This is a genomic window from Microbispora sitophila (assembly GCF_014892245.1).
Taxonomy (GTDB): domain Bacteria; phylum Actinomycetota; class Actinomycetes; order Streptosporangiales; family Streptosporangiaceae; genus Microbispora; species Microbispora siamensis.
This window is the reverse complement of sequence record NZ_JADBGC010000017.1, coordinates 171,258-223,042: the sequence shown is the minus strand read 5'-3', so window position 1 is coordinate 223,042 and position 51,785 is coordinate 171,258. Positions and strand designations below refer to the sequence as shown.

The window sequence follows — 51,785 nt, the reverse complement described above, 5'->3', positions numbered from 1 at the left end:
GCGGCTGCCGGCGGTCACGGTGACCGCCCTGGCGTCCGCGGTCGTGCTCTACTACGGGGTCTCTCCCCGGGACCTGCTCCTGTTCGGCGTCTACGTCGTCTTCTGTTTGGCCGTCCCCGGGGTGCTGCTGATCCGGGCCCTGTACCGCGGGCGCCGCACCCTGGCGGAGGAGATCGCCCTCGGGCTCGCGCTCGGTTACGCGCTGGAGGTTTTCGCCTACATCGCCGCCCGCGCGATCGGCATTCCCCTGCTGGTGCTGGTCTGGCCCGTCACCACCTACGCCCTGTTCCTGCTCCTGCCCCGCCTGCGCCGGCACTGGAAGCGCCCACAGCACCAGCCCTCCCCCCTGTGGTGGTCATGGGCACTCGCCCTGACCATGCTCTACCTCCTGGCGCTCACCGCCATGACCTTCCTCAAGAAGCACGCCCTCGATTGGCCCGCGCTCGGATACGCCAGCGCCGACATGCCTTTCCAGCTCGCGCTTATCGGCGAGTTGAAGAACCACATGCCGCCCACGGCGCCGATGGTGGCCGGGGAACCGCTCCTCTACCACTGGTTCGTCTACGCCCACTTCGCCGCGTCGAGCTGGATCACCGGCATCGAGCCGCTCGTGCTGCTCTTCCGCCTGGGCATGCTGCCCATGATGGCCGCGATCGTCATTTTGACGGGCATGGTGGCGCGGCGCGTCATCGCTTCCTGGGCCGGAGCCTTCGCCGCCGTGATCTCAGCGGTCTCCGTCGGCGCCGTGAGCCTGTACACGGGCGCCGGTTATCTCGTCACCCGAGGCGGCATCGCGGACGCCTCCTGGACGAGCCCCACCCACGCTTTTGGAACCGTCTTGTTCGCCCCCGTCGTCCTCCTCGTCCTCGAGCTGAGACTCAGGCGCTACAGAGGTGGATGGCTCCTGCTCGGCGTGTTCCTGCTCGCTGTCATGGGAGCCAAGGCCATCTTCCTTCCTCTGCTCGGAGCGGGGCTTGTGACGGCGGTCGCGCTGGAGGTTGCTTCGCGGCGCCGGCTCCCCTGGCCCACACTGGCCGCACTTGGGATGACCGCGGCCTGTCTCCTCTTCGCACAGGCGGTGCTGTTCCGGGGGGTGCGGAACGGCATGGTCGTCGAGCCCCTTTCTTTCGCGAAGGTCGCATGGGTGGAGCTGACCGGTCTCCCCGACCTGAACCCTCCCCTGCTCTCCTCGCTCGGGATCACCTCCATCTACGTGCTCGGCTGGGTCATCGCGTGGGGAGGAAGCCTTGGGCTGCTGAGTCGGTCACGCTCATGGGCTCGGCCGGGAATCCCGCTCATGCTTGGCATAGGGGCCGCCGGGATCGGCGTGGCGCTGCTGTTCGGGCATCCCGGCCGCAGCCAGCTCTTCTTTCTCTGCGGTGCGTACCCCTACCTCGCGATCAGCTCGGTCTATGGAACCCTCACGCTCGCACGGCGGGCGGGGCTGTCGCGGAGGGCGATCATCTACGCCGCCGTGGCCGGAACGGCCGTGACCTACCTGATCACCTTCGCCTGCGGCGTCACGATCCCGCTGCGCCCTGGCGAACCGGTCAGCCTGCTCTATCGCCCCTACGCCCTCCTCTTGGCCGTCCTCGTTCTGGCCGCCGCCTTCATCACCGTCGTCTGGGGTCGCCTCCGCGCCTGGGCGCTCATCACCGTCGCGTGCACGGCCGTCGGCATGACCGCCTATGTGCACGCGCGGGTCGCCTCAGCCGTCGGCCTCTCCACCGGAGACACCCATCTGGTTCGCCGGGCGCAGGACGTGGTGATCCCTGCGGGCGTGACGACGGCCGCGCGGTGGCTGCGCGCTCACGCCGGCCCGGGAGACGTGGTGGCCACGAACGTACATTGCCGCTGGAACATCCCCGGCGTCTGTAACAGGGGCCAGTCCTGGGTCGCCGCCCTGTCCGAGCGGCACGTGCTGGTCGAGGGATGGAGCTACACCACCACCAACCTCCGCCAGTGGCGGCCCGGGCTGGATCCCGAACACCTCCCGTTCTGGGACGGCGAGCGACTGCGGCTCAACGACGCCGCCTTCACTGCGCCGTCGTTGGCCGTCATCCGCGACCTTCGCGATCGTTACGGCGTGCGGTGGCTGTTCGCCGACGAGCGGATGGCGGGTCTCAGCCCGCGCATCGGTGACTACGCGACGCTCGCGTTCCGTTCCGGCGACTGCGCCGTCTATCGGGTTCCCGCGTGACCCGCACTTTTCCTGAAAGAACATCAGCCAGGAGGGCGATGTGAGAATTCTGCACATCGGTTATCGACTGCCGCCGGAGCCGGGCGGCAAGGAACTCTACATCGAACGACTCGTCCGCGAGCAGGTGCGCCGCGGACACGACGTGATCGTCGCGCACCGGCGCGGCGCACCTCTCCAAGGTACGACGACCCTGCTCTTGCCTCCTGTTCGGGCAAGCCGGATTGTTTCCTTGAAATCGGATGAAATCGCCTTCGCGATGGAGTGCGCCAAAGCGCTGGCCCGCACGCGCGGGCTCGACGTCATCCACCTGCATGGCGATCACCGCGAGGCGCTCGCGCTCGGCCCCGCCGCACGGCGCCTTGGCATTCCGCTCGTGCTGCACGTGCACGGCGCCCTCACAACGCGTCATCGCCCCATCATGCCGTGGGCGTTCCGCCACATCGGCGGCTTCATCGTGTCGGGGACGCGCCCAAGGAGCGACCTGCTCGGCGTCGGTGTTCCCGATCGGCTTATCCGCATGATGCCGAGCGGTGTGGAACTCGGTCATCTCGCCCGGTTTCGCGGCAGCGCCCCGATTGAGCGTGGGCTGATCGTCAGTGTGGGTTCATTGGTCAAGGTGAAGAACCACGAGCTGACCATCGAGGCGTTCCACCGGGTGCGGGCCGCCCGGCCGGACTCCCGCCTCGTCATCGCCGGGGACGGACCGGAACGGGACCGGCTGCGGCGGCTCGCGGGCACAGGGCCGGGCATCGAGTTCCTCGGCCAGGTCCCCAGCGACCAGGTCTACGCGCTGGTGAGCCGAGCGGACGCCTTCGTGCATTCCTCCCGGCGGCTACGCACCATCGGCGAAGGGATACCGACTGCGCCGCTGGAGGCCCTGGCCCTCGGCACCGCCGTCCTCGTCTCGTCGGAGGCGTCGCTCGATCCGGCGGTTCCCCCTGCCGCCTATCGGGTGTTCCGTTCGTGCACGGATCTCGTCGCCCAGCTCCACGCGGTGATGGACGACGAGGTGACCCGCCTGCAGTTGATCCAAAAGGGTGTGCAGGCCGCGGCGGACCTCGACTGGCGGCTGGTGGCCGAGCGCATCGAACAGGTTTACGAGAAGGTCATCGCCCGCGACGCGGCTGTCCTGGCGGCGACATGAGGGGCCCCCACATCTGCGAGGTGATCAAGACGCTGGACCTGGGTGGGGCCGAGATGCTGCTGGTGGAACGGATGCTCGCCACACCCCAGACCGGCAAACGCTACACGGTGGTGTGCCTGCGGGCGTCCACCGACGAGCTCAGGGCACGGCTGCGGTCGGCCGGAGTCGAGGTGATCGATCTCACCTCCCACCCGCGGTGGCAGCGTCCGGCTCGCCTCATCCGCATGATCGGCAAGCTGCGGCCGGACGTCATCAACGTCCACTCCCCGCTTCTCGCGGTGCTGCTGCGGCCGCTCGCCCGGATGAGGCGGCCTCGCCCGGCTCTGATCTCGACGGTGCACAACGTCCGCTACCGTCTGCCGACCATGCTGCTCGACCTGGGCACGCGCTGGCTGGACATGCGGACGGTGGCCGTCTCCCCGCACGTCGCCCGCTCCCGGACCTGCTGGCTCGCCCGTCACGTCACGGTTCGCGTCCACGGTGTGCGGGTCGAAGCGCAACGCCGCTGGGCGCGGATGGCGGACGAGACCAGACGACATTGGGACGTACCCGGCGACGCCTTCCTGATCGTGCACGTCGGGAACTTCCATCCGCAGAAGAACCACGACCTGCTGGTGGACGCGGCGGCGAAGGTCCTGGAGCACGACAATCGCGCCCGCTTCCTACTCGCCGGCTCCGGGCCCCTGTTGAATCGGGTGGCGCGGCGGGTGGACGCACTCGGCCTCACCGGCGTGCGCCTCCTCGGACGCCTGCCCGACGCGAGGCGGCTCATCGCGGCGGCCGACCTGCTCGTGCTCAGCTCCTCCTACGAAGGGCTGCCCGTCGTCGTCATGGAAGCGCTGGCGGCGGGGGTGCCGGTCGTGTCGACGGCCGTCGGCGGGGTGCCCGACCTGATCAGACACGACCGGAACGGGCTGCTCGTCGAGCCTGGTGATCCTGACGCGCTCGCCGGGGCGATCCTGCGCGCGATGCGCCCGGAGGCCCACGCGCGGCTGCGCGAGGGCGCTCGGGACAGCGCGGACCTCGTGGACATCGGACGGGCGGCGGAATGGTTCGACCGGCTCTATGACGACGTCCTCGCCTAGGCCCATGCGGATCCGACTGCCGGGCCGACGGCACCTGCGCACCTTCACCTCGCTGAGCTCCGCCGGGTTCGGCGAGGCCGTGCTTCCCACGCTCAGCCTGATCGCCCTCGTCCGGGTGACCGGGAGCGAGACTTCTGGGCACGTCATCTTCGCGCAGTCAGTGGCCGTCCTCTGGTTCCTCATGTTCGATCCGTGCCTGGAGAACGCCGCCCAGCGGTTCGTTCCCCTGGAGCAGCGGCGGACCGGCCATGGCGCGGCCCTCTTCCTGCGCCTGCTGCGTCTGGACGCGGTCATCGGTTTGGCGGCGACCCTGCTCGCCCTCCTGATGGTGCTCGGCGCATGGCTTCTCGGCCACGTCTCGGACGGCCTCGCGCTCACGTTCACTCTGGCGATTGCGGGGCGAGGAGCCATGGCGCCGTACGCCACGGCGTGGGCGGGGTTCGCGCTGGCCGACCGTTTGCAGACGTCGGGGGTGCTGCGCGTGCTGGGCGCGGTCCTGTCGTTCGGTTTGTCACTCGCCGGGCTCTTCATCGGTGGCCCGCTGCTCTATCTGGCCGGTCAGGCGGCCGGCGCGCTGGTCATGGCGGCGATGTTCTGCCTCGTCGCGTCACGCGCGGTGACGCGGCGGCTGGGCCCGGCCGCCGGCCGCCCGAGGCTGCCCAAGGGATTGCTCCGGTTCACTCTGCCGACCTCGATGGGCACCTTCGTGGCCGGTGTCTCCGACTCCGGCATCCTCACCATCGCGGGTCTCGTGGGCGGACCACAGCTCGTCACCATCTTGAAGATCGCGATGGCACCCGGGCGCTTCTACGCCAATGTGACCGTCCCGATCGCGGCGATGCTGTACCCGCGTCTGACTGAGGCCGTCGCTGTGGGGGCCGGAAGCGCCGTCATCACACGAGACGTCATCCGTACCACCGCGCTGTGCGCAGGGGGCGGTGCGGTGACCGCCGTCGTCGCGCTTCCACTGATCGGCACCGTCATCACCATCGCCTACGGACCGGACTACGGTTCCACCGGTGCGGTGGCGATGCTGCTCCTCGGGGCGGCATGCGTGAAGGGCGGGGCCTGCTGGTCCAACGTGCTTCCCCTCGCCATGGGCAAGCCGGGCCTGCGGCTCGCCTACCTCTGCGCCGAGGCGGCCCTTCTCGTCGGCACGCTGCTCGTCGCGGGCTGGACGACCTCCGCGACCGTGGCCACGGCACTCGTCTTCGCATGGGGAACGCTGGGCCTCGCCATCGTGGGCACCGGCTTCTGGATCGCGTCGCTGGGCCGCGTCATCGGGCCTCGATCGCCCGGTTCACGCGAGGAGCCGATTACTTCCGATCGCACGATTACGGCAGGGCAATGAACACAGCATTGGTTGTAAACGGTCCTCCGGCAAAATTTGAAAAACATAAGGGAGCTCGATATCTGCGGGCACGGTGGCTGCCGGCGGCCTTTCTCGGCATTGTCACGGCTACAGTGCTGCGCCTTTACGGCGTTTCCGCCTCGGACCTGTCGGCCTTCGCCACCTATCTCGCGGTGGGCCTGACGCTTCCCGGAATGCTGCTGATCCGATGCCTGTATCGCGGGCGCCGCACGCTGGTGGAGGAGATCGCCCTGGGTCTGGCCCTCGGCTACGCGATCGAGGTGCCGGCTTACATCGCCGCACGGGCGGCCGGTCTGCCGCTGCTCGTGCTGGCATTCCCCGTCGGCACCTACACACTGTTCCTGGTCGTGCCCCGGCTGCGTGGACACTGGAAGGGGGGACCGCGGCGGGCATCGCCCTTGTGGTGGTCGTGGTCCATCGCCCTGGTGATCGTCTACCTGGTCGTCTGGAGTGCGGCCACCTTCTTCAGAGCGAACGCCCTGACCTGGCCCGCGCTCGCACTTTCCCACGTCGACACGCCGTTCCACCTCTCCCTGATCGGCGAACTGAAGCACCACCTGCCTCCCACGGTTCCGGCGGTCGCGGGAGAACCGCTGCTCTACCACTGGTTCGTCCACGCGGAGCTGGCGGCGACTAGCTGGGTGACCGGCGTAGAGCCGGTGGTGCTGCTGCTCCGCCTCGCCATGCTGCCCATGCTGGCCGCGCTCGTCGTGCTGGTGGGCGTGATCGCGCTCCGCGTCCTCGAGTCGCGACCGGCCGCGCTCACGGCGGTCCTGGCGGCCTTGTTCATGGCGGCGCCCAGCCTTCACCTGGGCAGCAACGGGGTGTTCACCTGGGGCGGCATTCAGGACGCGGCATGGATCAGCCCGAGCCAGACGTTCGGGGGGGTCCTGTTCGCCCCGGCCGTCCTGCTGCTCATCGACATCCTCGAAGACACGGACGCCCTCGGGGCGCGCCGCCTCGGCAGATGGCTGCTTCTCGCCGTCTTCCTCGTCGCGGTGATGGGCGCCAAGGCGACCTACCTCCCGCTGCTGGCGACCGGCATCGCGGCGGTCGCCGGTGTGGAGGCGATGAGAAGACGCCGCCCGCCGCGACCCGCGCTCATCGCGTTGGGGATGACCGTCACGTGCCTCCTCTTCGCGCAGGCGGTGCTGTTCCGGGGCGCTCGGCAGGGGCTGGACTTCTCCCCCTCCTCCGTGAGCCTCCACCTGTGGAAGGAATTCACCGGACGGTCCGACGGTCCGCCCCCCGCCGCGGTGATCGGCCTTAGCTTCCTGTTCCTGGCCTGCTGGCTCTTCACCTGGTCCGGGGTGCTGGGGTTGCTCGGCCGGCCGCGCCTGCTCATGCGCCCCGCGATCGTGGTCATGACCGGGATGGGCACCGCCGGTCTCGGCGCGGCTCTCCTGCTGGGAAACATCCATCTCAACCAGCTCTACTTCCTGCGGGCCACCTACCCCTACATGGCCGTCGTCACGGTGTATGGCCTCGTCACCGCTGTCCGCGGCTCACGCGCGTCCCCGCTCACGGTGGCGGGCGCGGCCGGCCTCGGCGTCGCCGCCGCCTATCTGATCCCCTTGTGCTGCGGCGTCGAAATCCCGCTGGCTCCGGGTCGGCCGCCCGCGCTCGTGTATCTGCCGTACATCGCGCTGGCGGCGGTCCTCCTCCCGGCGGGGATCGTCCTGATCGTGAGACGGGGCCGAGCGGGCTGGGCGCTGACGTTGTCGATGGTCGCCGCCATAGGCCTGCCGGCAGAGGCGCACGCGCGCATCCTTGCGATCGTGCAGGGCATCGCCGGAGCCAGGACGGAAGCGCTCGCCGGGCCGGTGACCGAGCCGTCCGTGCCGAGGGGCGCTCTGGCCGCCGCGAGATGGCTGCGCGGCCATTCGAATCCGGATGATCTGGTCGCCACGAACGATCATGTCCGCTGGGCAGACCCGAATTCATGCGATTCCCGTCATTCTTGGGTGAGCGCCCTGACCGAGCGGCGCGTACTCGTCGAAGGATGGGCGTACACCGCGAAGAACTGGGATCGGCTACGACCGGGTCAGGGGCCGGAGTGCACGCGATTCTGGGACATCGCCCGGCTCAGATCGAACGATGCGGCGTTTCTCACGCCCTCACCGGAATCGATACGCCGGCTGTGGACGGACTACGGCGTTCGATGGCTCTTCTCGGACGAGCGGCACGCCGGGCAGATGGCGCGCTACGCGACCGTGCGCTTCCGCTCCGGCGACACCGCCGTCTACCAGATTCACGGCTGATACACGCACCCTCTCTGTCGATTTCTTGGCAAAGCGCCCCGTCCGCGAGTATTCGATCAGGTTCGGGTACCGAATTCGGAAACTCTTCGCCGTCACGGTGAGCACATCGTGGCGAAGAGCCTTGTCGGAGTTAGCTTCTCCGGCGTGAACCATAGTCGTCAGCAAGGAGCCCGTGATGAAACCGGACGGCCGTATTCGCGTCATGGAAATCATCGCGCGCATGAATATCGGCGGCCCGGCCACCCAGGTCATGGGACTGTACGAACGGCTGAACCGCGATGAGTTCGACCACCGCCTGTACACAGGCCACGTCGACGGCGCCGAGGGCGACCAACTCCAGCTTCGGGGCGCGACGCTGGAGGTGCACCGGATCCCGAGCCTCGGCCGCACGGTCAGGCCGGCCGACGATCTCCGCGCGCTCCTGCGGCTGATCGGCGCCATGCGCCAGTTCCGGCCGCACATCGTGCACACCCGGACGGCCAAGGCCGGGGCGTTGGGCCGTACGGCCGCCCGCCTCGCCGGCATCGGCGCGGCCATGGTGCACGTGTTCCACGGGCATCTCTTGGAGGGCTACTTCTCACCGGCCAAGCGCCGCCTCTACATCCAGACGGAGCGGCGCCTGGCCGCCATGTCCGATCGCCTGGTGACCGTCGGGCCCAGGGTCCGCGACGATCTGCTCGCCGCCGGGATCGGACAGCCGGAGCAGTACGTCGTGATCCCGCCCGGCGTGAGGCTGGGCCCGATTCCCGATCGCGAGACGGCCCGCGCCGCCCTGGGTCTTCCCTTGGACACGCCCGTCGTCGCCTTCGTCGGCCGGCTCACGCGGGTGAAGCGACCCGACCGGTTGCTCGCGACCGCCTATGCCGTACTCCGGTGCCTGCCCACCTGCCGGTTCGTCGTCTGTGGAGACGGCGAGCTCACGCAGGAGCTGGTGCGGGGCATCGGGGACAGGTCTGACTCGTTCCGGCTGCTGGGATGGCGTAAGGACACGGAAACCGTGTACGCGGCGGCCGACGTGGTCATCCTGACCTCCGACAACGAGGGCACGCCGCTGACCCTCGTCGAGGCGGGCATGGCCGGGATTCCCGTCGTCGCCACGCGGGTGGGAAGCGTCCCGGATGTCGTCCGCGACGGCGTCACCGGCCTGCTGGCCGCACCCGATCCGGACGACCTGGCCGAGCAGACCCTCCGCCTGCTGTCCGATCCGGCGCTCGCAGGTCGCATGGGCGAGGCCGCCCGCCGCTGGACGTCGACATCGTTCGCCGTGGAGCGCCTGGTTGCCGACACCGAAGCGCTCTATCGGTCGCTTTCCGCCGGACCGCGACACCTCACAGGAAGCATCGCATGAAGATCCTCGTCACGGGCGGCGCCGGGTTCATCGGCGCCAACGTCTGCCGGACGCTCACGACGCGGCCGGAGGTCGAAAGCGTCACGGTGCTCGACGACCTCAGCACCGGGAGCCTCGCCAACCTCGCCGACATAGGAGTCGAGGTGGTCACGGGCAGCATTCTCGACCGAGAGTTGCTGGCCGAGATCGTCCCTGGCGTCACGCACGTGATCCACCTCGCGGCCCGGCCGTCGGTGCCCCGGTCCCTGAAGGATCCTGTCGCCTCGCACGCCGTGAACGCGACCGGAACTCTTCACGTTCTGGAGGCCTGCCGGGCCACCAGACCGCACGTCATCGTCGCTTCCTCGTCCTCCGTGTACGGCGACTGCCAGGAACCGTACAAACACGAGGACCTGCCGACCCGGCCGCTCAGCCCATACGGCGCGGGCAAGCTCGCTACCGAGGCCTACGCCCTGGCGTACGCGGAGAGTTACGGCCTGCCGGTCCTGGCATTTCGTTTCTTCAACGTCTACGGGCCTCTGCAGCCCGCGGGTCACGCTTACGCGGCCGTCATCCCTGCCTTCGTGTCGGCCGCGTTGGACGGCCGTCCGGTCCCGATCCACGGTGACGGGAACCAGGCACGGGACTTCACCTTCGTCGGATCGGTGGCGGACGTCCTCGCCGACGCCGCCGCCCGCCGGGTCACATGCGGCAAACCGGTCAACCTGGCATTCGGCACACGGGTGACCCTACTCCGCCTGAAGGAGATCCTGGAAACCGTCCTCGAGCGCCCGATCGAGGCGGAATTCCTGCCGCCTCGAGTGGGCGACATCAGGGAGTCGCAGGCCTCTTCACACCTGCTGCTCGACCTGTTCACCGGGGTGCGGCCCGTGCCGTTGGAAGAAGGGCTCAGCCTGACCGTGACGTGGTTCGAGAAGGCGGTGAGCACGAACGAACACGCCACAAGGGGCCCGAGCAAGCACGGCTGATTCGCGCGCCATCGCATTCATATACCCAAGCGATCCTGTCAACTGCCACTTGTATGGAGAGAAGTCGTTGACCATGCCCAGCGGAAACACCTACCTGATCACGGGTGGGAGCGGTTTCGTCGGATCCCACTTGACCGACGCGTTGCTCGCACGGGGCGACTCCGTAATCGTTTTGGACAACATGTCGACCGGGCGCCGCACCAATCTCGCGCAGCACGTCGACAATCCCCGGCTGCGCGTCGTCCAGGGCTCGGTGCTCGACGCGCTCCTCGTCGACGAATTGGTCTACGAGTGCGACGTCGTCGTCCATCTCGCCGCCGCCGTGGGCGTGAAGCTGATCGTGGAGCAGCCGCTGCGCTCCCTGACCACGAACATCCGCGGCTCGGAGATCGTGATCGAGGCGGCGCACCGATATCGCAGGAAGATCCTTGTCACAAGTACGAGTGAGATCTACGGGAAGAATTCCGGCGGACCCCTCACCGAGACGTCCGACCGCATACTGGGCAGTCCCGGCGTCGTGCGATGGTCCTACAGCACGGCGAAGGCGGTCGACGAGATCCTGGCCAACGCCTACCACAGGGAGCGTGGCCTGCCGGCGATCATCGTCAGACTGTTCAACACGGTGGGACCCCGGCAGAGTCCGGCCTACGGGATGGTCATCCCGCGACTCGTCCGGCAGGCGATCGCGGGGCTCCCGCTCACCGTCTTCGGCGACGGCACGCAGACCCGCTGCTTCGCCCACGTGCGCGACGTGGTGGAGGCGTTGGTCAAGCTGCTCGACCATGAGGGCGCCATCGGCCAGACCTTCAACATCGGGTGCAGCGACGAGGTGAGCATCCTGGAGCTCGCCAAACTGATCGCCGAACTCACCGGGAGCACGTCGGGTGTCGACCTCGTCCCGTATGCCGAGGCCTACGGGACGGGCTTCGAGGACATGCAGCGCAGGGTCCCCGATACCACGAAGCTGCGCGAACTCACCGGCTGGACGCCGCAGCGATCGCTGGACGACATCCTGGCGGAGACCATCGCGGAAGCCCGCGCCGAGCCGGTGAATTTCCGTCGGTGAACGGCACGGCTCTCCTCGCCGCCGTGAGCAGCAGCTTCATGCTCACCGCGGCGCTGACCCCTGTGCTGCGTCGTCTGGCGCTGCGTTGGGGATTCATGGATCGACCCGGAGGTCACAAGTCGCATGAGCGGGCCACCCCCTACCTCGGCGGCGTTGCGATCATGCTGGGCACCGTCGTCCCCTCGGTGGCGCTGATCAGTCCCACCGATGAGCGATTCATCGGGATCGTCATCGGGGCGGTGATTGTGACCCTGCTCGGCCTCATCGACGATCTGTCGCCGCTGCCTCAGCTCACCCGATTGGCCGTGGAGTTTCTGGCCGCCGGCGGGGTGGTGCTGACAGGCGTCCACGCGTCGGTGACCGGCACCTGGCTGGACGGCCCGATCACCGTGCTGTGGATCGTCGTCGTGACCAACTCCTTCAACCTGCTCGACAACATGGATGGAGCGCTCGCGGCCGTCACCGTGGTGACTGCCGCGATTCTGGCCGGGGCGGCCTTCGTGTCCGCCCAGCCGGCGATCGGACTGATCTTGGCGACCCTGCCCCTTGCCTGCTTGGGGTTCCTGCCGTACAACTGGGCCCCGGCGAAGATTTTCATGGGGGACGCGGGCTCGCTGTTCGTCGGATTCGTCCTCACCTGTTCGGCGGCTCTGCTGATCACCGGTCACGACACCGGCACCGCGATCGCGGGCCTGCTGCTGCCGACTTTCGTCGCGACCGTGGACACGGGGGTCGTGCTGCTCTCGCGAAGGAGGGCGGGACGGCCGATGATGCGAGGCGGAACCGACCATCTTTCCCATCGTCTTCGCAGACTCGGTCTCAGCACACGGCTCACCGCCCTCACGCTCGCCGCCCTCGCGGCTGTAACCGGCGTGCTGGACCTGGTGATGATGCTGGGCTGGATCCCGCCGCTCGGCGCGGCGATCGTCGGCCTGACGGCCGCCTGCGTTCTCATCGGCCTGCCTCAGCGCGTGCGGGTCTACCCGCCGGTCCGCGCGCAGAAGTCTCTTCACGTAAGGCGAAAATGATTATGGAACTGCTTTATTACGCGCGACTCATCCGCAGGAGCTGGCTGTTCCTGCTGCTCTCACTGATCGTGGGGGCGGCGTCCGCCCTTGTCGTCACCGCGAACACGCCGCCCAAGTACGTCACGACGATCTCCATGCTGGTCTCCGGGGACGACAAGGAGGGCAGCGTCTCCGCCGCCCTCCAGGCCGGGGCCCTGTCGCAACAGCGGGTGCAGTCCTACGCCACCCTGCTGACCAGTCGCCGGGTGGTCGGCCAGATCGCGCATGGCGCGGACATCCCGAGCCTCCAGGCGAGCATCACGGCCGAGACCATTCCCAGCACCTCGCTCCTGCGTGCCACCGTCACCGACACCGATCCGAGGCGCGCCGCCACCCGGGCCAACGACCTCGGGGTGGCCTTCGCCGCGCTGATCGACCAGATCGAGCGGCCCACCCCCAAGAGCCGACCGAACGTCCGGGTCTCCGTGGTCGACGCAGCGGAGATCCCGACAGCGCCGGTGTCTCCCAAGCCATTGCTCAACGTGGCACTCGGACTTTTGCTGGCGCTGTTCGTCGCCATCGGCACGCTGATGCTGCGCGATCGTCTGGACACGAGCATCAAGGCCCTGGAGGCGCTACAGCAGGCCTCCAAGAGTTCGGTTCTCGGGATCATCGGCTTCGAGCGGAACGCCCGGCAGCACCCTCTGATCGTCCGTGGCGACGGCCGGTCGTCGCGGGCGGAATCCTTCCGGTCCCTGCGAACGAACCTGCAGTTCATCGGGGTGGACAGGCAGTTGAAGTCGCTTGTGGTGACCAGTTGCCTGCCGGCGGAGGGCAAGTCCTCCACCGCGGCCAACCTGTCGATCGCGCTGGCTCAGGCGGGCTGGCGGGTGATCCTGATCGACGCCGACCTCCGCCGCCCTCGCCTCGCCACCTACCTGGGCATCGAGGGCGGCACCGGTCTCACCGACGTCCTCATCGAGCGGGCTCGGCTGCAGGACGTCATTCAGACGTGGGGGCAGTCGGCCCTGTCCGTCCTGCCCAGCGGCAGGATCCCGCCGAACCCCAGCGAGCTGCTCGGTTCGCGGGGCATGCGTGCAATGCTGACCCAGCTCACCATGGAATACGACATGGTGATCATTGACGCGCCGCCGCTGTTGCCGGTCACGGACGCCGCGGCCCTCTCCGCGATCTCTGACGGCACCCTGCTCGTCGTACGGCACGGCAAGACCCGGCGCGAGCAGGTGACACGCGCCGAGGAACTGCTGTCGTCGATCAACGCCCGTCTCGTCGGGACGGTGCTGAACTTCGTGCCGGCGAAGCGGAGCGACTACTTCGGGTACGGGTACTACGGGAGTAAGGCCGAGCAGCCGACGCCACAGGTCCCTGAGCCGGTACAAGCATGAGCAGGCGAGCCTGGTCCCAGAGCGACTCCGAGGAGCGGAACGGCCGGGGGCGCGGTCAGGGCGCCGACGCGCGTCTGAGGAGGTGCATCGGGACGGCGAGCGCGTCCGCGATGCGGCGGGCCGCCTCCCGGTAGGCCCTGCGGGAACCTCCGTAGGGGTCGGCGATGTCGGGCTGGTCCACCCGGACCAGCCCGCGCAGTGCTCCGGCCTCCTCCAGCAGGGCCCGCGCCCTGCCGACGGGATCCCCGCGGCCCAGCACTCTCTCGAGGGGGACCGCGCGGGCCAGTGCGCCGAACTCGGCGATGGTGAACGCACATGCCGCCGCGCGCGGGTGCAGGGCCACCGCCTCGGCGCGGTGCTCCGACGAGGCCGCCAGCACGAGATCGGCGTCGGCCACCGCCTCGGCGGTCAGCGGGCGTGACGAGAAGCCCTCCGGATCCGCGCCGAGCCGCAGCAGCACCTCACGCGCACGCTCGGCCATCGGCCATCCCGTCCGCGCGCGGGTTCCCGCGCTGCGCACCAGGATCGGCGAGCCCGGCCCGAGGGCCGCCAGAGTGAGCCGCTCCGCCATGGCCGACCTGCAGATGTTTCCCGTGCACACGAACAGGACGCGGAAGGTCCCCGCGTCTTTCCGCGCCGGTTCCTCCCCCGTCTCCGGCGCTTCCGGCGTTTCCAGCACCGCGTCCGTCGCGGCTCCCGTCCATATGGACGTTTCGGCTTCCCCAGGGGCCGCTCCAGTGGCGGTTTCCCCCGCATGCGTACGCTCCATGGGCGGACGCTAAGCCGCGCCCGGCGCGCCGCCGCTCGCGGCACGCCGGGCTTTTACGGTTCCTATCGCTTCCCTCGCGCGCTTGTCACGAGCCGCAGCCTCTGCTGTCAGCCGTCACCAGCGTCCGCTGCGGCCGGACGAGCGGCTGCACGGGGACCACGGGGGCCGCCGCCGAGTACGGTTCGAGCAGGTCGATCTCCAGCGTCCTCGACTGGCCGGGAGCAAACTCCAGCAGCTTCGAGTAGACGGGGTGGGACCGCTCGGTCTCCGCATAGTAGGAGATGGGGCGCCCGTCGAGCCGCACCGCCGTCGTCTTCGCCCCGATCCCCGCGTACAACGACACCCACAGCAGGTTGGAGCCGGCGGCGCGCGGACGCCGCGGCTCGTCGAGCCGGCTGGTGACGTACGGGGGCAGCGGACCGGGCGGCACGTCGTTGGTCAGCCGGATCCGAACGCGAGAGGCGCGCATCCCATCCGGGCGGCACGGGCCGAGTTGGTAGGTGAGCGAGCGGTCCAGGTAGTAGTCGAGCTTGGTGCCGGCCGAGTTGTTGACCACGAGCCCGGCGTACGGCTCCCGCCGCTCCGGCAGCACCCCGCCGAGCGGGCTCGCTGCCAGACGCCGCTGCTCGTCCTCAACCCGGCTCCAGACGTTGAGCCGACGCTCGTTCGCCATGCGCGCGAAGGCGGGCAGCAGCCGCGCGGGCTTGTCCAGCGAGCCGGTGAGCGCCTCGCTGACCGCGCCGGCGATCCTGACCAGGTACTTCTTGCGCTCCGCCCGGTCCGGATAGCGGGCGTAGGCCTCCCGTTCCGTCAGGGCGACGACGTTGCCCGCCGTCACGGTCTCTCCGCTCGGGAGCTTCACCGGCCCGATCGCACCCAGGATGTAGGAGAGGCCGACCGGGTCGATGGCGATGGCCCCGTCCAGTTCCTGGCCCGTCTGACGGCGCCAGAGACCAGTCCAGGTGGCCGCCGCGTACGGGAAGTGCGGAGAGAGGTTGGACACCGACAGTCGCGTGGTGGCGCCCTGCCCGTATCGGGAGTCGAATTGCGGGCCGAGGTCGGCCACGGGCTTCGGGCTTGCCGGCATGCCGGTGTTGGCGGACAGCCGCGCGACGGACACCCTGCCGCCGTCGGCCTTCAGAACACCGAACGCGCCGACAAGGCCGCCGGTGCCGCGGGCCTCGGCGTTGGTCTCGAACGCCAGGAAGTAGCGGCGGGGGCCGTCGCGGCCCAGCATGGGCGGCAGCAGCACGGCGGCGTCCGCCCCCTGGCTCAGGAAACCGCGCAGCCGGGCCGCCTCGCGGAGCACGGTGTCGCGTGCCGCGTCCAGAGCCGTCAGCCCGGTCGACGCCGGGGTGCTCGCGACGCGCGACCTCGCGGCCTCCACGCGGACGGCGCCGTCGCGCAGCACCGGCGCCATCACGTCGAGGGCGTCCAGAGCGCGCCGCAGATCCCCGGGCGCCTGTGCGCTCGCGGACAGGAACGGCGCGGTGGCGCGCTCCACTTGGGACAGCACATCGGTGACGTCCGCGACCGACGCGGCCAGCCCCCTGGCCGTTGCCGCGCCGTCGCCCACCACGGGAAGGTGCGTAAGCAGCGCCCAGTAGAGACCGCCGGTCAGCCGCCGCGCCTCCGCCGCGTGGGCGCGTGCCTCGGCGAGCGTCGCGGCGACAGAGCGGGCCGACCCGATGTCGCCCGGCCGCAGCCGGAGCAGGGCGGCCCGCGTCGCCTCCAGATGGTCACGCACGCTCATCCCGAGATGGGCCGCCCAGCCCCCGGCCAGCACGAGGCCGAGGGCCAGCGACGGCAGGCCGACGACGGCCAGCCGGCGATTCCTCTTACTCGGCACCGCTCGACCGGCGACGCCGGGCGGAAAGGAGGGTGCAGCCCAGGGCCACGGCCAGCAGGCCCGCGCCCGCCGCCGCGACGCCCATCGGGGCGCCCGTGAACGGCAGCTGGCCGCCCGCGGCCTGTGCGGGAGGCGGCCCGGCCGGTGCCTCGCCCACGGGCCCGGACTCCTCCTCGGGAGCTTCCTCGGACCCCTCTTCGAGGGTCTCCTCGGGCTCCTCCTCTTCGGATTCCTCCGCAGGCATCTCCTCGGGCGCGGCCTGCTGCGCGGCGTTCTGCACCGGGGCGATCCCACTGGGACCACCCGCGCCGGGCGCCACGATCGGCTGCGCGTTGCCGGTCTTGGTGTCGTTGTTCGTGGAGGCCTGCGGCCAGTTCCAGCCTTGCCAGTTCTGCTGCGGCCAGACGTTGCAGTTGTTCCCGGTGCAGACCGGCTGCGCCTGCGGCGTCACGATGTTCTCCACCGCGACGGGCCTGGGCGGATAGACGCCGTCGCCCGACGGCAGCACCGTGAAGCCGACGGACTGCGCTGCCGCGGCCCCGGGCATTCCGAGGGCCAGGCCGCCGGCGACCGCCGCCGCCAGGAAAATAGGTATTTTAGTTCGCGCCACTTGGACTCCCGATAACGGCCATTACGCTGATTGGACATGTTGCGGATTGCCAGCGATATTTCGCTGCTCGACTTTTATATGCGCCGGGCGCGGAGCCGCTTCGGTCCGGCGCACGGTGCTTACCGAAGGATCGTCCAGGTTTTCACTTCGTTGACCACAGCCGAATAACCGCAGGTCAATGGCGTGAGAAGCACACCGTACGGCTCGCGCGGACCGTACGGCGCGGGACACGCGACGGACTTACCCCTCCTGTGTCCGGCGTGCCAAAGAGTTCACCAACGCCCTCCGTCAGTCCGTCACCGGAAGGCGCGTGAAGGCCATACTCGGTCCGTGCGCGGAGAAGACGACGGAGCCGTGAGAGCGGTCACGCGGGTCATCGGCGAACTGTGCCTGCCCGTGGGACTGGTCCTGCTGCTGTTCTACGCGTACCTGCTGTGGGGCACCGGCGCGGAGACCGAGCGGGAGCAGCGCGTCCTGCAGCAACGGCTCGGCGAGGTCTTCGGCAGGCACGACGGGCACGCGGGGCCGGGCGCGGTGCGGCTCGGCGACGCGCTGGCCCTGCTGCGCATCCCGCGGCTGGGCGCGCACTACCGGTTCGCCGTCGTCGAGGGCGTCGGCCCGGCGGAGCTGCGCAAGGGCCCCGGCCACTTCCCCGGCTCGGCGCTGCCCGGTCAGGTGGGCAACTTCGTGCTCTCCGGGCACCGCACCACCTACGCCGCCCCGTTCAACCGGATCGACCAGTTGCGGCCAGGCGACGACATCGTGGTGGACGCGCGGGACGCCCGCTACACCTACCAGGTGACGCGTAAGGAGGTCGTGGACCCCGGCGACGTCGACATCGTCGACCCCGTCCCCGGGCACCCCGGGCGGCGGCCGACCACCGCGCTCATGACCATGACCACCTGCCACCCCAAGTTCTCCGCGGCGCAGCGCCTGGTCGTCCAGAGCGTGCTCGTCCGCCGCGAGGAACGCCGAAGCTGAGTGAGGGAGATCCGGCGTGTACAGATTCCTCTGGCGGCGGCTGCCCGGCGGCACCGCGCTCCGGCTGGCCGCCGTGCTGCTGCTGACCGGCGTCGCCGTGGCCGCGCTGTGGTACGTCGTGTTCCCCTGGCTGGCGCCGCGGGTGCCGCTCGGGTAGCGAGGCCGTCCGGGGCCGCCCGCCATGCCCCATAACTCGGAGGTAAGGGAAAACTGGCCTGTCCTCTGCCGGGCCCGCCCGACGTACGTTGGCGAGTGCCCCACCCGAGACTCCACCCGAACGCCGGCCTGCCCGCGCCGTCGGTTCCCCCGGTGCGCCTCGTGGTGGTCATCCCCCGACTGAGGAGACCCCGATGCACATGTCCCCGATGCGAACGGCAAGGTTCCTCCGGACCGTCTCGGCCCTGCTCCTGGGACTGGCCGTGCTGTTCACGGTGTCACCGGCCCGGGCCGCCGCGCCGGCCGGCGAATCGGCGGCGAGCGCCGTACGCGTGCTGCGGTACGACGCGAGCCGGGCCGCCGAGTTCCGCACCGTGATGGACCAGGCCGCACAGGTCTGGAACGCCGCCGTCGCCAACGTCCGGCTCGTCGCGGGCACGCCCGCCGACTTCGTGGTGCTCGCCGACGACGGCTGGCCCCGCACGAGCGTCACCAGGCTGGGCCGGGGCACCATCTGGATGGGCAGGGAGGCCACCGCCGAGGGCTACTATCCCCTGCGCATCGCCACGCATGAGATCGGCCACATCCTCGGGCTGCCCGACCGGCGCACCGGCCTGTGCACCGACCTGATGTCCGGTCACAGCGCCCCGGTGAGCTGCACCAACGCCAACCCCAGCGCGGCGGAGCGCCGCGCGGTCGAGGCGAACTTCGCCGGCTCCGCCCTCCGCGCCGGCGCAGCGACCACCGGGGTCTTCGCCGACCGCCCGGACGCTGCCCGCGACCTGGTCCCCGCGCCGTAGCGGGCTTCAGAGAGCCCGGTTCACAGCACGCGGTTCAAAGAGCGCGGTTCAGAGGGCGACACCGAGGAGCGCGTCGGCGACGTCGCGCACCAGCGCCGGAGCGGAGGGGTCGTCGCCCTCCTCCGCCGCCCAGGCGTCGATCGCCGCGAGCGCGCCCGGGGCGTCGAGGTCGTCGGCGAGGCGCTCGCGCACCGCCGCCAGCACCGGCGCGCCCGCGGGGCCCGCCGGGCGCGCCACCGCCGCCCGCCACCGCGCCAGCCTCTCCTCGGCCGCGGCGAGCTGGTCCGGTGTCCACTCCCAGTCCTCGCGGTAGTGGTGCGCCAGCAGGGCCAGCCGCACGGCCATGGGGTCGGTCGTCTGCCGCAGCCGGGAGACGAACACGAGGTTGCCCTTGGACTTCGACATCTTCTCGCCGTCCAGGCCGACCATGCCCGCGTGGACGTACGCCCGCGCGAACGGCCACTCGCCGGTGGCCACGTGGCCCTCGCAGGCGCCCATCTCGTGGTGGGGGAAGATCAGGTCAGAACCGCCGCCGGCGACGTCGAAGCCGCTGCCCAGGTTGCGCAGGGCGATGGCCGTGCACTCGATGTGCCAGCCGGGCCTGCCGCGACCGAACGGCGACTCCCAGGACGGCTCTCCCGGCCGTTCCGCCCGCCACAGCAGCCAGTCGAGCGGATGGCGCTTGCCCTCCCTGCCGGGGTCGCCCCCGCGCTCGCCGAACAGCTCCAGCATGGTCTCCTCGGAGTAGCCGGAGACCGCGCCGAACTTGGGCGCGGAGGCGACCGAGAAGTAGACGTCCCCGTCGATCTCGTACGTGGCCCCCCGCTCGGCCAGCCGGGTGATCAGTTCGGCGATCTCCCCGATGGTCTCGGTGACCCCGACGTACTCGCGAGGCGGCAGGATGCGCAGCGCCTCCATGTCGGAGCGGAACAGCTCGATCTCCCGCTCGCCGAGTGACCGCCAGTCGGTCCCGGTCGCCTCGGCCCGCTCGAGGAGGGGGTCGTCCACGTCGGTGGCGTTCTGGGTGTAGTGCACGTCGTGGCCGGCGTCCCGCCACACCCGGTTGACCAGGTCGAAGGCGAGGTAGGTGTTGGCGTGCCCGAGATGGGTGGCGTCGTACGGCGTGATGCCGCAGACGTAGAGCCGGGCCTCGCCGGAGGGGGCCGTCTCCCGCACCTCACGGGCGGCGGTGTCGTGCAGACGAAGCACAGGGCCCGAACCGGGCAGCCGGGGGACATTCGGAGCAGACCACGATCGCATGGTGTGAAGCCTATCCGCGCGGCCGGCGCACCCGGTCAGCCGGTGTGCTCCACGAGGTGTCGATCTCGTGCCAGGTGGCGGGGTCGTCGGGCTGGGGGCAGAAGTCGTAGCGCAGCCCCTCCTCCGCGAGGGCGACCAGCGTGACCGAGAGGCTGGCGAAGACCCGCCCGTCCGGCAGCCGCCGCCGCATGACCAGCGCCCGGGGATCGTCCCAGGGCACCCCCGCGCCCGACGCGGGATCGAGCCACTCCCCCCAGAACCGCTCGGACGAGCCGCCCGTGGTCCACCCGGGCCGGACGGCACGGGCGAAGCGGGGCCGGAACCAGGCGGTGCGCGGCTGGCTCTCCCCGCGGTCCCAGCCCGAGTTCACGATCACGTGCACGCCCTCGGGCAGCTTCTCCTCGGCCAGGCTCTCGCCGTTCCAGCTCCACAGCCGTACGCCGTCGAGCCCGCCGAGGACAAGATGAAAAGGGTCGTACCACGACAGGTCGAGCGGAGGCATCTCCCCCGCGGCGGCGGCGAGGAGCGGCAACTCGCCGCGCGAGTGGCGCCGGCCCGCCGGGGCCGCCACGCCCTCGCCGTTCAGCAGCGCGGCCACGCGCCGCCCGGCGGGGTCGGCGGCCAGCCAGGTGCCGCCCGCCTCCAGGTCACGGCCTCCGATCAGGTCGGGGTACGCGGGCCAGTGCCGGTCCGGCGACATCCACGGCCGCGTGACGAACTCGTCACGCACTCCCGCCAGGAGCACCGGCGCGCCGGCCTCCGGCTCGACGCTCACGATGACCGTACACAATGCGTGTTCCCTCCAATATCGGTAGAGACCCCTGCAGAGTGCACAATTCGCACGTTTTGCGCAAGCCTGTCTGCGGTGATCAAATCGGGGGCCACGGAATCGCCGGCCAGTCCTCGGACGGGTGCGGGTGGACACCGGTGGCCAGCAGCCTCTTGACCCGCTCCCACGTGGCCTCCACCTCGGACTGGGTCAGCAGCTCGCGCAGGCGCCGCCCGAGACGTCCCCGCTCGATCTCGCGCTCCAGCCGCACCAGCACGTTGACCGCCTCGCGCGGGAGCGTCTTGCCGCGCCACTGCCACAGCACCGTGCGCAGCTTGTCCTCCACCGCGAAGCAGACCCCGTGGTCGACCCCGTACACGTGCCCGTCGGGCAGCGGCAGCAGGTGGCCGCCCTTGCGGTCGGCGTTGTTCACCACGGCGTCGAACACGGCCATGCGGCGCAGGGCGGGGTTGCGGCTGCGCATCAGGGCCATCAGGTCGGTCTCGGGATCGGCGTCGATCCACAGCTGCACCATCCCCGGGCCGAAGGGGCCGTCCCGGTAGACGGTCGGCGGCACGATGCGCCATCCGGTGACGGCCGCCACCTCGTAGGCGGCCACCTCCCGGGCCGCGAGTGTGCCGTCGGGGAAGTCCCACAGGGGACGCTCCCCGCGCACCGGCTTGTACACGCACGCCGCCGCGTGCTCGCCGTTCCTGATGGAGCAGTAGAGCGTCATGTTCGTGGCCTCGACGAGTCGTCCGGCCACTTCTAAGGTGCCCTCCCGCAGCAGGCGCATGGCCGCCGCGTCGTCCAGGCCCGGCCCGTCCACGTCGCTGATGCTCGCCTCGCCCTCGGCCGTCATCCGGTTCCTCGCCCGCGCGGCACGAGGCCGCCCTTCCACCCGTTCACGCCGCGCCTCTCATGCCGACAATCCCCCGGGGTGGTGACCGTTGAGGCGGACGCAGATGTGACCCTCGGGGTCGAGGGGCCGGCCGCACAGCGGGCACGGCGGGCGCCCCGCGGCGACCACCTCCAGCGCCCGGCGGCTGAACGCGCGGGCGGCGGCGGCGCTGATCCGCACTCTGAGGACGGCGGGCTCGGGCCGGTCGTCCAGTGGCGGCTCGTCCTCCTCGTCGCCCTCGGTGGCCTCCTGCGCCTCGATGATCACCTGGGCGGTCTCGGGATCCCAGGCCAGCGCCATCGTGCCCACCCGGAAGTCCTCGTCGATCGGCAGGTCGAGCGGGCCCTCGTCGGCCAGCTCCGCGGGGGCCATGGCCGGGACCGGCGCGCGCCCGCCGCTGCGCCGCAGCACCTCGTCGAGCAGCTCGTCGAGGCGGTCGGCCAGCACGGCGACCTGGAACTTCTCGAGCGCCACCGTGGTGATCCTGCCCTGGCCGCGTGCCTGCAGGAAGAAGGCTCGTGCGCCCGGTTGCCCCACGGCACCGGCCACGAACCTGTCAGGCGGATCGTAGTCGAAGACCGGCATAGCCCGACCTTATGTGGTCCCGGGTCCACCGCCGACGGCGGCATCGCTTCCGGTGATGGTTTCTCCCCCGTCATCGTCCTCCGACACCTCCGGCGGGGGCACCAGGTTGGCCACTCCCCCGCCCACGTCGTTCGCCCTGAGCAGGAAGGGACGCAGGGGGGTGTAGCGGATCACCGTGACGGACGCGGGATCGGCCGTGATCCGCTGGAACTGATCCAGGTGCAGGCCCAGCGCGTCGGCCACGATCGCCTTGATCACGTCCCCGTGGCTGCACACCAGGTAGGTGGCCTTCTCACCGAGGCGCTCGTTCCAGTCGCGTACGGCCCGTACGGCCCGGTTCTGCACCTCCGCCAGGGCCTCGCCGCCGGGGAACACCGCGGCGCTGGGGTGGGCCTGCACCACCCGCCACAGCGGCTCTTCGGCGAGCTCCTTCAACGGCCTGCCCGTCCAGTCGCCGTACCCGCACTCGCCGAACCTGTCGTCGGTCTGCACGGAGACGGGGCGGCCCTGCGCGATGGCGGCGGCGGTCTCCTGACACCGCTCCAGCGGGCTGGACACGACGGCGTCCAGTTCCAGGGGCGCGAGCCGTTCGGCCACCGCGCGCGCCTGCTCCCTGCCGCGCTCGTCGAGGTGGACCCCCGGGGTCCAGCCCGCCAGCACCGGGCCGGTCATCGCGGTGAGGCCGTGCCGTACGAGGAGGACGGTCGTCATGACTGCACCACCCCGAGGGCCAGCAGCGTGAGGAGGAACGTGCCGGCGAAGACGCGGTAGACGACGAAGACGATGGTCGAGTGGCGCGCCACGTAACGCAGCAGCCAGGCGATCGAGGCGTATCCGACGACGAACGACACGACGGTCGCGATCAGGGTCGGCGCGACCGGAGGGCCGCCGCCGTCGCCGACGTGCCGCAGCTCGAACAGCCCCGAGAGGATCACCGCCGGGATCGACAGCAGGAAGGAGTAGCGGGCGGCCGCCTCGCGCGTGTACCCGAGGAACAACGCGCCGGTCATCGTGGAGCCCGAGCGGGAGGCGCCGGGGATCAGCGGCAGCATCTGCCAGGCGCCGATGATCAGGCCGTCGCGCATGGTGAGGTCGGCGACCTCCTTCTTCTTGCGCCCCATCTGGTCGGCCACGAGCAGCAGCAGGCCGAAGACGATGAGCATGGCCGCGTTCAGCCACAGGTTGCGGGCCGGGCCCTCGATCGCGTCCTTGAACAGCAGGCCGGCGACGCCGATCGGGATCGTGCCCAGGCCGATGTACCACCCCATGCGCGCGTCGAGGTCGCCGCGCAGCTCCGGCGTCCACAGGCTCCGCAGCCAGGTCCAGGTGATCCGGACGATGTCCCGCCAGAAGTAGATGAGCACCGCGAGCATGGTGCCGAGCTGGATCACCGCGGTGAACGCGGCGCCGGGGTCGCCCCATCCGGCCAGCTTGGGCACGATCAGCAGGTGGGCCGAGCTGGAGATGGGCAGGAACTCGGTGAGACCCTGCACGAGCCCGAGCACGATCGCCTGTAGTACGTCCATGGTGCGGACAGCCTATCGGCTAGTCTGTCCGCACCATGGACCAGCGACTAGTCGGGCGCAGCGGTCTGTCGGTGTCCAGGATCGGGCTCGGCACGATGACCTGGGCCCGCGACACCTCCGCCGAGGAGGCGACGGCGCAGCTCACCGCCTTCGCCGAGGCCGGCGGCACGCTGATCGACACCGCCGACGTGTACGGCGGCGGAGACGCCGAGCGCCTGATCGGCCGGCTCATCCGCGACGTGGTGCCGCGCTCTGAGCTGGTCATCGCCACCAAGGCCGTGCTCACCCCCGGCGGCGAGCGCGACGCCTCCCGTCGTCACCTCATCCGCGCGCTCGACGCCTCCCTGGCCCGGCTCGGGCTGGAGGAGGTCGACCTGTGGCAGCTCCACGCGTTCGACCCCCGGGTGCCGCTGGAGGAGACGCTCGCCGCCGTCGACTTCGCCGTCTCCACCGGGCGTACGGCCTACGCGGGCGTGTGCAACTACACGGGCTGGCAGCTCGCGGCCGCCGCCACGTGGCAGCGGTGCGGCGACTCGCGGGCCCCGATCGTCGCGGCGCAGGTGGAGTACTCCCTGCTGGCCAGGGACGCCGAGGAGGAACTGCTGCCGGCCGCCGGGCACGTGGGCGCCGGGGTCCTCGCCTGGTCGCCGCTGGGACGCGGCGTGCTGACCGGCAAGTACCGCACCGGCATCCCCGCGGACTCCCGCGCCGCCACCCCGCACTTCGCCGAGTTCGTCCGGCCGTACCTGGACGAACGGTGCCGCAGCATCGTGGAGTCGGTGACCACGGCGGCCGAGGGGCTCGGCGTGTCGCCGCTCTCCGTGGCGCTCGCCTGGGTGCGCGACCGCCCGGGCGTGTCGTCGGCGATCGTCGGCGCGCGCACCCACGCGCAGCTCCTCGGCGTGTTGCAGGCCGAGAAGCTGACGCTGCCGTGGGAGATCCGCGAGGCTCTGGACGACGTCTCCGACCCCTGACCGCCGTGCCGGGCCCGCGAGGCGAACGAGAATCGCCCTCACGTATCACACATCGATACCGAACTGCAACTTTCTACTGCATAACCCCGCGCTCCGGCGAAGAGTGGCGGGTATGTCGGGGGATGGACCAGAGCACTGCGGAAGGGGACACATGGGGATCGTAGGCAAGGCCTCCGCGATCTCCGCCGGGGCTCTCGCGATCACCCTGGCCGGAGGACTCCCTCTCGCCGCATCCCCGGCACAGGCGCTCGACTGCACGGGAGGCGGCGGCCTGGTCTCGGGCCTCACCGGCGGCGTCTGCTCCCTTGTGGGCGGCGTGGGCCGCCTGGCGGACGGCGTCACCGACGTCGCGGACAAGGCCACCGGCGGAGTGACGGCACCGGTCACGAAGGCCGTGGACGACACGCTGAAGACGACCACCGGAGCCGCGGGCACGGCGGTGAACGACGTCGGCAAGGCGGTCGACAAGGCCGGCCAGACGCTGACCGGGGCGGCGGACACCGCGGCCGGCGCCACAGGCGGAGCGGTGAAAGCGGCGAGCGGCGCGGCGGACACCGCGGTCGGCGCGGCGACGGGAGCGGTGGCGGGCGGCGGCGACGGAGCCACGCACAGCCCCGCCCCCAGCGTCCAGAAGCTCACCGACGGGCTGACCCGCGCCGTCCAGGACACCTGCCTCCCCCTGGTCGCCGGCGAGGACTGCGCGTCCCAGGAGCACCGCGAGAGCGGAGAGGGCGCGCAGAGCAACGGAAGAACGCGGCCGGGCGGCAAGAAGCCGGCGCGGCCGAAGGCGTCCATGACGCCCGACGGCACCCTTTCGCCCGAGCCGTACCGGCCGCGTCTCGTCGCGGCGCTCGACGACGCCCCGCAGACGGACCGCGCGTCGAGGGTGGACCCCGACGAGGACGGCGTGATCCCCCTCCTGTGGCCCGGGCAGAAGATGCCCGAGCTGCCCGAACTGCGCGGCGACCCGGCGGGCGCGCGCGCTCGGGCCCACCGGTCCTACGACACGGCGGGGACGGCCCTCACCGCGGCGCTGCTGCTCTCGGCGCTGCTCGCCACCCGCGTGGTCTCGGCCCGGCGGGCGCGTGCCGGGCAGCAGGAGCCGCACGAGTCGATCCCCTTCGAGGGCGGCATGCGACTGCCCGGGAAGGCGGGGCGCCACCGGCTCGCCTGAGGGCGGCGTGCGCCCACCGGACTGAGCTGCGTCTCGCCGGTTGATGGGTTGATGCGAACCGACGCCGGATGATCGCGCATCAACTCCGGCACGGGTTATCCATGCCGTGGCGGCACCGCGAGGTGCCCGGGCCACGGAAGGAGCAGTTCTCGATGAGATGGAGCATCGCCCTCAGGGCGCTGGCCGTCCCGGCGGCGGCGGCCGTCGCGCTGACGACGACCGCGACCGGTGCGGTCGCCGGATCGGGAGACGGGCCAGGCTCGGGATCGGGGTCGGGCCGGACCGGCACGGTGAGGCTCGACGACATTCCGCGCGGCGGGACCGCAGACCTGCCGCGCCGCGTTTCCGACAGGCTGTGCGACCAGGGGCAGAAGAGCGCGCAGACCTGCGACGGGACCGACCCGGTCAGGAGCCGCTGCGACGACAAGGCGTACACGGTGGCCAGTTCGCGGCTCTGGTATCACGACGGCCGCGGACGGGCCACCCGGCCCGCCGGCGCCACCGTCGAGCTGCGGTACTCCCCCCGATGCGGGACCAACTGGTCGAGGGTCACCCTCGACGAGGGACGCATCGCGCCGGTGGGCGTTCTGGTGTGCCGTGGCGAGGGTTTCGACGACTGCACCGAGACGTACGCGACCCGCAACGGCACCGCGTACTCCGACCAGCTCTACGCGAAGGACGTGGAGGCGACGGCGTACGCGTTGTGCTGCGGCGTCTGGCCGGACATCGCCTCCGCCTGGGCCAGGGGCTGAGCCCGCCGCGGAACCGACGGTCCGCGCACGTGCCACGGCGGGAGTTCGTGCGGCGTGAACGGGGGCCGGTCCGCGGCCGTCCGGCCTCCTCACCCGCGCCTGAGGAGGCCGGACACGCCCGGTCAGGAGTACCAGGTGGGCTCGGGGATCTCGTCCAGCAGGCGGTAGACGCCCACCTCGCGGCGCTTGTACGCCACCGGGTCGTGCAGGGTGTGGGTGCGCACGTTGCGCCAGAACCGGTCGAGCCCGTATCGGGACGCGGTCGAGCGGGCGCCGGTGGCCTCGAAGACACGCGAGGTGACCTCCAGGGCCACGTCGGTGGCGCGCGCCTTGGCCGCGGCCACCCACACCTCGTGCTCCCCGCGCAGCCGCGGGGTGACCTCGTCCGGGTTGAGGTGGAACCACAGGCCCTCCCGGGCGACCTCGTCGGCCAGCGCCTCGGCCGCCCACAGCTTGGCGGTGAGGTCGCCGTAGAGGTCGATGACGTACGGCTCGTCGACCGCGCGCTCGTGCCCGCCGTGCAGCCACGGGCGGGTGTGCTCCCTCGTGTACGCCAGCGCGGTCTCCAGCGCTCCCCTGGCGATGCCGAGGTAGAAGTTCACGAACACGAGCTGGATGGTCGGCACGTTGAGAGTGGCGTAGACGCGCGGCTGGAACTCCTTGTCCACGTAGCCGAGGGCGTCGCGCCAGGGCACGCGCACGCCGGAGACGGTGACGCTGCCGCTCTCGGTCAGCCGCTGGCCGATGTTGTCCCAGTCGTCGTGGAAGGTCAGCCCCTCGGAGCTGGAGGGGACGATGGCGAAGACGTGCTTGTCCGTGCCCTCCAGCACGCCCTCCAGGACCGTGACGTCGGAGACCTTGCTGCCGGTGGAGAAGGTCTTGCGCCCGTCGAAGACGAGGGTGTCGCCCTCGTCGCGCACGACGATGTCACGGTCGCGGGGGTTGACGGCCCCGCCGAAGAACCACCGGTTCCGGGCCGCGTCGGCCTCGATCCGCTCCCACTGCTCGCGGGTGCCCACCAGGCGCGGCGCCCAGTTCCAGAGGTAGTGGTAGCCGAGCAGCTGCCCGATGGAACCGTCGGCCGCGGCCACCTCGCGGACGACGCGGTAGGCGGTGGGCCAGTCCTGTCCCGCGCCGCCGTGCCCGGCCGGTCCGAGCAGCGTGACCAGGCCGGAGTCCTTCAGCAGCCCGATCTCCGCGTACGGGGTCTTGGCGGCCCTGTCACGCTCGGCGGCGTCCACCGCGAGGACGGCCGCCACCTCGCCGGCGCGCGCGATCCACTCGTCCGGAGTGCGCGGCGCCGGGCCGTCCGTCCAGTCCGTACGGCTGGCGTGAGCGATGGTCACGTGTCGTCTCCTCTCGTATGCGGCGCGTCGCGCCGGCTGTCGCTCACCAGGTTAGGCAACATTCTCTACTCGTTAAGTAGGAAAATTCCCGAACGGCCGGTAGGGTCGCCCTTGAACACCACCGGCGAACCCCTTGGACGAGGTGGACGACGATGCGCATCGAGCAGCTCGAGTACATCCGCGCGGTGACCCGCCTCGGCTCGCTCCGCCGGGCGGCCGACCACCTGCACCTGTCCCAGCCGGCGCTCAGCGAGACCGTGCGCAACCTGGAGCGGGAACTCGGCGTCGACCTCCTGGAGCGGCGCCGGTCCGGCGCCACGATCAGCGACAAGGGCCGCGAGCTGCTGCCGTACATCAACGGCGTGCTGGAGGCGGTGGACCGCCTGCGCGGCGCGGCCGACGAGCAGCACCAGACGGCCCGCATGGTCAGGCTGGGCACGGTCAACGCGGCCACGGTCCCGCTGCTGATCCCCGCCGTACGGGCGTTCCGGGAGGCCCATCCGGCGACCCAGGTCGAGGTCGTCGGCGCCCAGCAGGCCGAGATCCACCGGCGCATCCGGGAGGGGAGCTTCGACCTCGGGCTGGTGAACTACCTGAGCGGCGACGACCTGCCGCCCGACCTCGCCACGACCGAACTGCTGCGCGGCCGCCCGGTCGTGTGCGTACGGCCCGGCAGCCCGCTGGCCTCGCTGCCCGCGGTCGAGGTCGCCGACCTGCTCCGCGAGCCCCTGATCGTGATGCGCTCCGGCTATGTCATGCACCGTCTGGTGCACCGCCTGCTCGGCGGGCGGGCGCCGTCGTTCTCGTATTCGACCGACGGCGCCGAGATGGGCAAGCTCATGGTCGCCGAGGGGCTCGGCGCCACCGTGCTGCCCGAGTTCAGCGTGGCCGGCGACCCCCTCCTGCGCAGCGGCGCGATCACCTACCGGCCGCTGGCGCAGCGCGTGGCGGAGGTCCTCCTGGTGATCCAGTCGCAGCGATCGGCCTCCGGCCCCCGGGTGGCCCGCGACCTGCACCGGTTCCTCCTGGACCGGGCACGCGAGTGCCGCACCGGCGCCCGGACGCGCGCCGCCGGATGAGAGCCCAGGGTTACAGGGCGGAGTGACAGGGCGGAGTGACAGGGCGGCCCTATCACTCCCCCGCCGATCGCATGTGGAACTCGGGGCGTCGGCCGCCGTACGATCCCAATCGTCCAAGTAGGAAATACCTGGAAGGGGTCATTCGTGTCCGCGAACGTCAGTCCCGAGCCGCTGCGGTTCGCCTACTGGGTGCCCAACGTCAGCGGCGGGCTCGTCACCAGCACGATCGAGCAGCGCACCGACTGGAGCTACGACTACAACCGGAAGCTGGCGGTGCTCGCGGAGAACAACGGCTTCGAGTACGCGCTGTCCCAGGTGCGCTACATGGCCAGCTACGGCGCCGCGTTCCAGCAGGAGTCGACGAGCTTCAGCCTGGCGCTGCTGCTCGCCACCCAGCGGCTGAAGGTGATCGCCGCGGTGCACCCGGGCCTGTGGCACCCGGCGGTGCTGGCCAAGCTGCTCAGCACCGCCGACCACCTCTCGGGCGGCCGGGCCGCCGTCAACGTGGTGAGCGGCTGGTTCAAGGGCGAGTTCACCGCCCTGGGCGAGCCATGGCTGGAGCACGACGAGCGCTACCGCAGGGCCGAGGAGTTCATCCGCGTCCTACGGGCGAGCTGGACCGAGGACAAGGCGCGGTTCCAGGGCGACTTCTACCGGCTGCACGGCTACGACCTTCAGCCCAAGCCGCTCTCCGGGCCGGACCGCCCGCACCCCGAGATCTTCCAGGGCGGCAACTCCACCGCGGCACGCGCCATGGCGGGCCGGGTCTCCGACTGGTACTTCAGCAACGGCAAGGACTTCGACGGCGTCACCGAGCAGATCGAGGAGGTCGGCGCGGCGGCGCGGGCCCACGGCCGGCGGGTGCGGTTCGGCCTCAACGGCTTCCTCATCGCGAGGGACACCGAGGCGGAGGCGCGCGAGACGCTGCGTGAGATCGTGGCCAAGGCCGACGTCGAGGCCGTCCACGGGTTCCGCGACGCGGTCCGCCAGGCCGGCCGGTCCACCCAGGACGGGCGGGGAATGTGGGCCGACTCCACGTTCGAGGACCTGGTGCAGTACAACGACGGCTTCCGCACCCGCCTCATCGGCACGCCGGAGCAGATCGCCCACCGGGCGATCGAGTACAAGAAGCGCGGCGTCGACCTGCTCCTGCTCGGCTTCCTGCACTACCACGAGGAGGTCGAGTACTTCGGCCGCCACGTGCTGCCCATCATCCGCGAACTGGAGGCCGAACTCGCGGCCAAGGGCGCGTTCCCGGTGGAACCGGCCCGGGCCTGATCCCATGACCGACCTCACCCACGCACCCCTTCACCCACCTGTTCACGCATCGGGGACCGCGCGCGTCGTCACCGGCGACGAGGAGGCCCTCGCCGTCGCCGCCGAGCTCGCCGGGCGGTTCGCGAACGGCGCCGCGGAACGGGACGCCCGCCGCGAGCTCCCCCACGCCGAGCTGGCCGAGCTGTCGGCGAGCGGCCTCCTGGGCATCACCGTCCCCCGCGAGCACGGCGGCGCCGACGTGCGGACCGCCACACTGGCGGAGGTCGTCCGCCTGCTCGCCACCGCCGACCCCAACATCGCCCAGATTCCGCAGAGCCACTTCGTGTACGTCAACGTGCTGCGGCAGCAGGGGTCCGCGGCGCAGCGGGAGTTCTTCTTCGCCGAGGTCCTGGCGGGCAGGCGGTTCGGCAACGCGCAGTCGGAGGCGGGCACCCGGCACGTGCAGGACTACCGCACCCGGCTGCGCCCCGCCGGGGACGGCGGCTTCGTCCTCGACGGCGTCAAGCACTACTCGACCGGGGCCCTGTTCGCCGACTGGATCACCGTGCTGGCCAAGGACCCCGCCGACCGGCTCGTCGTCGCGTACGTGCCGGCCGGCGCGCCCGGCCTCACGGTCGTGGACGACTGGGAGGGCATGGGCCAGCGCACCACGGCCAGCGGCACGGTCCGGCTGGAGGGCGTGCGGGTGCCCGCCGACCGCGTGGTCCCCCACCACCTGACCTTCACCGGGCCGCAACTGCACGGCGCCCACGCGCAACTGCTGCACGCGGCGATCGACGTCGGCATCGCCCGCGCCGCGCTCACCGAAGCCACCGAGTTCGTCCGCACCCGCAGCAGGCCGTGGTTCGAGAGCGGCCTCGACCACGCCGCCGACGATCCCCTGACCATCCAGCGCCTCGGAGAGCTGGAGGTCTCCGTACGGGCCGCGGAGGCACTGCTCGGCGAGGCCGGGCGGGCGGTCGACCGGGCGCGGGAACGTCTCGACGACGAGACCGCGGCGGCCGCGTCCATCGCGGTCGCCGCGGCGAAGGCGTTCGCCGACCCGGCGGCCGTCGAGGTGACCGATGCCCTGTTCGAGGTGTCCGGCACCAGGTCGGCGCTCGACTCGCTGAACCTGCACCGGCACTGGCGCAACGCCCGCACCCACACCCTGCACGATCCGGTGCGCTGGAAGATCCAGCACATCGGCCGGTACGCGCTGAACCGGACCCCGCCCCCACGGCACGGCCTGATCTGATCCCGAATCCGGCCTCATCCGAATCCGGTCTCATCTGACGGAGGTTCCGCCATGTCCACCATCGTCGTCCTGTCCGGCAGCCCCTCGGCGGTCTCGCATACCGCGGCACTGTGCGCGCACCTCGCCGACCGGCTGCGCCTCCTCGGCCACGAGGTCCGCACCGTGCACGTGCGCGACCTGCCGGCGGAGGCGCTGCTGTCGGCCGACACGGGGCACCCGCGGATCGCCGAGGTCGTCGGCCTCGTCGGCGAGGCCGACGGCGTCCTGGTCGCCTCACCCGTGTACAAGGCCGCCTACAGCGGGCTGCTGAAGACGTTGCTCGACCTGCTGCCGCAGTTCGCGTTCGCGGGCAAGGTCGTGCTGCCGATCGTCACCGGCGGCAGCCCCGCCCACGTGCTGGCCATCGACTACGCGCTGCGCCCGGTCCTGACCTCGCTCGGGGCCGACCACGTCGTGCCGGGATGGTTCGTCCTTGACCGGCACATCGCGCTCCGCGGCGACGAGGCCGGCCTCGACCCGGAACACGCCGCGCCGCTCTACCGCGTGGTCGACGCCTTCGCGTCGGCCGTGGCCGCGCGCCGCCCGCTGCTGGCCGCCTCCTGAGGGGACCCCCGATGACATTGACGTTCCACTGGTTCCTGCCCACGTACGGCGACAGCCGCCACCTCGTCGGCGGCGGGCACGGCACGGACATCACCACGGCCGGCGGAGACCGGCCGGCCACCCTGGCCTACCTGGGCCAGATCGTGCGCGCCGCCGAGCAGCTCGGCTTCGAGGGGGCCCTCACCCCGGCCGGCGCCTGGTGCGAGGACGCCTGGCTGACCACCGCCATGCTGGTCGCGAACTCCGAGCGGTTGAAGTTCCTGGTCGCCTTCCGGCCGGGGCTGCTGTCGCCCACGCTCGCCGCGCAGATGGCCGCGACGTTCCAGCGGCACTCGGCCGGGCGCCTGCTGGTCAACGTCGTCACCGGCGGCGAGGACCACGAGCAGCGCGCCTACGGCGACCACCTCGCCAAGGACGAGCGCTACGAGCGCACCGACGAGTTCCTCACCGTCGTACGCGCCCTGTGGCGCGGGGAACGGGTCACCCTTGAGGGCAGGCACGTCAGGGTCGCGGACGCCGCGCTGAACCGGGTGCCGTCCCCGGTTCCTGCGGTGTACTTCGGCGGGTCGTCCCCGGCCGCGGGCAGGGTGGCGGCGCGGCACAGCGACGTCTACCTGACCTGGGGCGAGCCGCCCGCGCAGGTCGCCGAGAAGCTCGCCTGGATCCGCGGGGAGGCCGCCGCGGCCGGCCGCGAGGTGCGCTTCGGCATCCGGCTCCACGTGATCAGCAGGGACACCTCGGCGCAGGCGTGGGCGGAGGCCGAGCGGCTGCTGTCCGCTCTGGACCCGGCGGTCATCGCGTCGGTGCAGGCCGGTCTCGCGCGCAGCGGGTCGGAGGGTCAGCGGCGGATGCTGGCCCTGCACGGGGGCCGCACGGACGCGCTGGAGGTCTCGCCGAACCTGTGGGCCGGTGTCGGGCTCGTCCGCGGCGGCGCGGGCACGGCCCTGGTGGGCAGCCACGTCGAGGTGGCCGAGCGGATCGAGGAGTACCACGCTCTCGGCATCGACGAGTTCGTGCTGTCCGGTCACCCGCACCTGGAGGAGGCCTACTGGTTCGGCGAGGGCGTCCTGCCCCTGCTCCAACGCAGGGGGTTGTGGCGGCACCCGGTGGACGCGCCCGGCGACCCGCTCCCGGCCGCCATCCCGTTCGCCGGCACCGCGTCCCGGTGAGGCTGGACTCCCGGGCGTGCCCTGCGCACCGCGGCACCGCCGAGGGCGGAGCACGAGACGAGGGGGTGAGCGGAGCATGCGGGATCAGCGCAGGCAGCGGGTTCTCGCGTGCGGGCCTTCCCCCTGCCCGGTGACCACCCATCCCTCCACCCAGACGCATCCGGGTGTGAGGGAGAGCATGTCCCCGTAGCTGCCCGGCGGGGTGTTGTTCGACCACTGGGAGCGCACCTGGGCGTTGTCCGCCGGCCGGTGCGCGGCGAGCCACACCGTGTAGAGGTGGGGATTGTCGAAGTGCGCCGACGCCCAGGCCGTGTCGCACTCGGGGCTGCGCCGCAGCCGCAGCGTGCCGAAGCGGCTGCCGTCGGGCAGGTTCAGCGGGACCGCGTCGAGCGTGTCGATCGTCTGAAGGTCGTCGCCGCACCCGCGGGCGCGAGGGTCGTCGCCGTCCATGTCCTCGGCCCGGCTCGCGTCCCCCGCGCGGTCGGTGACGTGCTGGTTGCGCGAGGTCCAGCCGGGCGCGAGCCCCACACCGCGCGCGGCGGCGCCCAGCGCCACCGCGCCGACGACCACGAGGACGGCGGCGAGCGCGAGCAGGCGCCCGCGGCGCCGCACCCGGCCCGCGAGGCCACCGCGCCCGGCACCCGACCCGGCATCAGGCCCGCCACCAGGCCCGGCATCAGGCCCGGCATCAGGCCCGGCACCGGGGTCGCCACCGGGGTCGACATCAGGGTCGCCACCGGAGTCGGCGTCGTGCCCGCCCCCGGCCTCGGCGGCGCCGGGGACCGGGGACGAGAGGCCCTCGCCCGTCGGGGCCGGTTCCGGCGGTTCCGCCGCCCGTCCGGAGATCTCCTCGCTGACCCGGTGCCAGCGCCGCCCCCACGCGTCCTCGTCGCCCCCGCAGGCCCGTACGAAGGCGAGGGTGACCTCCAGGCTCGGGAAGACGCGGCCGCCCGCGGCCCGCGACAGCACCGTGGGCGAGTAGTGCGCCCGTTCCGAGAGGGCCCGGTAGGTGGGCGACCCCGCCTCCTCGCGCAGCCGCCGCAACGCGACGGCGAACGCCTGTAAGGGCCCTTCCTCGGGGCTGAGGTCGCGCTCTGGTCGTCCCATGGTCCCCACACGAGTTCGGCGGCCACGTCGCCGCGGGCGACGCCGTCCAGGGGCGTACGGGGACGGGCCGGCCCGGGCACCACGCTCGCGCCTGACAGCCCCTGCCCACTCACGGGAACGGGCGGGCGTCAGGCACGCCCAGATGCTAAGCGCGGGGACGGGCCGCGGCAAGATTCCGCCGCGGCCCGTGAGCCCGCAGGATGCGGGATGACGCGAGGGGGCGCCGTCAGGCGCCCATCGCGTGCACGCCGCCGTCGACGTGGACGATCTCGCCGGTCGTGGCGGGGAACCAGTCGGACAGCAGCGCGACGCAGGCCTTGGCGGCGGGCGCCGTGTCGGCGAGGTCCCAGCCGAGCGGCGCACGCTCCGGCCAGGAGTCCTCGAACTCCTTGAACCCGGGGATGCTCTTGGCCGCCATCGTGCGGAGCGGGCCGGCGGCGACGAGGTTGACCCGGATGCCGTGCTTGCCCAGGTCGCGGGCGAGGTAGCGCGAGCACGACTCCAGCCCGGCCTTGGCCACGCCCATCCAGTCGTAGACCGGCCACGCCTTGGTCGCGTCGAAGTCCAGGCCGACGATCGCGCCGCCCTCCTTCATCAGCGGCAGGCACGCGACGGCGAGCGACTTGAACGAGAACGTCGAGACGTGGACCGCCGTGGCGACGTCCTCCCACGAGGTGTTGAGGAAGTTGCCGCCCAGGCAGGACTGCGGGGCGAACCCGATCGAGTGGACGACCCCGTCCAGCCCGTCGAGGTGCGCGCCGACGCGGTCGGCGAGCGTGTCGAGGTGGTCGTTGTCCTGCACGTCGAGCTCGATCACCGGCGGCGGCTCGGGCAGCCGCTTGGCGATGCGCTCGACCAGGCTGAGGCGGCCGAAGCCGGTCAGCACGACCTGGGCGCCCTCCTCCTGGGCCAGCTTCGCCACGTTGAAGGCGATCGAGGCGTCGGTGAGGACGCCGGTGACCAGCAGTCGCTTCCCGTCCAGCAAACCCATGTCCAGCTCCAGTCTGTCGTCCGCTCAGTGGCCCATGCCGAGGCCGCCGTCGACGGGGATGACCGCCCCGGTGATGTAGGAGGCGTCGTCGCTCGCCAGGAACCTGACGACCCGGGCGATCTCCTCGGCCTGCGCCTGCCGCCCGAGCGGGATGCTCTTGCGGATCTGCTCCTGCTGCGCCTCGTCGAGCACCGCGGTCATGTCGGTCTCCACGAACCCCGGCGCGACCACGTTGACCGTGATGCCGCGCGAGCCGAGCTCGCGGGCCAGCGACCGGCCGAAGCCGACCAGCCCGGCCTTGGAGGCGGCGTAGTTGGTCTGGCCTGCGGAGCCGGACAGGCCGACGACGGAGGAGATCAGGATGATCCGCCCGCGCCGCATCCGCAGCATGGGCCGCACGGCCCGCTTCGCGACACGGTAGGCGCCGGTCAGGTTCGTGTCGATGACGTCGGTGAAGGTCTCCTCCTTCATCATCGGCAGCAGCGTGTCCTTGGTGATCCCCGCGTTGGCGACGACCACCTCGACCGGGCCGTGCTCGGCCTCGGCCTTCTCGAAGGCGGCGTCGACGTCGGCGGAGCTCGTCACGTCGCAGCGAACTCCGAACAGCCCCTCCGGGGGCTCGCCGGAACGGTAGGTGACGGCGACGGCGTCCCCCGCGGCGGCGAGCTCGCGGGCGATCGCGAGGCCGATGCCGCGATTTCCGCCGGTGACGAGAACAGAGCGAACCATGCGACCGACCGTATCGGCTACTTGGGGGTAGTCCACTTGTCCGCAGGGCACAAGATCACAGGGTTAGGATCGTGGACATGCGCCAGATCGACCCCGACTTCCTCGCCCTGCCGCTGCGGCGGCTGGCGGACGCGGCCCTGCAGCGCGCCCGTGACCTGGGAGCCGAGCACGCCTCGTTCCGGCTCGAACGTGTGCGCGCCGAGACGCTGCGCCTGTTCGACGCCCGGCTCGAGGGGTCCTCGGACGCCGACGACCTCGGCTTCGCCGTACGGGTGATCAAGGACGGCACATGGGGCTTCGCGTCCGGGATCGAGCTGACCCCGGAGGCGGCGGCCCGGGCCGCCGAGGAGGCCGTGCGGGTGGCGGCGGTCAGCGCGCCCATCAACCGCGAGCCGGTGGAGCTCGCCCCCGAGCCGGTGTACGACGACGTGACCTGGGTGTCGGCCTACGAGGTCGACCCGTTCGACGTGCCGCTGCCGGACAAGGCGGCGCTGCTGGCGGAGTGGTCGTCCGGCCTGCTCGGCCGGGTCGACCACGTCTCCGCCTCGCTCATGCAGGTCAAGGAGCAGAAGTTCTACGCCGACACGGCGGGCACGGTGACCACGCAGCAGCGCGTGCGGCTGCACCCCGTCCTGACCGCGATGCGGGCCGACGGCGACCGGTTCGACGACATGCGCACGCTGGCCCCGCCGGTCGGCCGGGGCTACGAGTACCTGACCGGCACCGGCTGGGACTTCCCCGCCGAGCTGGCCGAGATCCCCGACCTGCTGGACGAGAAGCTCAAGGCGCCCTCGGTCGAGGCCGGGCCGTACGACCTGGTGATCGACCCGTCGAACCTGTGGCTGACGATCCACGAGTCGATCGGCCACGCGACCGAGCTTGACCGGGCGCTCGGCTACGAGGCGGCCTACGCCGGCACCTCCTTCGCCACCTTCGACCAGCTCGGCACCCTGCACTACGGCTCGCCGGTGATGAACGTGACGGGCGACCGCACGGTCGAGCACGGCCTGGCCACCGTCGGCTGGGACGACGAGGGCGTGGCCGGCCAGTCGTTCGACATCGTCCGCGAGGGCACGCTGGTGGGCTACCAGCTCGACCGGCGGATGGCGCTGCTGAAGGGCCTCGGGCGGTCGAACGGCTGCGCGTTCGCCGACTCCCCCGGGCACGTGCCGATCCAGCGGATGGCCAACGTGTCGCTCCAGCCGGCGGCGGACGGACCCTCCACCGACGAGCTGATCTCGCGGATCGAGCGCGGGATCTACGTCGTCGGCGACAAGAGCTGGTCGATCGACATGCAGCGGTACAACTTCCAGTTCACCGGCCAGCGGTTCTACCGCATCGAGAACGGCCGCCTGGCCGGGCAGCTGCGCGACGTGGCCTACCAGGCGACGACCACGGACTTCTGGCGCTCCATGGAGGCCGTCGGCGGCCCGCAGACGTACGTGCTCGGCGGCGCCTTCAACTGCGGCAAGGGCCAGCCGGGCCAGGTCGCGCCGGTCAGTCACGGCGCTCCGGCCGCCCTGTTCCGCGACGTACGGATCCTCAACACCGTCCAGGAGGGTGGCAAGTGAGCGACGGGGTGACCACACCGCAGGAGACGGTGGAGCGGGCGCTCGCGCTGAGCGAGGCCGACGGCTGCGTCGTCATCGTGGACGAGGGCTCGACCGCCAACCTCCGCTTCGCCGGCAACACGCTGACGACCAACGGGGTCGCGCGCTCGTCCCGGCTCACCGTGATCTCCGTCGTGGGCGCCGGGGTGGGGGTCGTGTCGCGCTCCGCCGTACGGGCCGAACAGCTGGCCGACGTGGTGGCCGCGGCGGACCGCGCCGCACGGGAGGCCCGGCCGTCGGAGGACGCCCGGCCTCTGGTGGAGGGCACCGCCGGTGCGGGCTGGGAGCGCCCGGTGGAGCCGACCTCCATCGACGTGTTCGGGGACTTCGCCCCCGCGCTCGGCGAGGCGTTCGCCGCCGCCGACGCCTCAGGACGCAGGCTGTACGGCTTCGCCGAGCACAGCATGACCTCGACGTTCGTCGGCTCGTCCAAGGGCCTGCGGCTGCGCCACGACCAGCCGACCGGGCGGCTCGAACTGAACGCCAAGTCGGCGGACATGACGCGCTCGGCGTGGACGGGCGTGGCCACCCGCGACTTCTCGGACGTGGACGTGGCCGCCCTGGACGAGACGCTCGTCCGGCGGCTGGACTGGGCCAAGCGCCGGATCAGCCTGGAGCCGGGCCGCTACGAGACGCTCCTGCCGCCGACGGCGGTCTCCGACCTGATGATCTACCTGTACTGGTCGGCCGGCGCGCGGGACGCGGCCGACGGCCGTACGGTGTTCTCCCGGCCCGGCGGCGGCACCCGGGTGGGCGAGCGGCTCTCGACGTTGCCGATCTCGCTCCACAGCGATCCGGCACGGGCCGGGGTCGAGTGCGCGCCGTTCGTCGTCGCGCACTCCTCCAGCCGGGAGCAGTCGGTCTTCGACAACGGCCTGCCCCTGGCCCACACCGAGTGGATCAGCGACGGCACGCTGGCCAACCTCGTACAGACCCGGCACTCCGCCGAGCTGACCGGCCTCGCCGCCACCCCGCAGATCGACAACCTGATCATGACGGGACCGGAGGACGGCCGCTCGCTGGAGGAGATGATCGCCTCGACCGAGCGGGGCCTGCTGCTGACCTGCCTGTGGTACATCCGCGAGGTCGACCCGCAGTCGCTGCTCCTGACCGGGCTGACCAGGGACGGCGTCTACCTCGTCGAGAACGGCGAGGTCGTCGGCGAGGTCAACAACTTCCGGTTCAACGAGTCGCCGGTCGACCTGCTCGGCCGCCTCACCGAGGTGGGCCCGAGCGAGCAGACGCTGCCGCGCGAGTGGAACGACTGGTTCACCCGCGCCGTCATGCCGCCGGTCCGGGTGCCCGACTTCAACATGTCGACGGTCAGCCAGGCCAGCTAGCGTGGTGACCGGAAACGGTCACCACGCGCGGTCCATCGAGCCGGTCGAATGTGCCGCCTCTTCCGTGCGCTCAGCGGCAGAACACGGCAGTCGGCCTTGAGCGTCCGATCGAGGATTCAGTGGCTCGATTCAGGCCTGATCGCGGTTCGCGTCGATTCCCGTCTCGGAGCGATCACGAGCTTGCCTTTCTGCGGCTGAACCGTTCGGCGAAGCGTGCGGTGAACAGGTCGGCGCCCTTGCGTTGATGGACCGCTTCGGTCGTCGCCGGCGCGACGCCACCGGGCGCCGGCAGCTGGCCGACACCTCGGCGCGGCCCGAGCGGAAGCAGGATCCTCTGGTGCGGCGTCGGCGTGTAGACGGCTTCCGGCCGCTCGCCGGCGAGCTGGGCCCTGAGGTTCTCGGCCACGACCTGCGCCTGTTCCTGGGCGTACGACGCCATCTTGGGGTCGGGGAGGTCGGCGATGTCGCCGAGGGCGTAGACGTGGTCGTATCCCGTGACGGTGAGCCGGCCGGTGACCGGCACCGTCGCTCGCGCGGTCAGCGGCGTGAGCTTGCCGTCGGCCAGGTAGTCGCTGGTGATCCGCACCCCGAAGGCCTGGAACCAGATGTCCGCGCTGATCTCGTCGCCGGCGTCGGTGGTGACGGTGAAACGCCCGGCCCGGCCCGCCTCGGTCGGGGGCGGCGCGGTCAGGGTGGCGCCCAGCAGCACGGTGATGCCGAGTTCGTCGAGCTGACGGTGCAGCTCAGCGCGTACTTCGGGAAGGAAGCCGGGCAGGAGGCCTTCGGCCTTGCCGACGATGGTCACGTCCTTGTCCGGCCAGACCTCCTTGATCTCTCCCGCCAGTTCCAGCCCGACCGGGCCGGAGCCGAGGATCAGGACACGGCCGGCGCCGGCCAGCTCCTTGTGCGACTCGCGGAGATCATCGAGCGCCTCGGCGATGGTCGTGGCGGATTGCTTCGGCTTAGCGGGAAAGGGGTAGCCGGAGCCGGTCGCGAGAACCAGATAGTCGGCCTCGACCCGGTCGCCCGACGCGAGCGTCACCCCGGCCGGATCCACCGAGGTGGCCCGGTCACAGATCACCCGGCCTCGCTCGAGCAAAGTGTCGAACGGGAAGAAGACGTTGGCCGCCCAGTCGGGTTGGGTCAGCGCCCGCAGCGACCCCGCCGCGTTGACGAACGCTTCCCGCGGGTCGATGAGGACGACGTCCCCGGCGAGATCCAGCGCCTTGGCGACCAGGGAGCCGCCGTATCCGCCGCCGACCACCGCAACCGTACGAGTCATTGCCGCACGCCCCCAAGAATAGAAAGTTCGGTGACCGAACAATATTAGTTCGGTCACCGAACTTCAAGGGAGGCGCTCAGACCTCCATGAAGATCACCGACACCTTGTTGTCGTCGGCGACGCGGCCAAGCAGAGCCGCGAGCGTCGAGCGCTCGTCCTCCGTCAAAGAGACCGCCAGCTGCTCGATCCGCCGGGACCCGTCGGCGTAGAACTTGTCGGCAACCTCCCGGCCGTGCGACGTCAGCGCGACCGACACCGCCCGCGAGTCGCCGGGGTCGGCCTCGCGCCGCACCAGCCCGTTACGCTCGGCGTAGTTGACCATGCCGGTGACCGTCGACTTGGCGAGGCCCATCACGGCACCGAGCTCACCCATACCGCACGGCCCCGGCCGCAGAACGCACAGGAACTGTCCCTGCTGGGGCGAGAAACCGAACTCCCGGCTGGCCTCCGTATAGGCCGCATTCACCAGAAACGCGACCCGCGCCAGAGCGGTCGTAAGCCCCAGCCGACCTTCTCTTCTACCCACGTGACCAGCTTACGGCCCGCCACATTCCGCAGAAATCTTCAACCGGCCGCGTGGTCCCGGCCTCGCCGCCGTCCGTCCGGCCTCGCCGCAGCCCGCGCGCTCGCCACCGCGAAAGGAGCCCGCGTCGCTCTCGCCGTGCGCGACGCCGCCTCACCGAGGCCGGTTCGCCTCGGACGGCAGCTACGCCGGCCCGGGCGACTCCCCACAAGGGCACGGCGCGCCGGAGCTCGTCGGCCCGTCGAGGGCCGCCCAGGACGACACACTCGCCCGTCGCCTGTGGACGGCCTCCGAGGAGCTGACCGGCGTCACCTTCCCGCTGCCTGCGGCCATGGCCACCAGGGAGTAGCGCCCATCCTTCTCAGTGCGCTCCAGTGCCGGCTGAGCGCCTGTCCGCCGCTCGGACACGAGCCACCCATCAAACCGGCTCTGCGGACAACGGACGGTGCCCGTCTCCCGTCACGGCACCAGGTCCTATTCGGCGTCCTCGAGGCGGAAGCCCACTTTCATGCCGACCTGGAAGTGGGCCACCTCGCCGTCCACGATGTGCCCGCGCACCTCGGTCACCTCGAACCAGTCCAGGTGCCGCAGCGTCTGCGCGGCCCGCCTGACGCCGTTGCGGATGGCCTGGTCGACGCTCTCGGCCGAGGTGCCCACTATCTCGGTCACCCGGTAGGTGCGGTCCGACATCACGTCCTCCTGCCTGTGCCTGTCGCGTGATCGTATCGCCGTGCGGGCGTCACCCCGCCTCCCTCGGGGTCTACCGTGGAAATCGTGAATCCATGGCGCTGGTTGCGAAAAGACCGCCCGGTCGTTCACCAGGTGACGGACGCCCAGCCGTCGCTGTCCGACGACGTGCGCAAGCGGGAGATCAGTTACCTCATCAAGATGGGCATCCGGCTCGTCTGCCTCATTCTGGCGGTGGCGGTGCCGGCCCCCTGGCCCGTCAAGGCGCTGTTCGTCGCGGGCGCGGTTCTTTTGCCATACGTTGCCGTTATCGGGGCCAATCAGAGAGGTCACGAGCCTCCTCCGCCCCCAGACTTGACCTCGCCTAACCAAAACGAGATACCACGCCATCGACGCGAGATCGGGTCGTGACAAAGTCTTGACGCAACCCATGGGTTGGAGGTGTACAGTTTAGCCAAGCGCTCTGGTCCCCCGTCGGAGCGCTGGTGCCGGCGTTCCGGGCCCCCGTCGGAACGCCGATGAAGCGGCGCCGGGTGGTTTGCCCCCGTAACCACCCGGCGTCGCCCTTTTCGGGGTCGTCGAGCACTACCAACCGACTTCGCACGGACCTCACGGACCGGCCGTCGCGGTCGTCCCCGTCGGGAACGGCCCTTCCGCCGAGCGGCCCCCGGCGCTCGCCCTGTCCCTCTATGCGGCGCCGGGGCCGTGGAAGCCGGCGTCAGGAGTCGCCGGGCCTGTCCGCGGTCGCCTCCGCCCACTCCTTCGCCATCCGGGACAGCCGCTCCACCACATCCGGCGGCGCGGTGCCGGCTCCCTGCGCCAGCCCCATCAGGTAGGCGGTCAGCGGGGCGGCGGGCCGCGCCACGCCGTGCGCCACATCCCTGGTCAGGTCGAGCACCGCGGTCCGGTCCACCCGGGCGGGGTCGATGCCCAGCTCGCGGCAGACCTGGGCCGTCCATTCCTCCAGCACGTTCACGCGCACTCCCTTCACCCGCGCTCTCGGGCCCGCTCGCGGGCCGCGCGCAGATCCTCGACGGTGTCGCAATCGAACCACGGCGGGGTCTCCCCCGGCGCCACCGGCGGGCGCACGGGCGCCGGCGCCAGCGGGCCGAGCAGCCCGCGCAGCGAGCGCCCCTCGTAGGGGCCGAGCGCGGCCCGCAGAGCCGCCGTCCGCCACGCACCGGTGAGCCACTGCTCACGGCCCTCGTCGTCCACGAGGACCGCGCCCGCGCCGTCCTCCGGCACGGCCGCCAGGAGCGCCCCGACGTGCCCGGCGACGACGAACGGCAGGTCGGCGGCGAGCAGGACGACCAGCGGGGACGTCACCTCGGCGAGCCCGGCGCGCAGCGCCGGCACCGGTCCACCGCCCGGCGGGTCCTCACGGGTGAACAGCACACCCGGCATGTCCCTGGGCGGGCCCACCACCACCAGCGCGCGGGCGTCGCGGACCGCGGCCGCCACGCGCTCGACGAGGGGCAGCCCGCCGACGAGCGCGCCCGGCTTGTCCGCCCCGCCGAGCCGCTCGGCCCGGCCCCCCGCAAGGATCACGGCGTCGTACGGCGGCGGGCAGGCCGCATCACCGGCGCCGGTTCCGGGACGGGAACGCACAGGTGCTCCCTGACCTCTCTCGGGGCTCTCTTGGGCTCTCTCCTGGGACTTTCCCAGGGGGCTCTCTCAGGGGGCTCCGTCAGCCGCCGATGGCCGACATCGGGCGGGCTGGCTGGAGGAAGGCGGGGTCGTCGATGCCGTGCCCGGCCCTCTTCCTCCGCACCGCCGCGACCCACCGCTCCGCCAGTTCCTCGTCCGAGGCCCCCGAGCGCAGGGCCGTACGCAGGTCGGACTCCTCGGTGGCGAACAGGCAGTTGCGGACCTGGCCGTCGGCGGTGATCCGGACGCGGTCGCAGGCGCCGCAGAACGGCCGGGTGACCGAGCCGATCACACCCACCCGGTGCGGGCCGCCGTCCACCAGGAACAGCTCGGCGGGGGCGCTGCCCCGCTCGCGCGGGTCGTCCTCGGTGAGGTCGAAGGAGTCCTTCAGCAGCCCGAGGATCTCGTCGGCCGTGATCATGTCGTCGCGGCGCCAGCCGTGCTGGGCGTCGAGCGGCATCTGCTCGATGAAGCGCAGCTCATACCCCCGGTCGAGGCAGTGGCGAAGCAGCGGCACGGCCTCGTGCTCGTTGACGCCGCGCATCAACACCGCGTTGACCTTGACCGGCGTGAGGCCCGCCGCCGTCGCCGCGGCGAGCCCCTCCAGCACGTCGCGCAGCCGGTCGCGGTGCGCCAGCCGGACGAACACCTCGCGGTCGAGCGTGTCCAGAGAGACGTTGACGCGGTCGAGACCGGCCCGCGCGAGCGGCTCCGCGAGGCGGGCCAGGCCGATGCCGTTGGTCGTCAGCGACACCTGGGGACGCGGGCGCAGCGCGGCGGTCGCGGCCACGATCTCGGCGAGTTCCCGCCGCAGCAGCGGCTCGCCACCGGTGAAGCGAACCTCCCGGATGCCGAGCCGCTCCACGCCGATCGTCACCAGGCGGACGATCTCCTCGCCGGTGAGCAGTTCGGGCTTGGGCAGCCAGTCGAGGCCCTCGGGCGGCATGCAGTACGCGCACCGCAGGTTGCACCGGTCGGTCAGCGACACCCTCAGATCGGTCGCGACCCGGCCGAACGAGTCAACCAGCACGAGAGGACCTCCAACCCCAGAGAGCCTCAAGCCTAAGCCCTGCCATCACGATGGCGACAACCTCGGTCACCCCGGCGTGATTCCCTCACCCCGGGACGGAACCGCTCCGCCGCCCCCTCACCGGTCGCGGCGGCGCTCGATCCGCTTGCGGCGGGCGACCTCGCGGCGGTGCTCGGCCAGCGCGCGCTCCCGCTCGCGCCGGTTCACGCGCGCCTCGCTCTTGGTGCTCTCCAGTTCGAGCCGCAGCGCCTCCTGCGCGGCCGTGCCGCGCCGGGTGACCCGGGCCGCCGCGCGGGCGGCCAGCTTGGCCGCGCGCTTGGGATTGAGCCGCCGCTCCCCGCCCTCCCCGTGCTCCCCCACGGGCACGGCGGGGGCCGCCTCCGCGCGTTCGAGCAGGGCGACCCCGTGCCGCGAGAGGAACTCGTACAGCTCCGGACCGGTGGGTTCCGAACCGAGGACGAACCGGGTCGCGCGAAGCTCGCCGTCCTCGACGATCTCCAGGACGCCCACCCAGAACGGGCCCTCGAAGTAGACGGACAGGGAAACCATGATGCCTCCACAGGTATGCCGACAGGCGGCTTGGCGAAGCCGCTTTCCGGCACACCGGACATCCTCCGAGGCTCCCCGCGGGGACATGAGAGGCGGATACGAGACCGCCGGCACCGGTTGCGAACCCGGGGGCCGGCGGGTGCCCGGGCTACCGACCGGGACCGCGTTTTCGTGTGCGCGGTCAGGATACAGACAGACGCCCGTCCCCGGCTCGGGCGCCTGGATCCGAGTCCTTACGAACGAAGCCTGCGACTGTCCGTCCTGCCGGCTCGCGTCAGGCGCCGATTCCCAGGAGTTTGCCGAGAAGCGCGCTCAACTGGCCACGCTCCTCGGGTGTAAGAGGGTGGAAGGCGTCCTCGAGGAAGGCCGGGATCGACGTCTGAGCCTCGGCCAGCCGCCGCCGGCCGGAGTCGGTGATGGTGACGGCGTAGGAACGGCGGTCGCGCGGGTTGCGTTCCCGGCGTACGTGGCCCGCCTGTTCCAGGTCGTCGCAGATGCCGACCATGACGCTGCGGTCGATGCGCAGTTCCTCGCTGAGCGTCTGCTGGGAGCAAGGGCCGACGGCGTCGAGCATCTGGAGCACGAGATGCTGCCCGACGCCGAGTCCTTCCCCGGCGGCGTGGTCGTCCGCGGCGCGCGCCACCGCTGCCGAGGCCCGGCACAGCGCGATGTCGAGCCGCTCGGCCGCTATCCGCGGAGGTGTTCAGGTCCGGCACGGTGGCCGCCGCCAATCTCGCGGCGCTGGCCTGGGCGTGTGCGACGATCGGCTGGCAGTTCGTCGCCGTTCTCTACCTGCAGGGGGAACTCGGCTACAGCGCGCTGGCCACCGGGCTCGGGATCGTCCCGATGGGTCTGGCCATCGTCATCACCGCCAACCTCGCCGGCAGGCTGATCGCCCGATGGGGACTGGGCCGGGTGGCCGCCGCCGGGATGCTGGTCCAAGGGTCGGGAATCCTGCTGTTCCTGCGAGCCGGGGCCACCGGCGACTACCTCACCGTGCTGCTGCCCGCGCTGGTCGTCCACGGCGTCGGCAACGGGCTGTCGTTTCCCGGTCTCAACATCGCCGCGGTCGGCGGCCTGCCGGACGAGCGGCAGGGCCTGGCCTCGGGTCTGGTCACCTCCTCCGTACAGATCGGCGCGGGGATCGGCGTCGCGGCACTGGCCGCCGTCATGACCCTGGGCGAGTCCGCGCCCGCCGGTTATCGGATCGCGTTCCTGACGGCGGGCGGCTTCTCCCTGGTGGGCGCCCTCATCGCCGCGTACGGTCTGCGCTCGCGCCGCCCCGCCCCCGTCCCCACCACCTGAAGGAGAGACATCGTGACGCTGGAGCTCACCCCCGACGAGCTGTTGAGCACCACCCGTGCCGTCCGCAAGCGCCTGGACTTCAACCGGCCGGTGCCCCGCGAGCTCATCGAGGAATGCGTGGACCTGGCCGTGCAGGCCCCCACCGGGCGCAACCGGCAGCGCTGGCACTTCCTCGTGGTCACCGAGCCGGAGCGGCGGCGGGCCGTGGCCGACATCTTCCTGCGCGCCCTGCCGCTGGCCGCCGGGCAACCGCTGACCGAGCGCGACCTGTGGCGCATGAGCTCCCATCGCGGCTCCACCGAGCGGGTCTTCGACGGGCTGCGCCACCTTGCCGACAACATCCACCGGGTGCCCGCGTTCGTCATCCCCGGTGTGGAGGGACGCACCGACCGCGCCCCGGTGGCCGTGCAGGCCGGGGCATGGGGATCGATCCTGCCCGCCGTGTGGAGCTTCATGCTGGCCGCCCGGGCACGCGGCCTGGGCACGACATGGACCACCGCGCAGGCACCGCTCGAACACGAGCTCGCCAAGGTGCTCGGCGTGCCGTACGAGGAGGTCATGCTGGCCGCGTTCATCCCGCTGGCCTTCACCGTCGGCACCGACTTCAAGCCCGCTCCCCGCATCCCGCGGGAGGAGGTCCTGCACTGGGACCGGTGGTGAACGCATCAGGTCGGGCCGCCCGCACCCCGGGGCGGCCTGGTCAGGCCGGCACGGCTCGCACGACGTCGGCCACCTCGTCCACCACCGCCCGGGTGGGGCGCTGGCACACCAGCCACGTGGTCATCACGGCCTCGGGCAGCCCCTCGACGGGCCGCCAGCGCCAGCCGGGCAGCCGCAGCGCGGCGACGTGCGAGGCGACCAGTGCGGCATCGGACCGCGTCGCCTGCGCGCAGGCCAGAACGTGCTCGGTGAACTGGGCGAATCGCCAGTACGGCCGGACTCCGGCGGCCAGCACGGCCGCCGTGACGCTCTCACGGGAGGGTTCCCGTTCACGGGCGTGCACGAGCACCCGCAGCGCGTGGAGGTCACCGATCCGGTAGTGCGGCTCGTCGGCCAGCGGATGGCCGGGCCGCACCGCCAGCCCGAGGATCTCCTGACGCAACAGCCACGAGCCGTGGTGACCCGGTGGCCGCTGGTGGACCAGGCACAGGTCAAGCCTGCCCTCGTGCAGCAGGCGGAGCTGGTCGAAGCTGGTGGCCTCCACATAGTTCAGCTCGGCGTGGGGCAGCGTCCGGTCCACCGCCTCGACGACGGACGACAGCCAGGAACCAGGCGTCGCGGGAGGCACGCCGATGGAGACCACCTGGCGGGCCCGCGCCGCTTCCGAGACGATCTCCTGAGTGGTTGCGGCAAGACCGAGAATCTGCCGGGCGTGCTGCAGCAGCGCCTCTCCGCTCGGCGTCAGCCGCACCCCCCGGGACGTGCGCTCGAACAGCCGCTGCCCGAGTCGCCGTTCCAGATCCATGATCTGCCGGCTCAGTGACGGCTGCGAGACCAGCAAGCGCTGCGCGGCCTGATAGAACGAGCCCTCCTCGGCCACCGCGGCGAAATAGCGCAGGTGCCGGAGTTCCACGGCTTCTCCTCATCTGATCGCTCAGGTATGCCTGCAGAACATAACAGAACTGCCTAGAAGGACTTGGACGGCGAGAGATGTCCGGCCCTGTACTGATGTCGACGGCCATCACCGATGGTGACACGGAACGGTGAGCAGCTTTCCGAGCTGCGTTCTTCGAGGAGCACGATGAGGCTTGGCGTGTGTTCGGCCTGCCTGCCGGAGCTGACGCCGCAACAGGCGACCGAGGCGGCGGTCGCAGCCGGGTATGCCGGAATCGAATGGCGGGTCTCCGCTGAGGCCGGCTCACCGGGCCCGGCGCACTTTCTGACCAACAACCGCTGCACCCTTCGTCCGGAAGAAGACGACATCCGCCGGGCGCGGGAGTTGTGCGACCGCGCGGGCCTGGCCGTCATCGGCCTCAACTGCTACGTCCCAGCCGGCGACGTGCAGGGAGTCGAGCGGCTGATGAGGCTGGCGGCCGAGGCGGGAGCCCCCCGGATACGGCTGTGGGCTCCGCGCATGACGGACGACGGATTTCACCAGGCACTCGGCCGGGGCATCGAGTTCTTCGACAAGGTCGCGGCGCTGGCCGAGCGCTTCAGCGTCCAGGCACTGCTGGAGATGCACCAGCGCACGATCTGCCCGAGTACGGCATTGGCCAGGCAGGTCGTGGGACACCTGTCCCCGCACCTGGTAGGGGTCGTCTACGATCCCGGCAACGCGGCGGTGGAGGGGTCGGAGGATCCCCGGATGGCGCTGCAGATCCTCGGCGAGCATCTGGCGCACGTGCACATCAAGAACGTCGCCTTCGAGCGCCCCGAGGGCGGCGGCCCGTGGCGGCCTCGCTGGATGCCGATGGATGACGGCGTGCTCGACGTGCCCGCGATCCTGCGACTGCTTCCGGACGCCGGCTACCGCGGATGGGTGTCGGTGGAGGATTTCAGCAGCGACCGGCCGCCGCGCGAGGCCCTCGCATTCAACGCCGCCTATCTGCGCGGCCACGTCACGTTCGAGACGCCGGGAGGAGGGCGGCGGTGAGCGTGAAAGGGGCGATCGTCACCGGAGGAGCGGGTGTCCTCGGCATGGCCATCGCCGCTCAGCTGGCCGCCGACGGATTCGACGTGACGCTCTTCGACATCGACGAAGAGGCCGTCGCCGACGCCGCGAGCCGCCTGTCGGCATCCGGTGGCCGAACTGTCCGCGCCATTCGGGTGGACGTGAGCGACCCCGAGGTGGTCCGTGAAGGGATCGCGCGCGTGGAGCACGCGGGCGGACGGCTGGACTGCCTGGTGAACAACGCCGCCGTCAACATCCGCCGATCCCTGGCCGGGCAGACCCCCGAGAGCTGGGACGCGACGATGGCGGTGAACGTTCGCGGGCCGATGCTGCTGTGCCAGGCGATTCGGCCCTGGTGGCAGCGTCACGGCTGGGGCCGGGTCGTCAATGTGAGCTCCCGCACCTGGCTCGGCGGCGGCCCGACGGGGTACGTCACCTCCAAAGCGGCCGTCGTCGGCCTGACCCGGACCCTCGCCGTCGAATTGGGCCCCATCGGTGTCACCGTCAACGCCGTGGCGCCCAGCGTGGTGGAGACCCCCTTGACCAGGGCGGGGCGTAGCGCCCGGGAGTTCGAGGAATTCGCCGGCCGTCACCGGGCGATGACACCGCTGGGCCGGCTGGCCCGGCCCCAGGACGTGGCCGACGCCGTCGCCTTCCTCGCCGGCGACCGGGCGAGCTTCATCACCGGCGAGGTCCTGCACGTGTGCGGCGGCGCCCAGCTCGCCCCCTCAGCCTGACGGAGTCCCCGTGCCATACTTCGAACACTCCGGCGTGCGCCTGTTCTACGCCGACTACCCGCCCGCCTCCTCGGCCCGGCCGCCGCTCAATCTGCTCCTCGTGCACGGCATGTGGGGCGCGGCCGAAGGCTGGATCTACCAGATCCCCGCCTTGCGGTCCCATTACCGCACAGTGGCGATCGACCTGCGCGGTCACGGACGTTCCGGCAGCCCGCCGACGGGCTATGACGTCGGCGACCACGCCGAGGACCTGGCGGCCCTGATCCGCCACGCCGACCTGGCGCCGGTCGTCGTGCTCGCCCACTCGATGGGCTGCTCGGTGGCCACCGTCCTGACCGCCCGCCACCCCGATCTCGTCCGCGCTCTGGTGGTGATCGACCCCGACTACGCCGGCGACCCCGGCGATCGGGAGTGGATGGCCCGGCTGGCCGACGACCTGGAGGGCCCGGACGCCGACCAGATCGCCCAGGACCTGTTCAGCGACCGCTTCCACACTCCCGCCACCCCCGGGCACCTGCGTACCTGGCACCTGCTTGAGGTGCTGTCACGACCGGCCTGGCTCAGGGCACAGACCTTCCGGCACAGCGCCTTCGGTCCCGGCAGCCTGCGCTTCCGTCCCCAGGCCGAGCCGGTCCTGCGCCGCCGCCGCCAGCCGGTGCTGGCCTTCCACCGCCACGCGGCACGGGCCCAGGTGGAGCGGATGTGCCTGTCCCACGACTACAGCCAGGTGGTCCTGCGTCCGCAGGCGGGCCACTTCATCCATCAAGAGCTGGCCGGCGACGTCAACGACTCCCTCATGCGCTGGCTGTCGGCCCTTCCCCGATAGCCCGCAGGAAAGGAAAGCAGCAGTGGCAGTCAACGAAAGCCTGGCACCGCCCGGCGCTCCGATGTCCTCCTCACCCGTCAAAGCCCGGGCCTGGGGCGTCACCGCTGTGCTGGTCCTCTCCGCGGTGGTGGTGTTCCTGGACAAGGCCCTGCTGGGCTTGGTCGCCAAGCCGATGAGCGCCGAGCTCGGCATGTCCGCCGCCGGTTTCGGCAGCCTGGGCAGCGCCTCCTACGTGCTTTTCGGCGTGACCTGCATCGCCGTCAGCTTCACCGCACAGCGGATCTCCCCGCGGTGGGTCCTGCTGGCCTGCGGCCTGCTGTGGGCCGCCGGTCAGGTGCCCGCCGTCGTCGCCGCCACCGGCGGCATGCTGTACGCCAGCAGGATCCTGGTCGGGGCCGCGGAAGGACCGGCCAACCCGCTGTCCATGACCGTGCTGTACTCGTGGTTCCCCAACGAGCGGCGCGGCCTGCCGCAGGCGCTCTACACCGCGGGCGCCGCCGTCGCGAAGATCGCCATGGCGCCCCTCCTGACCCTGGTCATCATCGGATTCGGCTGGCGAGCCGGATTCCTCACCGTCGGAGCGCTCGCGCTCGGCTGGTCGCTGCTGTGGCTGGCCACCGGGCGGCTCGGCCCGTACGGGGCCGCCCCCAGCCGGGGCGGCCGGCCGCAGCACCCTCAGGCCACCGGCGTCCCCTGGCGCCGCGCACTGCTCAACCGCACGTTCATCGGCTGCCTCATCGCCTACTTCGCCCAGAACGCACTCGCCGCCATCGTCTTCACCTGGCTGCCCTCCTACTTCGAGAACGCCCTCGGATTCTCCCCGGAGGCGGCCGGGTCGCTGTTCGGCCTGCCCAGCGCGCTCGGCATCGTGGCACTGGTCGCCTCCGGAGCGGTCACCGACCGGCTCCTGCGCGCGGGCGTCACCTCCAGACGAGCCCGCGGCCTGCTCGGCGGCGCCTGCCTGGCCGGCGCCGGCATCCTGCTGACCGCCCTGCCGCTGATTCACGCGCCGATCCCCGCCATCGCCCTCCTGATGCTCGGCTACGGCATATCCGTCACCGTCAACACCTTCGCCAACCCGGCCGTGGCCGAGCTCGTGCCTCCCCACCAGCGAGCCGGCATCCTCGGCGTCTTCT

At 71.5% G+C, this 51,785-nt stretch carries 52 protein-coding genes (1 of these 52 only partly in view); 30 read left to right on the top strand and 22 right to left on the bottom strand.

The features are described from left to right. From IL992_RS29570 to IL992_RS29525, 10 genes are all read left to right on the top strand, one after another. A partial coding sequence (locus IL992_RS29570; protein WP_193206632.1) for a hypothetical protein occupies positions 1–2,200 on the top strand: 2,200 nt, incomplete at its 5' end. 40 nt (positions 2,201–2,240) lie between these two features. Further along, positions 2,241–3,344: a glycosyltransferase family 4 protein gene (locus IL992_RS29565; protein ID WP_193206631.1), complete on the top strand. Its 1,104-nt coding sequence runs from the start codon at positions 2,241–2,243 to the stop codon at positions 3,342–3,344. Then, positions 3,341–4,429, top strand: a complete 1,089-nt coding sequence (locus IL992_RS29560; RefSeq protein ID WP_193206630.1) for a glycosyltransferase — start codon at positions 3,341–3,343, stop codon at positions 4,427–4,429. Before IL992_RS29565 ends, IL992_RS29560 begins: the two co-directional genes overlap by 4 nt. A 4-nt stretch (positions 4,430–4,433) precedes the next feature. Then, on the top strand, positions 4,434–5,780 hold the full coding sequence (locus IL992_RS29555; RefSeq protein WP_193206629.1) for a lipopolysaccharide biosynthesis protein: 1,347 nt from the start codon (positions 4,434–4,436) through the stop codon (positions 5,778–5,780). A gap of 113 nt (positions 5,781–5,893) precedes the next feature. Next, positions 5,894–8,062 (top strand): hypothetical protein, encoded by a 2,169-nt coding sequence (locus tag IL992_RS29550; RefSeq protein ID WP_193206628.1) that lies wholly within the window; start codon positions 5,894–5,896, stop codon positions 8,060–8,062. 202 nt (positions 8,063–8,264) lie between these two features. Continuing rightward, positions 8,265–9,410 (top strand): glycosyltransferase, encoded by a 1,146-nt coding sequence (locus IL992_RS29545; RefSeq protein WP_226873968.1) that lies wholly within the window; start codon positions 8,265–8,267, stop codon positions 9,408–9,410. Continuing rightward, positions 9,407–10,378 carry an NAD-dependent epimerase/dehydratase family protein gene (locus IL992_RS29540; protein WP_193206626.1) on the top strand — a complete coding sequence of 324 codons (972 nt, stop codon included), beginning with the start codon at positions 9,407–9,409 and terminating at the stop codon, positions 10,376–10,378. The genes IL992_RS29545 and IL992_RS29540 overlap by 4 nt, the downstream gene beginning before the upstream one ends. A gap of 73 nt (positions 10,379–10,451) precedes the next feature. After that, positions 10,452–11,444 carry an NAD-dependent epimerase/dehydratase family protein gene (locus IL992_RS29535; protein WP_193206654.1) on the top strand — a complete coding sequence of 331 codons (993 nt, stop codon included), beginning with the start codon at positions 10,452–10,454 and terminating at the stop codon, positions 11,442–11,444. A 38-nt stretch (positions 11,445–11,482) separates the two neighbouring features. Next, positions 11,483–12,472: a glycosyltransferase family 4 protein gene (locus IL992_RS29530; RefSeq protein ID WP_193206625.1), complete on the top strand. Its 990-nt coding sequence runs from the start codon at positions 11,483–11,485 to the stop codon at positions 12,470–12,472. A gap of 2 nt (positions 12,473–12,474) precedes the next feature. Beyond that, on the top strand, positions 12,475–13,857 hold the full coding sequence (locus IL992_RS29525) for a polysaccharide biosynthesis tyrosine autokinase (protein WP_193206624.1): 1,383 nt from the start codon (positions 12,475–12,477) through the stop codon (positions 13,855–13,857). Between the two features lie 55 nt (positions 13,858–13,912). On the opposite strand, the gene IL992_RS29520 is transcribed toward IL992_RS29525, so the two are convergent. From IL992_RS29520 to IL992_RS29510, 3 genes are all read right to left on the bottom strand, one after another. Further along, on the bottom strand, positions 13,913–14,626 hold the full coding sequence (locus IL992_RS29520; protein ID WP_193206623.1) for an arsenate reductase/protein-tyrosine-phosphatase family protein: 714 nt from the start codon (positions 14,624–14,626) through the stop codon (positions 13,913–13,915). Between the two features lie 85 nt (positions 14,627–14,711). Further along, complete coding sequence (locus IL992_RS29515) at positions 14,712–16,475, bottom strand: DUF4012 domain-containing protein (RefSeq protein WP_193206622.1); 1,764 nt, start codon at positions 16,473–16,475, stop codon at positions 14,712–14,714. After that, entirely contained in the window at positions 16,465–17,085 is a 621-nt protein-coding gene (locus IL992_RS29510) for a hypothetical protein (protein WP_193206621.1), read from the bottom strand. The genes IL992_RS29515 and IL992_RS29510 overlap by 11 nt, the downstream gene beginning before the upstream one ends. 330 nt (positions 17,086–17,415) lie before the next feature. On the opposite strand from IL992_RS29510, the gene IL992_RS29505 reads away from it, so the two are divergent. The 3 genes from IL992_RS29505 (at position 17,416) to IL992_RS29495 (ending at position 19,022) form a co-directional block, all read left to right on the top strand. Continuing rightward, positions 17,416–18,066: a class E sortase gene (locus IL992_RS29505; RefSeq protein ID WP_319018905.1), complete on the top strand. Its 651-nt coding sequence runs from the start codon at positions 17,416–17,418 to the stop codon at positions 18,064–18,066. A 16-nt stretch (positions 18,067–18,082) separates the two neighbouring features. Next, positions 18,083–18,223, top strand: a complete 141-nt coding sequence (locus tag IL992_RS29500) for a hypothetical protein (protein WP_193206620.1) — start codon at positions 18,083–18,085, stop codon at positions 18,221–18,223. A gap of 193 nt (positions 18,224–18,416) precedes the next feature. Further along, positions 18,417–19,022, top strand: coding sequence for a snapalysin family zinc-dependent metalloprotease (locus IL992_RS29495; RefSeq protein WP_226873966.1), 606 nt, complete (start codon positions 18,417–18,419; stop codon positions 19,020–19,022). A gap of 48 nt (positions 19,023–19,070) precedes the next feature. Here IL992_RS29495 and mshC read toward each other — a convergent pair whose 3' ends face one another. The 6 genes from mshC to IL992_RS29465 all read right to left on the bottom strand — a co-directional run bounded on the left by mshC (position 19,071) and on the right by IL992_RS29465 (position 24,063). After that, positions 19,071–20,282, bottom strand: coding sequence for a cysteine--1-D-myo-inosityl 2-amino-2-deoxy-alpha-D-glucopyranoside ligase (gene mshC / locus IL992_RS29490; protein WP_193206619.1), 1,212 nt, complete (start codon positions 20,280–20,282; stop codon positions 19,071–19,073). A gap of 10 nt (positions 20,283–20,292) precedes the next feature. Then, a complete protein-coding gene (locus IL992_RS29485) occupies positions 20,293–21,057 on the bottom strand; it encodes an NRDE family protein (RefSeq protein ID WP_319018904.1) in 765 nt (254 codons plus the stop codon). Positions 21,058–21,151: 94 nt separating this feature from the next. Then, the gene (locus IL992_RS29480; protein ID WP_193206617.1) at positions 21,152–21,913 is read right to left on the bottom strand and encodes an SCO1664 family protein; all 762 of its coding nucleotides are present in this window, start codon (positions 21,911–21,913) and stop codon (positions 21,152–21,154) included. Positions 21,914–21,970: 57 nt separating this feature from the next. Further along, entirely contained in the window at positions 21,971–22,537 is a 567-nt protein-coding gene (locus IL992_RS29475) for a DUF3090 domain-containing protein (protein WP_079314930.1), read from the bottom strand. A 9-nt stretch (positions 22,538–22,546) separates the two neighbouring features. Then, entirely contained in the window at positions 22,547–23,248 is a 702-nt protein-coding gene (locus tag IL992_RS29470; protein WP_193206616.1) for a histidine phosphatase family protein, read from the bottom strand. Further along, the gene (locus IL992_RS29465) at positions 23,245–24,063 is read right to left on the bottom strand and encodes an undecaprenyl-diphosphate phosphatase (protein ID WP_193206615.1); all 819 of its coding nucleotides are present in this window, start codon (positions 24,061–24,063) and stop codon (positions 23,245–23,247) included. Before IL992_RS29465 ends, IL992_RS29470 begins: the two co-directional genes overlap by 4 nt. Before the next feature lie 35 nt (positions 24,064–24,098). On the opposite strand from IL992_RS29465, the gene IL992_RS29460 reads away from it, so the two are divergent. From IL992_RS29460 to IL992_RS29450, 3 genes are all read left to right on the top strand, one after another. After that, positions 24,099–25,037 (top strand): aldo/keto reductase, encoded by a 939-nt coding sequence (locus IL992_RS29460; RefSeq protein ID WP_079314927.1) that lies wholly within the window; start codon positions 24,099–24,101, stop codon positions 25,035–25,037. A 151-nt stretch (positions 25,038–25,188) separates the two neighbouring features. Next, a complete protein-coding gene (locus IL992_RS29455) occupies positions 25,189–26,211 on the top strand; it encodes a hypothetical protein (RefSeq protein WP_193206614.1) in 1,023 nt (340 codons plus the stop codon). 152 nt (positions 26,212–26,363) lie between these two features. Next, the gene (locus IL992_RS29450; RefSeq protein ID WP_193206613.1) at positions 26,364–26,963 is read left to right on the top strand and encodes a DUF2690 domain-containing protein; all 600 of its coding nucleotides are present in this window, start codon (positions 26,364–26,366) and stop codon (positions 26,961–26,963) included. A gap of 122 nt (positions 26,964–27,085) precedes the next feature. Here IL992_RS29450 and IL992_RS48555 read toward each other — a convergent pair whose 3' ends face one another. After that, positions 27,086–28,309, bottom strand: a complete 1,224-nt coding sequence (locus tag IL992_RS48555) for an acyl-CoA dehydrogenase family protein (RefSeq protein WP_319018903.1) — start codon at positions 28,307–28,309, stop codon at positions 27,086–27,088. Positions 28,310–28,461: 152 nt separating this feature from the next. Between IL992_RS48555 and IL992_RS29440 the strand changes: the two genes are divergently transcribed. The 5 genes from IL992_RS29440 (at position 28,462) to IL992_RS29420 (ending at position 33,675) form a co-directional block, all read left to right on the top strand. Further along, positions 28,462–29,388, top strand: a complete 927-nt coding sequence (locus tag IL992_RS29440) for a LysR family transcriptional regulator (protein ID WP_193206612.1) — start codon at positions 28,462–28,464, stop codon at positions 29,386–29,388. Between the two features lie 144 nt (positions 29,389–29,532). Then, a complete protein-coding gene (gene sfnG, locus IL992_RS29435; RefSeq protein WP_193206611.1) occupies positions 29,533–30,666 on the top strand; it encodes a dimethylsulfone monooxygenase SfnG in 1,134 nt (377 codons plus the stop codon). A gap of 4 nt (positions 30,667–30,670) precedes the next feature. After that, positions 30,671–31,903, top strand: a complete 1,233-nt coding sequence (locus IL992_RS29430) for an SfnB family sulfur acquisition oxidoreductase (protein WP_193206610.1) — start codon at positions 30,671–30,673, stop codon at positions 31,901–31,903. A gap of 51 nt (positions 31,904–31,954) precedes the next feature. After that, positions 31,955–32,506: an NADPH-dependent FMN reductase gene (gene ssuE / locus IL992_RS29425; protein WP_193206609.1), complete on the top strand. Its 552-nt coding sequence runs from the start codon at positions 31,955–31,957 to the stop codon at positions 32,504–32,506. 11 nt (positions 32,507–32,517) lie between these two features. Beyond that, the gene (locus IL992_RS29420; protein ID WP_193206608.1) at positions 32,518–33,675 is read left to right on the top strand and encodes an LLM class flavin-dependent oxidoreductase; all 1,158 of its coding nucleotides are present in this window, start codon (positions 32,518–32,520) and stop codon (positions 33,673–33,675) included. An 84-nt stretch (positions 33,676–33,759) separates the two neighbouring features. Here IL992_RS29420 and IL992_RS29415 read toward each other — a convergent pair whose 3' ends face one another. From IL992_RS29415 to fabG, 3 genes are all read right to left on the bottom strand, one after another. Then, the gene (locus tag IL992_RS29415) at positions 33,760–34,782 is read right to left on the bottom strand and encodes a helix-turn-helix domain-containing protein (protein ID WP_193206607.1); all 1,023 of its coding nucleotides are present in this window, start codon (positions 34,780–34,782) and stop codon (positions 33,760–33,762) included. 226 nt (positions 34,783–35,008) lie between these two features. Then, positions 35,009–35,773, bottom strand: a complete 765-nt coding sequence (fabI, locus tag IL992_RS29410) for an enoyl-ACP reductase FabI (protein ID WP_193206606.1) — start codon at positions 35,771–35,773, stop codon at positions 35,009–35,011. Positions 35,774–35,797: 24 nt separating this feature from the next. Continuing rightward, entirely contained in the window at positions 35,798–36,502 is a 705-nt protein-coding gene (gene fabG, locus IL992_RS29405; protein ID WP_079314918.1) for a 3-oxoacyl-[acyl-carrier-protein] reductase, read from the bottom strand. Between the two features lie 77 nt (positions 36,503–36,579). Here fabG and IL992_RS29400 point away from each other — a divergent pair, with 77 nt between their 5' ends. After that, positions 36,580–38,073, top strand: coding sequence for a TldD/PmbA family protein (locus IL992_RS29400; RefSeq protein WP_193206605.1), 1,494 nt, complete (start codon positions 36,580–36,582; stop codon positions 38,071–38,073). After that, entirely contained in the window at positions 38,070–39,452 is a 1,383-nt protein-coding gene (locus IL992_RS29395) for a metallopeptidase TldD-related protein (protein ID WP_193206604.1), read from the top strand. Before IL992_RS29400 ends, IL992_RS29395 begins: the two co-directional genes overlap by 4 nt. 172 nt (positions 39,453–39,624) lie before the next feature. Here the strand turns inward: IL992_RS29395 and IL992_RS29390 are convergent, their stop codons facing one another. The 3 genes from IL992_RS29390 to IL992_RS29380 form a co-directional block, all read right to left on the bottom strand. After that, positions 39,625–40,734, bottom strand: coding sequence for an NAD(P)/FAD-dependent oxidoreductase (locus IL992_RS29390; RefSeq protein WP_193206603.1), 1,110 nt, complete (start codon positions 40,732–40,734; stop codon positions 39,625–39,627). A gap of 76 nt (positions 40,735–40,810) precedes the next feature. After that, complete coding sequence (locus IL992_RS29385) at positions 40,811–41,260, bottom strand: MarR family winged helix-turn-helix transcriptional regulator (protein ID WP_193206602.1); 450 nt, start codon at positions 41,258–41,260, stop codon at positions 40,811–40,813. 471 nt (positions 41,261–41,731) lie between these two features. Next, the gene (locus IL992_RS29380; RefSeq protein WP_079314915.1) at positions 41,732–41,947 is read right to left on the bottom strand and encodes a dodecin; all 216 of its coding nucleotides are present in this window, start codon (positions 41,945–41,947) and stop codon (positions 41,732–41,734) included. A gap of 84 nt (positions 41,948–42,031) precedes the next feature. Here IL992_RS29380 and IL992_RS29375 point away from each other — a divergent pair, with 84 nt between their 5' ends. Further along, positions 42,032–42,355 (top strand): DUF3099 domain-containing protein, encoded by a 324-nt coding sequence (locus IL992_RS29375; RefSeq protein WP_256862528.1) that lies wholly within the window; start codon positions 42,032–42,034, stop codon positions 42,353–42,355. A gap of 307 nt (positions 42,356–42,662) precedes the next feature. Here the strand turns inward: IL992_RS29375 and IL992_RS29370 are convergent, their stop codons facing one another. The 5 genes from IL992_RS29370 to IL992_RS29350 all read right to left on the bottom strand — a co-directional run bounded on the left by IL992_RS29370 (position 42,663) and on the right by IL992_RS29350 (position 45,813). Next, positions 42,663–42,920: a DUF6457 domain-containing protein gene (locus IL992_RS29370; RefSeq protein WP_193206600.1), complete on the bottom strand. Its 258-nt coding sequence runs from the start codon at positions 42,918–42,920 to the stop codon at positions 42,663–42,665. Between the two features lie 11 nt (positions 42,921–42,931). Beyond that, a complete protein-coding gene (mobA, locus tag IL992_RS29365) occupies positions 42,932–43,552 on the bottom strand; it encodes a molybdenum cofactor guanylyltransferase (RefSeq protein WP_193206599.1) in 621 nt (206 codons plus the stop codon). Between the two features lie 79 nt (positions 43,553–43,631). After that, positions 43,632–44,621, bottom strand: coding sequence for a GTP 3',8-cyclase MoaA (gene moaA / locus IL992_RS29360; RefSeq protein WP_193206598.1), 990 nt, complete (start codon positions 44,619–44,621; stop codon positions 43,632–43,634). Positions 44,622–44,738: 117 nt separating this feature from the next. After that, positions 44,739–45,170 carry a YjdF family protein gene (locus IL992_RS29355; protein ID WP_193206597.1) on the bottom strand — a complete coding sequence of 144 codons (432 nt, stop codon included), beginning with the start codon at positions 45,168–45,170 and terminating at the stop codon, positions 44,739–44,741. A 274-nt stretch (positions 45,171–45,444) separates the two neighbouring features. Then, positions 45,445–45,813: a MarR family winged helix-turn-helix transcriptional regulator gene (locus IL992_RS29350; RefSeq protein WP_319018902.1), complete on the bottom strand. Its 369-nt coding sequence runs from the start codon at positions 45,811–45,813 to the stop codon at positions 45,445–45,447. A 74-nt stretch (positions 45,814–45,887) separates the two neighbouring features. Here IL992_RS29350 and IL992_RS29345 point away from each other — a divergent pair, with 74 nt between their 5' ends. Together IL992_RS29345 and IL992_RS29340 are read left to right on the top strand one after the other, a co-directional pair. Further along, on the top strand, positions 45,888–46,475 hold the full coding sequence (locus IL992_RS29345) for an MFS transporter (RefSeq protein ID WP_193206596.1): 588 nt from the start codon (positions 45,888–45,890) through the stop codon (positions 46,473–46,475). Positions 46,476–46,487: 12 nt separating this feature from the next. Then, on the top strand, positions 46,488–47,135 hold the full coding sequence (locus IL992_RS29340; RefSeq protein ID WP_193206595.1) for a nitroreductase family protein: 648 nt from the start codon (positions 46,488–46,490) through the stop codon (positions 47,133–47,135). Between the two features lie 40 nt (positions 47,136–47,175). On the opposite strand, the gene IL992_RS29335 is transcribed toward IL992_RS29340, so the two are convergent. After that, a complete protein-coding gene (locus tag IL992_RS29335) occupies positions 47,176–48,048 on the bottom strand; it encodes a LysR family transcriptional regulator (protein ID WP_193206594.1) in 873 nt (290 codons plus the stop codon). Between the two features lie 168 nt (positions 48,049–48,216). On the opposite strand from IL992_RS29335, the gene IL992_RS29330 reads away from it, so the two are divergent. The 4 genes in view from IL992_RS29330 to IL992_RS29315 are tightly spaced (at most 22 nt apart) and all read left to right on the top strand, a layout consistent with a single transcriptional unit that may run on beyond the window. Further along, positions 48,217–49,068: a sugar phosphate isomerase/epimerase family protein gene (locus IL992_RS29330; RefSeq protein WP_193206593.1), complete on the top strand. Its 852-nt coding sequence runs from the start codon at positions 48,217–48,219 to the stop codon at positions 49,066–49,068. After that, on the top strand, positions 49,065–49,823 hold the full coding sequence (locus IL992_RS29325; protein ID WP_319018901.1) for an SDR family NAD(P)-dependent oxidoreductase: 759 nt from the start codon (positions 49,065–49,067) through the stop codon (positions 49,821–49,823). Before IL992_RS29330 ends, IL992_RS29325 begins: the two co-directional genes overlap by 4 nt. Positions 49,824–49,833: 10 nt before the next feature. Continuing rightward, entirely contained in the window at positions 49,834–50,649 is an 816-nt protein-coding gene (locus IL992_RS29320; RefSeq protein ID WP_193206591.1) for an alpha/beta fold hydrolase, read from the top strand. A gap of 22 nt (positions 50,650–50,671) precedes the next feature. Then, on the top strand, positions 50,672–51,785 hold the 5' portion of the coding sequence (locus tag IL992_RS29315; RefSeq protein ID WP_193206590.1) for an MFS transporter. 200 nt of this gene lie beyond the right edge of the window; only the first 1,114 of its 1,314 coding nucleotides appear in the window; it begins with the start codon at positions 50,672–50,674; its stop codon lies beyond the right edge, outside the window.

Bases quoted from the DNA above. Each gene is read 5' to 3' on its own strand.
- IL992_RS29420 (WP_193206608.1), top strand. From the start codon at position 32,518: ATGACATTGACGTTCCACTGGTTCCTGCCCACGTACGGCGACAGCCGC.
- IL992_RS29475 (WP_079314930.1), bottom strand. From the start codon at position 22,537: ATGCCGGTCTTCGACTACGATCCGCCTGACAGGTTCGTGGCCGGTGCC.
- IL992_RS29495 (WP_226873966.1), top strand. From the start codon at position 18,417: ATGCACATGTCCCCGATGCGAACGGCAAGGTTCCTCCGGACCGTCTCG.
- IL992_RS29470 (WP_193206616.1), bottom strand. From the start codon at position 23,248: ATGACGACCGTCCTCCTCGTACGGCACGGCCTCACCGCGATGACCGGC.
- IL992_RS29415 (WP_193206607.1), bottom strand. From the start codon at position 34,782: ATGGGACGACCAGAGCGCGACCTCAGCCCCGAGGAAGGGCCCTTACAG.
- IL992_RS29455 (WP_193206614.1), top strand. From the start codon at position 25,189: ATGGGGATCGTAGGCAAGGCCTCCGCGATCTCCGCCGGGGCTCTCGCG.
- IL992_RS29465 (WP_193206615.1), bottom strand. From the start codon at position 24,063: ATGGACGTACTACAGGCGATCGTGCTCGGGCTCGTGCAGGGTCTCACC.
- IL992_RS29400 (WP_193206605.1), top strand. From the start codon at position 36,580: ATGCGCCAGATCGACCCCGACTTCCTCGCCCTGCCGCTGCGGCGGCTG.
- IL992_RS29380 (WP_079314915.1), bottom strand. From the start codon at position 41,947: ATGTCGGACCGCACCTACCGGGTGACCGAGATAGTGGGCACCTCGGCC.
- IL992_RS29560 (WP_193206630.1), top strand. From the start codon at position 3,341: ATGAGGGGCCCCCACATCTGCGAGGTGATCAAGACGCTGGACCTGGGT.
- IL992_RS29530 (WP_193206625.1), top strand. From the start codon at position 11,483: ATGCTCACCGCGGCGCTGACCCCTGTGCTGCGTCGTCTGGCGCTGCGT.
- IL992_RS29390 (WP_193206603.1), bottom strand. From the start codon at position 40,734: ATGACTCGTACGGTTGCGGTGGTCGGCGGCGGATACGGCGGCTCCCTG.
- IL992_RS29555 (WP_193206629.1), top strand. From the start codon at position 4,434: ATGCGGATCCGACTGCCGGGCCGACGGCACCTGCGCACCTTCACCTCG.
- IL992_RS29525 (WP_193206624.1), top strand. From the start codon at position 12,475: ATGGAACTGCTTTATTACGCGCGACTCATCCGCAGGAGCTGGCTGTTC.
- IL992_RS29540 (WP_193206626.1), top strand. From the start codon at position 9,407: ATGAAGATCCTCGTCACGGGCGGCGCCGGGTTCATCGGCGCCAACGTC.
- IL992_RS29535 (WP_193206654.1), top strand. From the start codon at position 10,452: ATGCCCAGCGGAAACACCTACCTGATCACGGGTGGGAGCGGTTTCGTC.
- IL992_RS29545 (WP_226873968.1), top strand. From the start codon at position 8,265: ATGGAAATCATCGCGCGCATGAATATCGGCGGCCCGGCCACCCAGGTC.
- IL992_RS29440 (WP_193206612.1), top strand. From the start codon at position 28,462: ATGCGCATCGAGCAGCTCGAGTACATCCGCGCGGTGACCCGCCTCGGC.
- mshC (WP_193206619.1), bottom strand. From the start codon at position 20,282: ATGCGATCGTGGTCTGCTCCGAATGTCCCCCGGCTGCCCGGTTCGGGC.
- ssuE (WP_193206609.1), top strand. From the start codon at position 31,955: ATGTCCACCATCGTCGTCCTGTCCGGCAGCCCCTCGGCGGTCTCGCAT.
- fabI (WP_193206606.1), bottom strand. From the start codon at position 35,773: ATGGGTTTGCTGGACGGGAAGCGACTGCTGGTCACCGGCGTCCTCACC.
- IL992_RS29355 (WP_193206597.1), bottom strand. From the start codon at position 45,170: ATGGTTTCCCTGTCCGTCTACTTCGAGGGCCCGTTCTGGGTGGGCGTC.
- fabG (WP_079314918.1), bottom strand. From the start codon at position 36,502: ATGGTTCGCTCTGTTCTCGTCACCGGCGGAAATCGCGGCATCGGCCTC.
- IL992_RS29520 (WP_193206623.1), bottom strand. From the start codon at position 14,626: ATGGAGCGTACGCATGCGGGGGAAACCGCCACTGGAGCGGCCCCTGGG.
- IL992_RS29430 (WP_193206610.1), top strand. From the start codon at position 30,671: ATGACCGACCTCACCCACGCACCCCTTCACCCACCTGTTCACGCATCG.
- IL992_RS29480 (WP_193206617.1), bottom strand. From the start codon at position 21,913: ATGACGGCCGAGGGCGAGGCGAGCATCAGCGACGTGGACGGGCCGGGC.
- IL992_RS29330 (WP_193206593.1), top strand. From the start codon at position 48,217: ATGAGGCTTGGCGTGTGTTCGGCCTGCCTGCCGGAGCTGACGCCGCAA.
- IL992_RS29460 (WP_079314927.1), top strand. From the start codon at position 24,099: ATGGACCAGCGACTAGTCGGGCGCAGCGGTCTGTCGGTGTCCAGGATC.
- IL992_RS29450 (WP_193206613.1), top strand. From the start codon at position 26,364: ATGAGATGGAGCATCGCCCTCAGGGCGCTGGCCGTCCCGGCGGCGGCG.